Source organism: Sphingomonas sp. CCH21-G11 (assembly GCF_001555965.1).
Taxonomy (GTDB): Bacteria; Pseudomonadota; Alphaproteobacteria; order Sphingomonadales; family Sphingomonadaceae; genus Sphingomonas.
The window spans coordinates 1-46,694 of sequence record NZ_LSHX01000030.1 but is presented as its reverse complement, the minus strand read 5'-3'; the positions used below and the strand labels follow the sequence as shown (position 1 = coordinate 46,694).

Sequence of the window (46,694 nt, the reverse complement as noted above, 5' to 3'; positions counted from 1 at the left end):
GGGGTGGAGGGAGCGACGCAGCTGAGCAGAATGAACGGCGCGAGCCCTGCCACCGTCGTCGCGCGCTGGCGTTTCGTAAAGGGCTGAAACCCCGTCATTTCCCTCGCTCGCTCATTGCCAGGACCATGCCTGCTTCCGCGTGAACACCAAATGTAGGCAGACACAGCTTGCGACAGGCCGCAAGAAAGCAGCGACGAGCCGTGTTTTCGGCGAGTCGAGCCGCGGAACCTTCGGCCGTTCAGGGGAGGAGGACGGTATCGACGGCGGTTTCAAGCCGATCGGGGTAGTCGAGCGTGTAGTGGAGGCCCCGGCTTTCGCGCCGCTGGAGCGCGCAGCGGACGATCAGTTCGGCCGATTGCAGCAGGTTGCGCAGCTCGATCAGGTCGGGCGTGACGCGGAAATGGCCGTAATAGTCGTTCACTTCCTCGGTCAGCAGGCGGATGCGGTGCGCCGCGCGCTCCAGTCGCTTGGTGGTGCGCACGATGCCGACATAATTCCACATGAAGCGGCGGATTTCGGTCCAGTTCTGCTTGATGACGACTTCCTCGTCCGAATCGGTCACGCGGCTCTCGTCCCAGGGGCGAATGGCGGGCGGCGGCGGCAGGGCGTCCCAGTTGGCCGCGATGTGCGCGGCGGCGGCTTCCCCGAACACGAAGCATTCGAGCAGGCTGTTCGACGCCAGGCGATTGGCGCCGTGCAGGCCGGACTGCGTGACTTCGCCCGCCGCATACAGCCCGGGCAGGTCGGTGCGCCCGTCGCGGTCGACGACGACGCCGCCACAGGTATAATGCTGGGCCGGCACCACCGGGATCGGCTCGTGCGTCATGTCGATGCCAAGTCCGGTCAGCTTGGCATGGATGGTCGGGAAATGCGCGGCGACGAAGTCCGCCCCGCGATGGCTGATGTCGAGATGGACGTAATCGAGCCCGAACCGCTTGATCTCCGCGTCGATCGCGCGCGCCACCACATCGCGGGGTGCCAGTTCCAGCCGCTCGGGATCGTAATAGGCCATGAAGCGCTTATGCGTGACCGGGTTGATCAAATGCCCGCCCTCACCCCGCACCGCTTCGGTGATCAGGAAATTCTTGACCTCGAGGTGGAACAGGCAGGTCGGGTGGAACTGCATGAACTCCATGTTGGAAACGCGCGCCCCCGCCCGCCACGCCATGGCGATGCCGTCACCGGTCGCGCCGCGGGGCGCGGTGGAGAACTGATAAGTGCGCCCCGCCCCGCCGGTCGCCAGCACCGTCGCGCGCGCGGTGAACAGCTCGACCCGCCCGGTTGCGCGGTTGACCGCATAGACGCCATGGACATGCCCCGCGCCCGAATAGCGCAGCTCGTGCCGGCTGGTCGCCAGGTCGATGCAGATCATGTCGGGGACAAGCGTGATGTTGGGATTGGCATGCGCGGCCTTCAGCAACGCTTCCTGCACCGCCCAGCCCGTCGCGTCGTCGACATGAACGATGCGGCGGTGGCTGTGCCCGCCCTCGCGCGTCAGGTGCAGCGTGTTGCCGTCCATGTTGAACGGCACGCCCAGCTCGACGAGCCGCGCGATGGCGGCGGGCGCGCCCTCGACCACGAACTCGACGGTGGCGCGATCGTTTAGGCCCGCGCCGGCGATCATCGTGTCCTCGACATGATTGTCGAACGTGTCGCCGGGTTCGAGCACCGCGGCGATCCCGCCCTGTGCCCAGGCAGTCGACCCTTCGTTCATCGCCCCCTTCGCCAGCACGGTGACGCGGAACCGGCCGGCCAGGTTGAGCGCCGCGGTAAGCCCGGCCGCGCCCGAGCCGATGACCAGGATGTCGGTAGAATGCGGGTCGTGGGTCAAGGTGGAGCCGTCTCTTCGGATGAACCCTCTCCCGCACGCGGGAGAGGGTTGGGTGAGGGCTTGTCGCGCACCGCGCAGAGGATCACAAGCTGATCGAGGATCGACTGCAGCACGCCCTGCTCGTTTTCCATCACCTCGTGATTCCAGAAGCGAAGGACGTGATAGCCCGCGTCGTTCAAGTCGGCCGTGCGCCGCCGATCGGCTTCGGTCCCATGCTGGCCGCCATCGAGTTCGACAATGAGACGCGCCTCGACGCACAGGAAATCGGCGATGTAGCGGCCGACCGTCGCCTGTCGCCGGAACTTGTACCCGCCGAGCTGACGATTGCGCAGGGATTGCCAGAGACGCTTCTCAACTTCGGTCGCGTTGTGGCGCAGTGACCGTGCATACGGGTTGGTGCGGCCAATCGCGGGCATTTGGGCTGCGTAGCGTAACGAAGGCTCGCACCCAACCCTCAAGAAGGCCCCTCACCCAACCCTCTCCCGCTTGCGGGAGAGGGCTTTCAGGTGTCTGCAGAGCCAAGTCACGAATAGTCGCAACTGAACAGCGCACCGCCCTGTTGATCGGGATCGGGCCGGACCTCGAGCGTGTATTCGTAGCCATCCGGCGGCCCCAATTGCACTGCCTCCCCTACTTTCGCGGGAAATCCACGTGCGCGTAGTGCGCCCGCGAGTTCCTCCGCCGGAACATTGAAATGGTACGCCACTCCTCCAGGATCTCCGCCTTCAGGCGACCACTGAACGATACGACGCAGCGGCAGGCCGAACATGGTGCCCGAGACGGGCAGACCAATGGTCCAATAGCCATCGTGCTGTTCTACTCGGATCGATCCGAACGCACTTCGGAGTCGATCAGGCACAACGAGTCGACCCGGGCGAAAACCGGCATTGGCATCGCCGCCGACCATTGCTCGAATGAAGCGATCATGTGCGGGTGCGGCCTCGCAGATCGTCGGGTTTGTAAAGGACAGGAAAGCGTCGAGATCGGTCGGCGGACCCAAAGTCGATTGCACGCATCCAGCGAGCGCCACCGCGCACAGGCATGGCACCGCCGCTCTCAAGACGTCGTCGCCCGCGTCAGATTAAGGAACACGTCCTCCAGGTCCGGATCGCGGGTCACCACGTCGACGATGCCGTAGCCGCTGGCCTGGACGGCGGCGAGGACGTCGCCGGCGTTCACTTCGTCCTTTGAATAAGTGATCGCCAGCACCCGGTCGCCCTTCAGCGTGATCTTCTGGAAGCATGCGGCCTCGGGCGGCGCAGCGACGTCGCGGTCGACGGTCACCTCGACCTGCTTTTCGCGCGCCATGCCGACCAGCGCGCGGGTCGGTTCATTGGCGATCAGCCGGCCATGGTTGATGATGGCGATGCGGTCGCACAGCTCCTCGGCCTCCTCGAGGTAATGCGTGGTCAGCACCACCGTCACCCCGCCCTGGTTCAACTCGCGCACGAATGCCCAGAGCTGCTGGCGAAGCTCGATATCGACGCCCGCGGTCGGCTCGTCGAGCACCAGCACGGGCGGCGAATGCACCATTGCCTTGGCCACCATCAGCCGCCGCTTCATCCCGCCCGACAGCGTGCGCGAATAGGCGTTGGCCTTGTCCTCCAGCCGCATCGCGCGCAGCAGCTCCATCGTGCGGCGCCTGCCCTTGGGCACGCCATAGAGGCCGGCCTGGTTCTCCAGCGTTTCGGCCGGGGTGAAGAAGGGGTCGAAGGTGATTTCCTGATTGACGATGCCGATCGACGCCTTGGCATTGCGGGGGTGCTGGTCGATGTCGAAGCCCCAGATCGAGGCGCGCCCGGCGGTCTTGTTGACCAGCCCCGCCAGCACATTGATCAACGTCGACTTGCCCGCGCCATTTGGGCCGAGCAGGCCGAAGATCGACCCGCGCCGGACGCTGAAGCTGACATCGCTCAGCGCCTGCTTGCCGCCCTTGTAGGTCTTGGACAGACCGTCGATTTCGATTGCCGCGTCCTGCATGCTCCGCGACCTAAGCCGCCGTCCCGCCCGAGCCAAGCGGAATCGATTCGGCAATTGTCGCGCGGCTTTTGGCTTGCTAACGCCGCGAGCCATGATCCCGCCGCCCGAAGTGATCCGCGTCACCACCCCCCGCGTCAGCTGTGACGGCGCTGGCGACATCGCGCCCGCGCTCGGCCATCCCCGCGTGTTCCTGCAGATCGACGAGCATGGCTATGTCGATTGCGGCTATTGCGACCGGCGCTTCGTGCTGATCGGCGGCCCCGCCGACGGCGCGGACCAGGGCAAGCTGCCCGATATCTCATCGGGTGCAAGCCTCTAGCCGCTGCTGCGGATGACAGCCCGGATGACAGGGCGCGATTGCTGCCTATATTCGGGCGATGATCCACGCCCCCGACCCCCGTGCCTTCCTGTACCGCGACGGCCTTGACCCCGACACCGCGCAGAAACTGACCGCCCAGTTGCTGGCGCGCGCCGATGATGGCGAGCTGTACCTGCAATATCGCAAGTCCGAAGCATTCGGGTTCGACGATGGGCGGCTGAAGACCGCGTCTTACAATACCGATGCCGGGTTCGGGCTGCGCGCGGTGTCGGGCGAAACCACCGCATTTGCCCATGCCAACGAGCTGTCGGCCGCCGCGATCGCGCGCGCGGGCGAGACCATGGCGCTGATCGATCCCGCGAGCGGCCCGCGCGCCGCGCCGCCGCCGCGCACCAACCGGCACCTCTATACCGATGCCGATCCGATCGACCTGATCCCGTTTGCCGACAAGGTCGCGATCTGCCAGACGATCGACGCGGCGGCCCGCGCCCGCGACCCGCGCGTCGTCCAGGTCTCGGTCAGCCTGCTCGGCAGCTGGAGCGTGGTCGAGATCGTCCGCCCCGACGGCTTCACCGCCACCGACATCCGCCCGCTCACCCGCCTCAACGTCTCGATCGTCGTCGAGCAGAATGGCCGGCGCGAAACCGGCAGCTTCGGCACCGGCGGCCGCGCGCTGTATGACCGGCTGCTGACGCCGGAGACCTGGAACCGCGCGATCGACGAGGCGCTGGCCCAGGCGCTGGTCAACCTGGAAGCGGTCGATGCGCCGGCGGGCGACATGCCGGTGCTGCTCGGCCCCGGCTGGTGCGGCGTGCTGCTCCACGAAGCGGTCGGCCACGGGCTGGAGGGCGATTTCAATCGCAAGGGGACGAGCGCCTTTTCCGGCCGTATCGGCCAGCGCGTCGCCGCGCCGGGCGTGACCGTGGTCGATGACGGATCGATCCTCGACCGGCGCGGGTCACTGACCATCGACGATGAAGGCACGCCGACGCGCGAGAACATCCTGATCGAGGACGGCATCCTAAAGGGCTATATCCACGACCGGCTCAACGCGCGGTTGATGGGGGTCGAGCCGACCGGCAACGGCCGGCGCGAAAGCTTTGCCCATGCGCCGATGCCGCGCATGACCAACACCTTCATGCGCGCCGGGCGCGACGACCCGGCCGAGCTGATGACGCGGGTGAAGAAGGGCATCTATGCCAAGTCGTTCGGCGGCGGCCAGGTCGACATCGTGTCGGGCAAGTTCGTGTTCTCCTGCACCGAAGCCTATAAAATCGAGGACGGCCGGCTGGGCGCGCCGATCAAGGGCGCGACGCTGATCGGCGACGGTCCGACCGTGCTGACCAAGGTGTCGGGCATCGGCCACGATTTCGCGCTCGACGAAGGCATCGGCATGTGCGGCAAGGGCGGGCAGAGCGTACCGGCGGGCGTGGGCCAGCCGACCTTGCTGGTCGATGGGCTGACGGTCGGCGGGACGGCGGTGTGAGCGACTACACGCCCGTCAGCATCATGTCGTATGCAGAGATGATCTGATACCGGTGCCGAGCAAGCGATGCGACATGGGCTTGAAGCTCAGTCCGACTAACCGCCGCAGCAAACTGGGTGATCAGCGCGTAGTTGCGACCATCCAGGTCGAAAACCGGGTTCAGGCGCGGTCGTAACGCCGGAGGGTCCTCGACCGGCACCAGCGGCGCGACGAGTCTGGTGGAGAGGTTGGCGAGCGCGTCGGCCTGGCAATCAAGCAGGAGCTGCCCGTCGCGATTTGCGTAGACGTCGAATTGCGCCATCAAAAGAGGCGATAGCGCTCAAGCGGCAGGCCGTTCTGTTCGACCCACGTATTGACACTTTCCGCCCATTCCCGGTTGTCATCGCGCCAGCGCTTCTGACGTTCCTCGTGGCTTGCAACGCGAAGCGCAGCCTCGCAAACCTGTGACAGATTTAGCCCAACCTCGCGCGCGGCGGCCACGACTCCGGTATCAAGCGACAGGTTGACGGGTTTGCGCTTGCCTGAAGAGACTGGATCAGGCTTCATGCGCAAAGAATATGCGCACGAGATGATAGCGTCAACATGATCGCTGCCGGACGGCGGGAGAAAAAGCGAATGGCCGAGTTCTTCGACAGCGTGAACGACGATCACCGGGCCTTCATCGCGCGGCAGCCGGTGTTCTTCGTCGCGACCGCGGCAGAGGGCGCGCGGATCAATTTGAGTCCCAAGGGCATGGACAGTTTCCGGGTGCTCGACGACCGCCGCGTCGCCTATCTCGACCTGGGCGGATCGGGCAACGAGACGCAGGCGCATCTGAACGCCGACGGGCGCATCACCATCATGTTCTGCGCGTTCGACAATCCCGCGCTGATCCTGCGCATCTATGGCCGAGGCAGCTGCACCGTGGCGGGCGACCCCGGCTATGACGCGCTGGCGGCGCATTTCTCGCGCCTGCCCGGCGCGCGGCAGATTTTCGAGATTGCGGTCGACAGCATACAGACGAGCTGCGGCTGGGGCGTGCCGCATATGGCGTTGGAACGCGAGCGCAAGACGCTGGTCAAATACCACGCGACCCAGGATGCCGGGGTAAGGCTGGCCCGGATTGCCGACCGCACGCACAGCATCGATGGCCTGCCGGTGCGGGTGCAGACGGTCATGCCCGCCGCCGACCCCATCGCGTGAACGTGCCCGCAACCCCCCGCCCCGGTGCGTTGACCGGGCTGATCCCCCGCATCATTCGCTGGATCGAGACGCTGGGCCGCCGCGCCGCACCACCCCCCGGCGACGAGCCGCCCCGCCTGGCCGAACTGGGGCGGTATGACCGCATGGAGGCGCATATCATCATCGGCCGGCTGGAGGCGGAAGGCATTCCGGCGGTGACGTTCGACGGCGAAATGAGCCTGGGCGATGGCAGCGCGCTGCTGATCCCGGCGCGCGTGATGATCGATGCCGATGACATGATGGCCGCGCGCCGCATCGTCGCGGCACGCTGAAGCCACGCGGCACTGCCTTGTTTTTGAGCACGCTTTAGCAGCTGCACAATTTTAACACATTTGTAACGTGTCGATCGCCCCGGCTAGCGCGGAACCGCGGGCGTACGAGCCTTGGCATGTCTTTTGCACTGCAGCACGACGGGAGCACGATAAGGGGGTCGAATGAAACTCGTCATCGCCATCATCAAGCCGTTCAAGCTCGATGACGTCCGCGAAGCCCTGATGGCGATCGGCGTCGCGGGCATGACCGTCACCGAGGTCAAGGGGTTCGGCCGCCAGAAGGGCCAGACCGAAATCTATCGCGGCGCCGAGTACAGCACCAACATGGTGCCCAAGATCAAGATCGAGCTGGTCTGTGCCGACGATCTCGCCAGCCGTGCGGTGGAGGCGATCCAGGCCGCTGCCAACACCGGCGCGATCGGTGACGGCAAGATCTTCGTCCTCGACGTCGGCCAGGCGGTGCGCATCCGCACCGGCGAAACCAACGAGACCGCGCTGTGAGCCAGGGGGGTTCCATGAAGCAATTGACGAAATATGCCGGCGCGGCCGGCCTGACGCTGTTCGCCGCCCTGCCCGCCTGGGCGCAGGAAGCGGCTGCGGCCGCACCGGCGACGCCATTCACGCCGACCGCCGAAATGGTCAACAAGGGCGATGTCGCCTGGATGCTGGTCGCCTCCGCACTGGTGCTGATGATGTCGGTGCCGGCGCTGGCGCTGTTCTATGGCGGCCTGGTGCGCACCAAGAACATGCTGAGCGTGCTGATGCAGGTGCTGACGATCGTCTGCGTGGCCGCGATGGTGTGGTTCAGCTGGGGCTATTCGATGGCCTTCACCAATGGCGGCGACCTGAACAAATATGTCGGCGGCTTCTCCAAGGTTTTCCTGGCCGGCGTTGATCCGACCACGCTGGCGGCGACCTTCTCCAACAGCGTCTACCTGCCCGAATATGTCTTCGTCATCTTTCAGATGACCTTTGCCTGCATCACGCCCGCGCTGATCGTCGGCGCGTTCGCCGAGCGGGTGAAGTTCACGCCGCTGATCCTGTTCACGGTCGCATGGCTGACGCTCGCCTATTTCCCGATCGCGCACATGGTTTGGTACTGGGCGGGCCCGGATTTCCTGCACGCCGCCCCCGATGACAGCGGTCTGCTGTGGGGCTGGGGCGCGCTCGATTTCGCAGGGGGCACCGTGGTGCACATCAATGCGGGCGTCGCCGGGCTGATCGGCTGCATCATCATCGGCCCGCGCGTTGGCTACAAGAGCGAGCCGATGCCCCCGCACAGCCTGGTGATGACGATGATCGGCGCGTCGCTGCTGTGGATCGGCTGGTTCGGCTTCAACGCCGGGTCGGGCCTGGAAGCAAATGCGTTCGGCGCGCTGGCCTTCATCAACACCTTCACCGCCACGGCGGCAGCGGGCGCGACCTGGGCGATCATCGAACAGATCGTCCACAAGAAGCCGTCGCTGCTGGGTGCGGCCTCGGGCGTCGTCGCCGGTCTGGTCGCGATCACCCCGGCGGCGGGCTTTGCCCATCCCGGCACCGCGATCCTGCTCGGCGCGGTCGCCTCGGTCGTCTGCTTCTTCTTCGTCACCACGGTGAAGAACAAGCTGAACTATGACGACACGCTGGATGTATTCGGCATCCACGCGGTGGGCGGCATCGTCGGCGCGGTCGGGACCGGCATCGTCGCCAACCCCGACTTCGGCGGACAGGGCTGGATCGACTACACCGCGCCGGTCGCCAAGGCGGGCGTCTATGACATGGGCGCGCAGATCATGACGCAGATCTGGGCGGTCGGCACGACGATCGTGTGGACCGGCGTGGTCAGCGCCGCGCTGTTCCTCGCGCTCAAATATACGATCGGCCTGCGCCCGACCAAGGACGTCGAAGTCGAGGGTCTCGACATCAACGAACATGGCGAGCGCGCCTACAACTACTGAGTTTGCCGGGGCGGGCGGTGTCCGCCGCCCGCCCCGGTCCCGAGTTCCTCCTGCGGACCCCTGGCCCGGTGTGAAAGCACCGGGCCATTTTTTATCATCGGCCCGTCAGCCCCGGGATCGCGACCACCCTATCACGCGGCCAGATGCGCGCGAACAAAATCGGCGCAGCGTTCGCCGATCATGATCGAGGGCGCGTTGGTGTTGCCGCTGACCAGCTTGGGCATGATCGACGCATCCGCCACCCACAGCCCGTCCACCCCACGCACGCGCAGTTGCGGATCGCAAACCGCATCCGCATCCGCGCCCATCCGCGCGGTGCCGACCGGGTGATAGATGGTGTCCGAACGCGCCCGGATCGCGGCTTCGAGCGCGGCATCGTCGTCGGGATCGACCGGATAGCGTTCGCGCCCGCCCCACGCCGTCATCGCCGGCACCGCCATGATGCGGTACATCAACCGCACGCCGCGCTTCAGCAGGTCGAGGTCGCGCGGGTCGGATAGGAAGGCCGGGTCGATCACCGGCATGTCGGTGACATCGCCCGAGGCGAGGCGCACCGTGCCCGTGCTTTCGGGCCGCAACACGCAGGCATGACAGGAATAGCCATGGCCGCGCCGGGTCGATCGGCCGTGATCGTCGACCGGCGCGATGACGAAATGATATTGGATGTCGGGGGCGGGTGCGGCCGGATCGACCGTAACGAACGCACCGCTTTCGGCGAGGGGCGTCGTCATCGCGCCGGTGCGCCGCCGGTGCCATTCGATCACCGCGCCCAGCGCGCGCAGATTGCCGAGCAGCGACTGACCCAGAAACCCCGGCGCCGCGCTTTCGTAGATCGCGGTGTAATCGAGATGGTCCTGCAGGTTGGTGCCGACCACCGGCCGGTCGACGCGGACCTCCACGCCCTTGTCGCGAAGATGCGCGCCCTCACCGATGCCCGACAGCATGAGCAGCTGCGGAGTCGCGAACACCCCGCCCGCGAGCACCACGCCCGCGCGTGCCCGGATCACCCGGCGCTGACCGCCGCGCCGATAGGCGACGCCGCACGCGCGCCCGTCCTCGAACAGCACCCGCTCGACCACGCACCCGGTCAGCACGTTGAGATTGGCGCGCGAGGTGTCGAGATAGGCGCGCGCCGACGACCAGCGCTCGCCGCCACGCTGCGTCACCTGATACATTCCCGCGCCGTCCTGGCGCGCGCCGTTGAAATCGGGATTGGCGGGAATCTGAAGCTGGGCGGCGGCCTCGACGAAATCACGGCTGGCGGGGTGGGGTGCAACCTGTTCGCTGACCCAGAGCGGGCCGTCGTCGCCATGCCAGGTGTCCGCGCCACGCACGTTGCGCTCGGCGCGTTTGAAATAGGGGAGCACGTCGGCGTGAGACCAGCCGGTGCAGCCCATCGCCGCCCAATTGTCATAGTCCCAGGCATTGCCGCGCACATAGAGCATCGCGTTGATCGCGCTCGATCCGCCAAGCCCCCGCCCGCGCGGCTGATAGCCCCGCCGCCCGCCAAGCCCCGGCTGCGGCACGGTTTCGTATTTCCAGTTGGTCTTGTCGGTCTGCTTGGCCAGCATCGCCGGCATCAGGGTCAGCGCCTTGTCATTGCGCCCGCCGGCTTCGAGCACCGCGACCTTGAGGCGTGAATCCTCGCTCAGCCGGCCGGCGACGGCGCTCCCGCCCGATCCGGCGCCGATGACGACGATGTCGGCTTCCTCCACGCTTCGCTCTCCTCGTTTTTTTGTTCGGTGTCGGCTTTGCCGACGTCGCGGTGTCGGCCCTCTCCCCCACCCGGCCACCCGTCAGGATACGCTCGTGGGTGGCCGGGTGGGGGAGAGGGCCGACACCGCTCTATGTCAAGCCAACGCGCGCGGATGCTGTCGGATGTCGCGCGGCTGGCGTCATGGCTCCATCCCGGCGGGCCGAAGGCATAGCCCAGCCGCGCACGCCAGCCCGGCGCGTGCCAAAGGTCGCGCGCGATGCCGACCCATTCGTGAAACGCCGCCCAGATCAGGTTGAAGCTGCCGAGATCGCGGATCAGGCCATAGCGCGGGCGATCGTCGTCGCGCTCGCGCTCGAACGTGCCGAACATCTTGTCCCAGATAATGAAGACCCCGGCATAGTTGCGGTCGAGATAGCGCGGATTGGTCGCGTGATGGACGCGATGATGCGACGGCGTGTTCATCACCGCTTCGAACCAGCGCGGCATGCGCCCGATCACTTCGGTGTGGATCCAGAACTGATAGACCAGGTTGAGCCCCGCGACGAACAGCACCATCGCTGGCGGAAAGCCGATCAGGAACAGCGGCAGCCGGAAGATGAAACCGGCGGAGATGAACCCGGTCCAGGTCTGGCGAAGCGCGGTCGACAGGTTGTAGTGCTGCGAGCTGTGGTGGATGACGTGGCTGGCCCAGAACCAGCGGACGCGGTGGGCGCTGCGGTGGAACACGTAATAGGCCAGGTCGTCGAGCACGAAGGCGACGACGAACCAATACCATTGCCAGCCAATGTCGAACCAGCGGAACTGATACACCCACAGGGCGATCGCGACGACCAGCCCGCCGGTCAGCAGCCCCGCGACGGTACTGCCCAAGCCAAGCGCGAGCGAAGTCAGCGTGTCGCGCGGGCAATAGCGGCTGCGGTCGCGCAACCGCGCCACGAACATTTCCGCCAGCACCAGCAGGACGAAGGCCGGAATCGCCAGGTCGACGGGGTTGGGCAGGCTGGGCATCGGCCGAGCTTACATTCGTGTCAGCAATCGCGCCAGCGGATCGGTGGGTGCCCTCCCGAAACGTAAGATCGTCACCCCGGGCTTGACCCGGGGTCCCGCTTGATCGCGCGGAGCACAGGCAGCGGGGCTCCGGGTCAAGCCCGGGGCGACGGGGAGACGGGGCTTTCGGTTGCCTATCCCTGCGCGGCCCAATGGCCGAGCAGCGTGTGGGCAATCGCATAGCGCGGGGGCGCGATGAACGGCGCGGCGGGGTCGCCGGCCAGCGCAGCCTGCACGTCGGCGCGGGAGAACCATTGCGCGTCCTCCAGCTCGTGCGGGTCGATCGCGATGTCATCCGACTGCGCGGTGCCGATCGCGGCGATCATCAGCGACGATGCAAAAGGCCAGGGCTGGCTGGCGACGTAGCGGATATCGGTGACCGCGATGCCGACTTCCTCCAGCGTCTCGCGCGCCACTGCTTCCTCGATCGATTCGCCGACCTCGACGAACCCGGCCAGGGCCGAATAGCGCCCGGCGGGCCAAACGGGCTGGCGGCCCAGCACGACGCGGTCGCCGCGTTCGGCCAGCATGATGACGACCGGGTCGGTGCGCGGGAAATGCTCCGCGCCACAATGGCCGCACCGCCGTGCCCATCCGGCGCGGAAGATCGTCGTGGCATGGCCGCAATTGGCGCAGAAACCGTGGCGCAAATGCCAGTCGACCAGGCTGCGCGCGCAGGCATAGGTCGCGGCCTCGGCATCGGGCATCAACCCCAGCATCTGGAACAGGGCGGGCGACCGGCCGGCCGGCGGACTCGTGCCGGTAATCAGCGCGGCAAAATGCGGCACCTGCCCACGAAAACCGAGGAACAGGAAATCGGCGTCGTCGGGCGCATCGGTCAGCGCCCCCCACACCAGCCGCCCGTCCGCATCCAGCTGGGGATCGAGCGCGTCGAGCCGCAGCAGCCGCGCGCGCGGGTCGCTGAACGCCGCGGTCAGGGCGGCCTGGTCGTGACGGATGCGGTCCGCCCGGTCGAGCCAGCCGCCAGTGAAGCCGGTCACAGGTTACTTCGCCGGCGCGAGGTCGCGATACACCGCGCGGGTCACATCCGTGCGCAGCGGCCATTTGTCGTCGGGAAAATAATTAACCATCGCGGTGCCGCGCACCCGATTCTTCGGGTCGACCCAGGCGATGGTGCCGGCCGCCCCGCCCCAGCCATAGGTGCCCGCCGCACCGCCGCCGGGCAGGTCGTCGAGATAGACCGACCCCCCGGCCCCAAAGCCGAGCTTGCGGCCCGCACCCCCGGTCGACGCATCGACGTTCAGGAAGAACACGCCGTCGGGCAGCAGGTTGGACATGGCGAGGCGCACCGTCTGCGCCTTCATCACCCGCTTGCCGTCGAGCTCGCCGCCATTTTGCAGCATGTGGAGGAAACGGTCGTAATCGCGCGCCGAGGTGACGAGCCCCGCCCCGCCATAGGGAAAGCTGGGCGGCTGGAGGTAGACCGAGGTCGCGGCCGGGTCGACCGGCACGCGATTGTCGCCGACAAAGATGTAATTGTTCGCGAGCCGCGCCGCTTCCGATCCCGGCACGGTGAAGTAGGTCGAGGTCATGCCGAGCGGTTCGAACATCCGCGTGCGCAGGAACTGTTCATAGGGCATGCCCGATGCCTTCTCGATCACCGCGGCGAGGACATCTAGGCTGATCGAATAGCTCCATTTCGTGCCCGGATCGGCGATCAGCGGCAGCGTGGCGACGCGGTCGGCGAATTCGGCGAGCGATTTCGGCCGCACCGCCGCCATCTGCGCCTCCATCTGGACGTTGACTGCGGCGGGCAGGATGCCGAGCCGCTCATATTCCTTGAGCAGCGGGCCCTTTGTCACGATCGAATAGCCGAATCCGGCGGTGTGGGTCAGCAGATGGCGGATCGTGATCGGCCGCGCCGCCGGGCGCGACGCCAGGCTGGCGTCGGGGTCGGTCAGCACCTTCATCTCGCGAAAGGCGGGGATGATCTCATGGATCGGCTGGTCAAGGCTCAGCTTGCCGTCCTCGATCAGCATCATCGCCGCCATGCCGGTCACCGGCTTGGTCATCGAATAGACGCGCCACAGGCTGTCGGGCGAAGCCGCGCCCGCCCCCGGTTCCTGGCCCAGCCGCCCCTCCGCGATGAAGCGGGTCGGCTGGTCGCCCTGCCCGATCGCGACGACGATGCCCGGCGTGCGGTTCTGTTCGACATAGGACGCCGCGACCTGTGCGACCGCGGGCAGCGCCGGAGCGACTGGCGTCGAAGCCGCGCGGCGTTCGGCCTGGGGCATGGCGAGCGCGATGCCGCCGATCCCGATCAGCGCGGCGCCGATCCCGGCGGCCAGACCCAGAGTTTTCATCGCGCATCCTCCATTATCGCCGCCGCCTTCGCGAACAGGCTGGGCAGGCCGGCATCGGCCAGCCGGTCGACCGGCCACCATTCGCCTTCGACCGCGATGTGCCCCGCCAGCCGCGCGCTCGCAAGGCCGCATCGCAATTCGAAATGGGTGAAGACGTGGCGCAGCTCGGCATTGTGCCGCCGCCACTCGGCTGCGACGGGCGCATCGGTCAGTCCCGGCGGCGCATCCGCCCATGGCCCGGTCGGCAGCGCGCGCATGCCGCCGAGCAATCCGCGCGGCGGGCGCCGGACCAGCAGCACCGCATCTTCGCGGGTAAGCCAGAAGATCGTGCCATGGCGCACCGGTCTGGCCGCCTTGGCCAGCTTGCGCGGATAGGTGGCGACTGCCCCCTGCGCGTAAGCGCGACAATGGACGGCAATGGGGCAGGACGCGCAATCGGCGCGGCGCGGGGTACAGATTGTTGCGCCCAGATCCATCATCGCCTGGGCGAAGTCCCCCGCGCGCGTCGCGGGCGTCATCGCGTCGGCCAGCGCGCGAAGCTCGCCCCGCGCCATGGGAAGCGGCGTTTCGACCGCGAACAGGCGGCTGACCACGCGCTCGACATTGCCGTCGACGACGACCGCGCGCCGGCCAAAGGCGATCGCCGCGACCGCCGCGGCGGTATAGGGGCCGAAGCCGGGCAACCGGCGCAACGCTGCCTCGTCCGACGGCAAGCGTCCGCCATGATCGCGCACCACCGCGCGCGCACAGGCGATCAGGTTGCGTGCCCGCGCATAATAGCCGAGCCCGGCCCATGCCGCCATCAGCTCACCCTCATCCGCCGCCGCCAGGCTGGCGAAATCGGGCCAGCGGGTGGTGAAATGTTCGAAATAGGGAATGACCGTCACGACCTGAGTCTGCTGAAGCATGACCTCCGACAGCCAGACGCGATAGGGGTCGGGCGGCGGCGCGCCCGGCGGCGCGCGCCACGGCAGGACGCGCGCGTGGGCCTCGTACCAGGCGAGCAGCGCGGGCGCGATGTCAGATGGGACGTTGGCAGACACGGGGCGGCTATGGCATGGGAGACGCGATGACGAAATCCACGCGTACGCCCCAGGCCGTCGATAGCGATCGGCCGCGCGGCGGCAGGGCCCGGCCCGTCGCCGACCTGCTGCCCGATATCGGCCGCGCCGCGTTCCGCAAATTCGGCTTCGTGCAAAGCTCGATCGTCAGTCGCTGGCCCGAAATCGTCGGCGAACGTTACGCGCGTGTCTCCGCGCCCGAATCGATCCGCTTTCCCCAGGGTGCGCGCAGCGGCGGGCTGTTGACGCTGGCGGTCGCTCCCGCCCATGCGACGATGATGCAGCATATCGGGCCCGAGATCATGGAGCGGGTGAACCGCTTCTTCGGCTATGCCGCGGTCGCGCGGATCGCGTTCAGGCCCGGCCAGTTCGCCGCGCGCGCAGCCGCTGCCGCACCGGTGCGGCCTGCAGCGGCAACGATCGACCTGGGCGACAGCGTCCGCGCGATCGCCGATCCCGAACTGCGTGAGGTGCTGGCGGCGCTGGCGGCGGGCATCGTCGAACAACCCCCGGTCATCGTGCCGGTGATGGGCAAGGTGCGTTGATGCGGTGGCGACATGTTGGGCTGATCGCATGGGTTGCCATCGCGGCGACCCCGCCCGGTGCTGCCCAGGAGGCATCGGCACCGCGCAGTGCGGCGCAGCGCGACTGGCGCGCGACCGCGACGCTGTCGCCCGACGGCGCGGTGCGGATCGGCAGCCCGCAGGCGAAGGTCAAGCTGGCCGAATATCTGAGCTACACCTGCCCGCATTGCGCCGATTTCGTCACGCAGTCCGAACCCGTGCTGAAGGATCAGATGGTCCGGACGGGCCGCGTCCAGGTGGAATATCGCCATTTCGTGCGCGACCGGCTCGACCTCGCCTCCGCGCTGCTCGCGCGGTGCCAGGGCCCGGTCGGCTTTGCGGCGGCGAACAAGGCGATCTTTGCCGCGCAGCCCGCGACCTTCGCCAGAACCCAGGCGTTCCAGGCGAGGCCGGACGCGTACAAGGGCGCGGCGACGCTGGGCGATCAGCTCATCCGGCTGGGCGAGGGATCGGGGCTGATCGCGCTGCTTCGCCCGCTCGGGCTGAGCGGTGCCAAGGCGCGCGCGTGCCTCAACAACCAGGCCGAGACCGAACGGCTCATCAAGATGACCGAGGCCGTCGCCGCGCAGCTCGAAGGCACGCCCAGCTTTGCGATCAACGGCAATTTCGTCGGGTCGGGCAGCTGGTCCTCGCTCGAACCGCAGTTGCGCGCCGCCGGCGCCTGATCCCGCCCAATCCCGATCTTGCGATGGAGTGAACCCGAACCATGCGTGCAGCCCTTTTCCTGCTTCCCCTCGCCCTCGCCGCCTGTGGCGCCGACGGGACGGGCAATGACAGCGGCCCCGCCGCCGCACCGGTCGCCGCCGCCGCGCCGCCGGCGGGCACCACCTGGACCGAAACGGTCAGCGAAACCGCCGAGGGCGGATTCCGCATGGGCAATCCCAACGCGCCGATCAAGCTGGTCGAATATGGCTCGCGCACCTGCCCGGCGTGCGGTGCGTTCGCGCGCGACGGCTTCGAGCCGCTGACCAAGCTGGTCGAGACGGGCAAGGTGAGCTTCGAATTCCGCGATTATGTGCTGCACGGCCCGCCGGACATCGCCGCCGCCGTCGTCGGCAGCTGCGCCGGGCCGGGCCCGTTCTTCCCGATCCTGGAACAGATGTACGCCAATCAGCCGGCGACGCTCGATCGCATCCAGCAGGTCGCGCCCGCCGTCCAGCAACAGGCGCAGGGCGCGAGCCCGGCCGCTCAGGTCACGCTATGGGCTGAACAGGCCGGCTATATCGACTTCGTCAAGCAGCGCGGCATTTCGGAGGGGCAGGCCAAGGCATGCCTCGCCGACATGGCGCGGATCGACAAGGTCGCCAAGATCCTGGAAAACGCCACCGTCGTCCAGGGCACGCCGACCTTCCTGCTCAACGGCAACAAGCTGGAAAACGCTATCAGCTGGAAGGATGTCGAGGCCGCACTCCGCCGCGCCGGGGCCTGAGCCGGGGCGGACGGACGACAACCGCGCCTGACCCCGATGCCCGGCGCGCTGGTCGCGTCAGGCGTCGGGGCCCTCATAGGCCTGGACGATGCGCCCGACGATCGGGTGGCGCACCACGTCGCCCGCGCCGAAGCGGACGACCGACATCCCCTCGATCCCCTCCAGCCGCGCGACCGCGTCGTTCAGGCCCGATGCGTTGACCCCGCCGGGCAGGTCGGTCTGGTTGGGGTCGCCGCACACCACCATGCGGCTGTTCTGGCCGAAACGGGTGAGGAACATCTTCATCTGCCCAGGCGTCGTGTTCTGCGCCTCGTCGAGGATGACGAAGGCATCGGCAAGGGTGCGGCCACGCATGAAGGCAATGGGCGCGATCTCGATCTCGCCCGAACTGATCCGCCGTTCGACCTGTTCGGCGGGCAGGCAGTCATAGAGCGCGTCATAGATCGGGCGCAGATAGGGATCGACCTTTTCCTTCATGTCGCCGGGCAGGAAGCCGAGCCGCTCGCCCGCCTCCACCGCCGGGCGCGACAGGATGAGGCGCTGGACGCTGCCGGTGATCAGCTGCGCGACGGCCTGGGCTACCGCCAGATAGGTCTTGCCGGTGCCTGCCGGGCCGAGCGCGAAGATGATGTCGTTCGACACCAGCTGGCGCATGTAATGCGTCTGCGCCACCGATCGCGGCACGATCGTCTTGCGGCGGGTTCGGATCATGATCGACGGCGGCGGCGCGCCATTGCCCGGTTCGGTGCGGATGATGCCGGCAAAGGTCGGCTCGGCCGACATCGCGATCACCGCATCGATCAGGCCGGTGTCGATCTCCTCGCCCCGGATGACCCGCGTGTGCAGCTCCTGCAGCACTTCGCGCGCATGCGCGACTGCCTCCGCCGTGCCCTCGATCTGCACCCGCTGGCCGCGCGCGTGGATATAGACGCCCAGCCGCTCCTCGAGCGCGAGGATGTTGCTGTCGAACTCACCGAATAGCTGGGGCAGCAGTTGCGGCTTGTCGAAATTGACCTCGACGCGCGAACGGTCGCCGGGCTGGGCGGGAACAGGCTTGCGGCTCATCGGGCTCCCGGAGTCAGGATCATGCAAGGCAAGCGTGGCAGAGGCGATGGGTTCCCGCCAGCCCTAAAACGCGACGCGCCCGACGCCGCGCTCACCCCGCCTGATTCAGCGACGCCATATCGATGACGAAGCGATATTTGACGTCGCTTTTCACCATCCGGTCATAGGCGGCGTCGATGTCCTGGATGTCGATCATCTCGACGTCGGAGACGAGGCCATGGTCGCGGCAGAAATCGAGCATCTCCTGCGTCTCGCGGATGCCGCCGATCAGCGAGCCGGCGATCGTGCGGCGGCGGAACACCAGATTGGCGATGCTGGGGCTGGGGTGGGGATGCTCGGGCACGCCGACCAGCGTCATCGTGCCGTCGCGCTTCAGCAACGCGGTGAACTGGTCGAGGTCGTGGCTGGCCGCGACGGTGTTCAGGATGAAGTCGAAGCTGTTGGCGTGCGCCGCCATCGCGTCCGCGTCGCGCGAGACGATCAGGTCGGTCGCGCCCAGCTGTTTCGCGTCGTCGCGCTTGCCGGGCGAGGTGGAGAAGACATAGACGTCGGCACCCATCGCGGCAGCGATCTTGACCCCCATATGGCCCAGCCCGCCCAGGCCGACGATGCCGACCTTCTGACCCGGGCCGACGCCCCAATGCTTGAGCGGCGAATAGGTGGTGATGCCCGCGCAGAGCAGCGGGGCGACCGCCGCCAGCTGGTCCTCGCCATGGCCGATGCGCAGCACGAAATCGCGATCGACGACGATATGGTCGGAATAGCCGCCGAAGGTATGGCCACCCATCTGCGGATCAGGGCCGTTATAGGTGCCGACGAAACCCGTGCCTTCGCAATATTGCTCCTCGCCCGCCTGGCAGCTGGCGCAGGTTCGGCAGCTGTCGACCATGCAGCCGACGCCTGCGAGGTCGCCGACCGCGAAATCGTCGACGTCCGATCCCACCGCCGTCACGCGCCCGACAATCTCGTGCCCGGGCACGCACGGATAGAGCGTGCCGCCCCATTCGCCGCGCGCAGTGTGCAGGTCGGAATGGCACACGCCGCAATAGAGGATGTCGATCGCGACATCGCGCGGGCCGGGGTCGCGACGCTGGAAATCGAAGGGGGCAAACGGCGCGTCGGCGGCTTGCGCGGCATAGGCTTTCGCTGGGCTGGGCATGGCGATCCTGTCGGTTGGGCGGTGGGACTGCGACGTCGGCGGATACCGGTCATGCGCAACATAGCGCGGATCGCTTGGGTTACATCCCCGCCACGCGGAAAAATCAGGCCGCCGCCCGCGCGACCGCTTCGCCAGCCAGTGAATTGGGGCCGGCATGGACCAGGTCGACCGTCACCAGGTCGCCGATGCTCGCGTCGGCGATGACGTGGACGGATTGCAGCCAGGGCGATTTGCCGATCAGCTGGCAGGCGCGCTTGCCCGGGCGTTCGAGCAGCACGTCGCAACGTCGCCCGACGCTGGCGGCGTTGAACGCGGCCTGATCGCGGTTGAGCGCGGCCTGCAATTGCTGGAGCCGGTCGTCGATCACGTCGGCGGGGATCGCGCCCGCCATGTCGGCCGCCGGCGTGCCGGGGCGCGCCGAATATTTGAAGCTGAACGCCTGGGCATAGCCGACCGCGTCGATCAGGCTGAGCGTGTCGGCGAACTCGGCATCGGTTTCGCCGGGAAAGCCGACGATGAAATCGCCCGACAGCGCAATGTCGGGCCGCGCCGCGCGCACCCGGTCGAGCAGGCGCAGATAGCCGTCGCGGCTATGCGCGCGGTTCATCGCCCTGAGCACCCGGTCATTGCCCGACTGCACCGGCAGATGCAGGAAGGGCATCAGCTTTTCGACCTCCGCGTGCGCGTCGATCAGCCCCTGGGCCATGTCGTTGGGATGGCTGGTGGTGTAGCGGATGCGCGCCAGTCCCGCGATCCGGTCGAGCGCGCGGATCAGGTCGTGGAGCCCGCGCCCGTCGCCGTCGGTCCAGGCGTTGACGTTCTGGCCCAGCAGCGTGATCTCGCGCGCGCCGGCATCGACCAGTGCGTTGGCCTCGTCGACGATCGCCGCGAACGGCCGGCTGACTTCGGCCCCGCGGGTATAGGGCACGACGCAATAGGTGCAGAATTTGTCGCAACCCTCCTGTACGGTCAGGAAGGCGCTGGGCCCGACGCGGCGGCGGGCGGGCAGCCGGCCGAACTTCGATTCGACGGGCATGTCGGTATCGACCGCGAGGCCGCCCCGTGCTGCATCGGCGACCAGTTCGGGCAGGCGGTGATAGGCCTGCGGGCCGACGACGACGTCCACCTTGGTCCGCCGCGCGATCTCTGCGCCCTCGGCCTGGGCGACGCAGCCCGCGACTGCAATCATGGGCCGCGTGCCGTCGTCGCGCCTCAGCCGGCCGATGTCCGAATAGACCTTTTCGGTCGCGCGCTCACGGATGTGGCAGGTGTTGAGGATGACGAGGTCCGCCGACGCGGCATCGGGGGCGACCGCGAGGCCCTGCGCGGTCATCAGCTCGCCCATGCGCTCGCCGTCATAGACGTTCATCTGGCAACCGAACGATTTGACGTGAAAGGTTTTGGGGGGCGCGTTCATCGGCGGGCGCATAGCCGAACGGGGCGGATTGGACAATTGCGCGGCGTGGGGGTGGACAGGCCTCACCCCGACCCCTCCCCCTGAAGGGGAGGGGCTTTATCGGCGTCCATCGCAGGTCAATGCCAGGTAAAGGGGCGCAGCGGCTCGCCCAATGCACGGACCAGCGCCGCCTCGATCCGGCGGCGGCTTTCGGCGGCGATCGCCTTGCGTCCCGGAAAATCGCGCGGGTTGAAGGGTTCGAGGAAGTGGCAACGCAGGCGAAAGCTGCCCGGGCGCGACAGGACGCGGATGCCATTGTCCTTGCCCGACTCCACGCCGACCCACGCGATGTCCTCGCCATGAGGGCGGTCATATTCGAGCAGCACCGGCTGGACGAGGACGCCCGGCGGCGGGGGCTCGAGCACGCGCAGCATCGGCGTCTTGAACGGCAGCAGCGAGCGGCCGTCGGTCGTCGTCCCCTCGGGGAAGACCGTGATCGCCCAGTTGTCGGCGAGCGCGTCGCGCAGCTGGTTGATCTGTTCGGCGACGCCCATCCGGTCCTCGCGCTTGACGAAGACGGTCCGGTTCATCCGCGACAGCCAGCCGACGATCGGCGCGGTACCGATCTCGGCCTTGGCGACGAAGGCGGTGCCGCTGGCCCCTCCGAGTGCGAGGATGTCGATCCAGCTCAAATGGTTGGAGACGTAGAAGACATCGCGCTTCAGCGGCACGCCGACCACCTCGACCCGCGCGCCGGCAATGCGCGCCGCGGTGCCCAGGAACAGTCGCGGCCAGGGCGACGGGGCGCGGACCAGGCGGAACAGATAATGGAGCGGCACGAACAGGAAGAGCGCGAGGACCAGCAGCAGCGCGCGTGCGCCCAGCCGCAGCCAGCCCGCCGCTCCGGGACGTGGCGGCTCGCCCATCGCGGCGCGCACGCGCGGATCGGTCGACAGGACGGGCAGCGGAAAGGCAGGCGGCGGGGTGCCGTCCGTACCGGGATCGGCGGGAACCGGCGGATCAGCCCTTTCGGTCGAGGGCAACGCCATAAAGCTCCATGCGATGGTCGACCAGGCGAAAGCCGAGCCGTTCGGCGATCTGCTTCTGCAGCAGTTCGAGCTCGGGATCGACGAACTCGATCACCCGTCCGGATTCGACGTCGATCAGGTGATCGTGATGCGCTTCGGGCGCGGGCTCATAGCGCGCACGTCCGTCGCCGAAATCGTGGCGGTCGAGGATGCCCGCTTCCTCGAACAGCCGCACCGTCCGATAGACGGTCGCAATCGAGATGCCCGGGTCGATGGCGGAGGCACGCGCATAGACCTTTTCGACGTCGGGGTGATCGTCCGCCTCCGACAGCACGCGCGCGATGATGCGGCGCTGGTCGGTGATGCGCAGGCCCTTTTCCTGACAAAGGGCTTCGAGATCGATCTTGCGCGCCATCGCCGCTCACTCCCTTGCTTCGACCGGTCCGGTCTATCGCCAAGCCGGCCGCGGGGGAAGGGCGCAGCGCGCGATCGCGCCGGTCAGCGGCGACGGCGCTTGGTGCCCAGCCCGATCTTCTTGGCGAGCGAGCGACGCTGCTCGGCATAATTGGGCGCGACCATCGGATAGTCGGCGGGCAGGTTCCACTTGGCGCGGTACTGTTCGGGCGTCATCTGGTAATGCGTCATCAGGTGCCGCTTCAGCATCTTGAGCTTCTTGCCGTCCTCCAGACAAACCAGATAGTCGGGCCGGATCGACGCGCGCACCGAAACCGCCGGCTCCTGCTTGACCTCGGGCTCCGGCACCGGCGTGCCAAGATTGGCGAGCGCGCCGTGCACATTCTGAATGAGAATGGGTAAATCAGACACCGCCACACTATTGTTGCTGACATGCGCGGCGACGATATCGGCAGTCAGCGTGATCAGGGTTTCCTGAATATCGGTCGAGTTGTCCATTTCGATCCTTTCCGAAACATGTCCGGCCTATTCGGCCGTGATTTTCGATGTCCCTATCGAACGATGATCGGTGCGGATCAAGATCGAAAAATCGAGTAACCGTTCTATTCCTGCTCAATCGTGCGAGTATAGGTGTGGGCGTCGAACATCTGGCGGTTATTGCCGCTGTAATAATCGCGACGCTCGCCGATCTTGACGAAGCCATGGCGCTCATAGAGCCGGACCGCATCGTTGCCGGCGCGGACTTCGAGATGCAGTCGGGTCACGCCGCGCGCGCGCGCGTCCGCGATCACCGAACGCAGCAACGCGCCGCCGACGCCGCAACCCTGCCAGGCGGGGCGTGTCGCGATCAGCAGCAGCTCGCAATCGTCGATCACCGCGCGCGCCAGCGCGAACCCCGCATCCTCGCCATCGACCGCCGCGATCGTCAGCCAGATGCCCGGCAGGATCAGCATTCCCCCCGCCTGAGCAAGCGACCATGCCTCGCCGTAGCGCGGGTCGAAGGCGTCGTGCATGATCCGGTCGATCACGTTCAGGTCGCGCGCGGTGCCGGCGCGCAGGTCGATGCGGTGGAGCGTCGTGCTCATGTCGCCGCGGGCTTTGCGTCGGGCGCGCGGCCATAGACCGGCTTGGCGGGGCGCTGGCGAAACTCTTCGGGCATGCGCATCGCCTCACGCGCGTCGGGCAGCAGCTCGGTCGCGCGGACCCGATCGTCGAGCGCGACCAGATAGCGCACGCCCGAACCATAGGCCGGCTTGCCATTGAGCATCGCGAACGCCTCCGCCGGCTTGACCGACATGGGTTGCGAGATCGCGGTCAGCGGCGCGGGGCCAAAGCTTTGCGCAAACACCTCGCCATGCCCGCCCTCCAGCACGACGACCAGCCCGTCGCGCGTGCCACGGCCGCGCTGCGCCATCGCGGCGACGAGCGCGAGCGAGGAGAAGCCGGCGACATCCGCGCCCCAGCCGATCGCCAGGCCGAGCGCGGCGGCAAGCCCGACCCGCACCCCGGTGAAGCTGCCCGGCCCGCAATCGACCAGGATATGCGGCGCGCGCCCCTGTCCCGGTAGCTCGGCGATCATCGGCAGCAGCCGTTCGGCATGGCCACGCCCGACCACCTCGTGCCGGGCATCGACACAGGTCAGGCCATCGAACAACGCGACCGAACAGGCGGCGGTGGCGGTATCGATGACCAGGGTGCGCAACGCCGGGCGCTCAGTCGATCCGGTTGAACCGTTCGAACGCCGGGCGCGGACTGCGGTCGAAGATGGTGGCGGGATCGCCCTTGCCGAAAGTTGACACGAAGTTGACACGCACCTGCGGCTGGCCGGCGAAGAAGGCGGCGTTGACCTTGTCCGCGTCGAAACCCGACATCGGCCCGGTGTCGAAGCCCAGCGCGCGCGCCGCCATGATGAACCACCCGCCCTGCAGCGTCGAGTTGCGGAACGCGCTTTCGCGGCGCAGTTCGGCCTTGTCGTCGCCCGTGAACCAGCTGCGCGCGTCGGTGTGCGGGAACAGCCAGGGAAGCTGTTCATGGAAATCGAGGTCCATGCCGATCACGACCGCGGCGGGCGCCTTGCGTACCTTGTCCGCATTGCCGGCCGAGACGCACGAGGCGAGCAGCTCGCGCGATTCGGGGCTGAGGCACCAGACGAAACGGGCGGGCTGCTGGTTGGCCGAGGTCGGCCCCATCTTGATCAGGTCGTAGATCGCGCGGACATCGTCCGCGCCGACCGGCGTGTCGTGATACCCGTTATAGGTCCGCGCCTCGCGGAACAGCGTGTCGAGCGCGTCGGCGCCCAGCGGATCGGCCATGCTTTTCCTCTTTTGTCAGCAATGTGGAACAACGGTGCGCCGGCCGGTCAGACCGCGCGAACCTCGGTCACTTCGGGCACATAATAGCGCAGCAGCTGTTCGATCCCGTTCTTGAGCGTCGCGCTCGACGACGGGCACCCCGAACACGCCCCCTGCATCTGGAGATAGACCTTGCCCTGGTCGAACCCGCGATAGACGATGTCGCCGCCGTCATTGGCGACCGCGGGGCGCACGCGCGTGTCGATCAGTTCCTTGATCTGCGCGACGATCTCCGCATCCTCGGGATTCTCGGCAAAGGCGGTGTCGGCTGCGGGCACTTGGATCCCGGCGGCGCTGGCGGGGGCGAACAGCGGCATGTCGGCGCTGAAATGATCGAGCAGCACCGCAAGCACGTCGGGCTTGAGCGCGGCCCAGTCGACGCCGGGCGCGGCGGACACCGACACGAAGTTATAGCCGAAGAAAACGCCGGTTACATCGCCCAGCGCGAACAGCGCGGCGGCGAGCGGCGAGGCCTCCGCCTCCTCGGGCGACGCGAAGTCGCGCGTGCCGCTGGGCATGACGGTGCGGCCCGGCAGGAATTTGAGCGTGGCGGGATTCGGTGTCGCTTCGGTTTCGATCAGCATGGCCGACATGTGGCGCGCGCACGCACCGGGATCAAGGGCCGCGCACCGGCGCGATCAGCGCCGGTCCAGCGCACCCAGCGCGGCATTCCACCGCGCCAGGTTGCTGCGCGCTTCCTGGACGAAGGCCGAACGGCGCACAATGCCCAGGAACAGGTCGGCGAACATCCGCCCCGGCTGGCGCAGCGGGCGCGCGAACTGGATGAGCAGGACAACGCGGGTCCGCGCGCTGTCATTCCACACTTCATGGTCATAGCTGTCGTCGAAAACCAACGTCTCGCCCTCGCTCCAGCGCACGATCCGGTCGCCGACGCGCATCCGGACATCGCCGTCATCGGGCACGACGAGGCCCAGATGACAGGTGATCAGCCCCTTGCTGACGCCACGATGCGGCGGAATGCGGGTGCCGGGCGCCAGGATCGAGAAGAAGGCGGTGTTGAGCCCGGGAATGGATTCGACCAGCGCGGTGGTGCGTGGGCACAGATTCGCATTGTCGTCGATCCGGTAGCCATAGCCCCACAGGAAGAAGGACCGCCACTTGCCCGGCTCCGCAATCGCACGATGGTCGGGCGAGATGGTGGCGAGCGGCGGCGCGGCATCGCCGTTCAGCGCGACCGCGACCGCTTCGTCACGGACCGACCGCCATTCGTCGCGCAATCGCCGGGTCCAGTCGAACAGGTCGGCGGGCAGCACCGGACCGTTCGGCACGCGCGACGAGCGCGCGATCACCCAGTCGAAAGCCCCGCGCAGATGCTTGCCGTATCGCACCAGCCACGGACGATGCGGGTCGGCGCGCAGCGCCGGTGCGGGAGATGGCAGACCGGACACCCGTCCCAGATCGGGCAGCGGGCCCGCGCGATTGGCGGGGCGACCGGCGGGGAGCGGGGTGACCCGCGAATCGGATCGGCTGTGCATCACGCAATCACTCAGCTGACATGCCGCGCCGCCCTTCGGACGCGACGATGACAGGCCGGTGACGCCCTTTGTCAAAAATCGCCGGAAATGCGCAGGGCTTGCGGCTAGCCGCTGCGCGCGATTGCGGTTACGCTGAGACCTTATGTCCAGTTTCCCCCGCGCTGCCGCCCTTGCCGGCGCCCTCATCGCCCTCCTCCCCATCATGCCCGCGCTCAGCCGCCCGCAGGCGACCCCCGCGCCTGCGCCATCGACGCAGAGCGCACCGACCGCGCTGGTCCCCGTCCCGCAGACCGCGGATACGCCGTGGCTGTTCAAGGGCAGCGACATCCCGCCCGACCGGGCATGGACCTTCGGCGTGCTGCCCAACGGCGTGCGCTATGCGGTGCGGGCCAACGGCGTACCGCCCGGGCAGGTCGCGATCCGCGTCGCGATCGACGCCGGGTCGCTGATGGAACGCGAAAACGAGCGCGGCTTCGCGCACCTGATCGAGCATCTGGCGTTTCGCGGATCGGTGCATGTGCCCGACGGCGAATCGAAGCGGGTGTGGCAGCGCCTGGGCGTCACCTTCGGGTCGGACACCAACGCATCGACCAGCTTCACCCAGACGAGCTACAAGCTCGACCTGCCGTCGGCGACCGCGGAGGGGCTGGACACCAGCCTGAAGATCCTGGCCGGCATGATGGCGCAGCCGACGATCGACGCGACCGCGCTCAACGCCGAGCGGCCCGTCGTGCTGGCCGAGCAGCGCGAGCAGCCGGGCCCGCAGGTGCGGCTGGGCGATGCCAGCCGCGCGCTGTTCTTTCGCGGCCAGCTGATCGCCGACCGGTCGCCGATCGGCAATGTCGCGACGCTGGAGGCCGCGACCCCCGAAAGCGTGCGGGAATTCCATCGCCGCTGGTACCGGCCGGAGCGTGCGGTCGTCGTCGTGGTCGGCGACGCCGATCCCAAGCTGCTCGAAGCCGCGGTGATCAAGCATTTCTCGGATTGGCGGGGCGAGGGCGCGGCGGTGCCGCAGCCCGATTTCGGCACGCCGACCCCCGACGGGCCGGCGACCGCCGCGATCGTCGAGCCGGCGCTGCCGACCCTGGTGTCCGCCGCGATCGTGCGGCCATGGACGGTCGGCGACGACACCATCCTGTTCAACCAGGAGCGCATGGTCGAGCTGGTCGCGGTGCAGGTGGTCAACCGGCGGCTGGAAAGCCGCGCGCGCGGCGGCGCCAGTTACATCAGCGCGGGGGCGGAGCTGGACGACATCTCGCGCTCCGCCAATGTCACCTCGCTGTCGATCCTGCCGCTCGGCAACGATTGGGAGGCGGCGTTGCGCGACGTGCGCGCGACGATCGACGAGGCGGTGCGCACTCCGATCGCCCCGAGCGAGATCGCGCGCGAGCTGGCGGTGATCGAATCGGCGATGAAGAACGCGGTCGCCACCGCGCCGGTCGAGGCGGGCGCGCGGATCGCGGACAATCTGGTCAGCGCGGTCGACATCCGCGAAACCGTGGCGGGGCCGCAGACGTCGCTGCAGATCTTCGAGGGCGCGGTCGCCCAGAACTTCTTCACCCCGGCGCGCGTGCAGGCCGCCGCGAAAAAGGCGTTTACCGGCGTCGCGACGCGCGCGATCGTCAGCACGCCCGCGCCGGACGCCACCGCCGCCACCCGGCTTGCCGCCGCGCTCGACGCCGATGTGTCCGCCGTGGCGGCGACACGGGGCAAGGTGCGCGACGTGTCGATCGACGACCTGCCCCGGCTGGGCCGGCCCGGCAAGGTGGTCGCGCGCACCACCGCGCTCACCAGCCCGGCAATCGAGCAGATCGATTTCGCCAATGGCGCCAAGCTGTTGCTGTTCCCCAATGCGGGGGAAACGGGCAAGGTCTATGTCCGCGTACGTTTTGGCAACGGGCTCAACGCGCTGCCCGCCGACCGCGCGGTGCCCGCCTATGCCGCCGACCTCGCGCTGATCGCGGGCGGCATCGGCAAGCTGGGTCAGGAGGAGCTCGACCGCATCACCGCGGGGCGGCGGCTGGGCCTCGACTTCGCGATCGACGACGATGCGTTCGTGCTGGGCGGGCTGACGACCGCGGATGACCTGAAGGATCAGCTGCGGCTGATCGCGACCAAGCTCGACTATCCCGCCTGGGATCCGAAGCCGGTCGCGCGGGTGAAGGCGGTGCTCTTGGCCAGCTATGACAGCCTGTCGGCGTCGCCCGACGCGGTGCTGAGCCGCGACCTGGAGCGCCTGCTCCATGACGGCGACCCGCGCTGGGGCGCGCCGACCCGCGCGCAGATCGAGGCGCTCGACGCGAAGACCTTTCGCGACCTGTGGGCGCCGTTGCTGGCGAGCGGGCCGATCGAGGTCCAGGTGTTCGGCGACGTCGCGCCCGACGCAGCGGTGCAGGCGGTGGCGGCGACGATCGGCGCGATGAAGCCCCGCGCGCCCGTGGCACTGGCGCCGCCGCCGGTCCGCTTTCCCGATCATGTCGCCGAGCCCGTCGTGCGCCGCCACACCGGCCAGCCCAACCAGGCCGCCGCGGTCATTGCGTGGCCGACCGGGGGCGGCAGCGACGCGCTGGGCGAGAGCCGCAGGCTCGAGATCCTGGCTGCGATCTTCCGCGACCGGCTGCTCGACCGGCTGCGGTCGCAGGCGGGCTTGTCCTACACCCCCAACGTGGTCAACCAATGGCCGGTCGGCATGTCGGCGGGCGGCACGATGCTGGCGATCGGCATGATCCCCCCCGACCGCACCCGCGACTTCTTCACGCTGGCGCGCGAGATCGCGGCCGACCTGGTCGCGCGGCCGGTCGAGATGGACGAATTGCGCCGCGCCCAGGCCCCGGTGCTGCAATTCTATCAGCGCAGCGCGACCGGCAACCAGTTCTGGATGCAGCAGACCGCGGGCGGAACGGGCGATCCGAAGCGGCTGGCGGCGATCGGCACGCTCGGCACCGACCTGCGCGACGTGACGCCCGAGGCGCTGCAGGCGCTGGCGGCGCGCTACCTGCGCCCCGAACGCGACTGGAGCCTGGTGGTGCTGCCCGACGAAGCGGTGCTGGCGGCGGCAGCGCAAGCGGCACCCGCGCGCTGAGCCGTCCGCCGGTTGCGGCCCGCTTGCGCGGGCGCGGAGCCGCGTCTAGGCGGCGGGGATGACCGACCTCACCTCCGCGCAGGCGCGCCTCCACCGTCGCATGGCGCGCGGCACCGAATTTCTGGGCAGCGACGTCGCGATCCTGTGCGGCGCGATGTCGTGGGTCAGCGAACGCAACCTGGTCGCAGCGATGTCCAATGCCGGCGGCTTCGGCGTCATCGCTTGCGGTGCGATGTCGCCCGACTTGCTCGACGCCGAGATCGCGGCGACGCGCGCGCTGACCGACCGGCCGTTCGGCGTCAACCTGATCACCATGCATCCGCAGCTGCAGGACCTGATCGCGGTGTGCGGCCGGCACGGTGTCGGCCATATCGTGCTGGCGGGCGGACTGCCGCCGGCGGGGTCGCTCGACGCGATCAAGGCGACGGGGGCCAAGGTGATCTGCTTCGCCCCCGCCGTGAGCCTCGCCAAGAAGCTGATGCGGTCGGGGGTCGACGCGCTGGTGATCGAGGGGATGGAGGCCGGTGGTCACATCGGCCCGGTTTCGACCAGCGTGCTGGCGCAGGAAATTCTGCCGGTGGTCGCGGGCGAGCTGCCCGTGTTCGTCGCCGGCGGGATCGGCCGGGGCGAGGCGATCGCGAGCTATCTCGACATGGGGGCCGCGGGGGTCCAGCTCGGCACGCGCTTTGCCTGCGCGACCGAGTCCATCGCGCACCCCAATTTCAAGAAGGCGTTCTTTCGTGCCTCCGCCCGCGACGCGATCGCCAGCGTCCAGGTCGATCCCCGCCTGCCGGTCATTCCGGTGCGCGCGCTCAAGAACGCGGGGACCGAGCTGTTCACCGCCAAGCAGCGCGAGGTCGCCGCCCTGCTGGACGAGGGCCAGGTGGCGATGGCGGAGGCGCAGCTGCAGATCGAGCATTACTGGGCGGGCGCGCTGCGCCGCGCGGTGATCGACGGCGACATCGAACATGGCAGCCTGATGGCCGGCCAGTCGGTCGGCATGGTGACGCGCGAGGAACCCGTCGCGGATATCATCGCGACGCTGATGACCGAAGCGGCGGAGGCGATCGACAAGCGGGCGTGAGCGGGGCTTCGACGGCGCATCAACCCGTTCGTGTCGAGCCCTTCGACTGCCTGCCAAGGCAGGCGCTCAGGATAAACTTTGACTTGAAAGTCAAAGTCGAGACACGCTTTTCGACTTCGCTCGAAGCAAACGGGACAGGGGACGCAAATCGGCTAGTTTCCCCTGATCCCCCGGCACAAGGCCGGGATGACGATGAGGGGATGAGCGTGCCCGTGTAACCGCCGGTTACAGGGGTTCCGGGCCGTGCGCTGTCAGCTGGTGGGTGCAGAGTTGTGCCGCGGGCGTGTCGTCAGGGGTAAGTGCGGCGACCGTTACCCAGCCCTGCGCGCGCAGATCACGGGCGGCTGCTGGATCGCTTCCCACCGGGAGGAACAGCCGCCGCCGCTCGACAGGGCCGAGGCCGGCATCGAGCACCGGATCGGCATAGAGCGAAAAGCCGATCGCGGGTTCCTCGACGCCCGAGGGGTGAACGATCATATAGGTGCCGCCACGCCCGATCTCGCCGCGCACGCCGCCGGCGAACAGCGAGAAACCCAGCCAGCTCTGATATTCGAAGCCGTGGCGCTCGGTCGGATCGAGCGTCAGCGCGACGCCGCCGTTCAGTTCGGCGGCGATCTCCGCCAGCCCGTCGAGCCGGGTGGCAAGGATCGCGCCGTGCGGCGAAGCGCGCAACCGCGCGATCGCCGCGTCAAACGGCCCGGCGGCCTCGATGAGCGGGAGGAAACCGGCATCGATCTGTGCCACCCCGGCCGCATCCTTGGCATCCAGCCGCTCGCGCAGCTTTGCCAGCGCCGCCGGGCTCAGTCGGTCGCCGGCGATCGTGTCGATCAGGTCGGGAAGGGTGAAATCGATCAAGACGCCGGTGACGCCGGCGGCTGCCAGCGCCTCGACCGCGAGGCCCACGACCTCGCGCGCGGCGGCGACGCTGTCGAGGCCGATCAGCTCGGCACCGATCTGCATCCGCTCGCGCGCCGGGTCGAGCTCGCCCGCGCGCAGCTTGATGACCGGGCCGGCATAGGAGAGCCGCACAGGGCGCGGATGATGCGCCATGCGCGTCGCCGCGATCCGCCCCACTTGCGCGGTCAGGTCGGGGCGGATCGCCAGCGTGCGCTGCGACACCGGATCGACGAAGCGCACCGCGTCCTTGGCCGACGCGGCCTTCAATCGTCCGGCCAGCGCGTCCTCGAACTCGACAAGCGGTGCGTCGACCTGTTCATAGCCATGGCCATGCGCGGTATCGAGGATGCGCCGCGCCAGCCGCGCCGCCGCGTCGGCGACGGGGGGCAGGCGATCGTGAAATCCCTCGGGCAGCAGACCGGTCATCGGCTCAAGCCCTCTCCCCCTTGGGGAGAGGGTTGGGAGAGGGGCCGTGCCGCCCGCGCAAGCTCGATCGCGGTCAGCACGCCCTCCAAATTCCCTGCCACATCCCGGTTGGTAAGACGTATCACCTGATATCCCTGTTCGTTCAGCCATGCCGTCCGGCGTTCGCCCCGGGCGTTGTCGCTATCGTGCGTGTCGCCATCAACCTCAATAACCAGTTTGCGCGAGCGGGGGACGAAATCGACGATATAGGGCCCGATAACGACCTGCCGACCGAACTTCACGCCGTTGAAGCGTTTGGCGCGGAGGGCGAACCATAGCTTCTGCTCGAACGGCGTTGGTGCGCTTCGCATCGCGCGGGCGTGGGCCAGCATGGCTTCGTTGGTTTTTTGCCGCACGGCCCCTCTCCCAACCCTCTCCCCAATGGGGAGAGGGCTTTTGGGTATTGATCAGAACTTCAGCGCCATGACCGTCTTCACGCCGGGCAGCGCGCGGACGCGGGTGATGAGGTCGGGGGTGACGGGATCGTCGACCGAGAGCAGCAGCACCGCTTCGCCACCGGTATCGCGGCGGCCGAGGTGGAAAGTGCCGATGTTGACGCCCGATTCGCCGAGCAGCGTGCCGATGCGGCCGATGAAACCGGGCGCGTCCTCATTGACGACATAGAGCATGTGGCCCGCCAGGTCGGCTTCGACCTTGATCCCGAACAGCTCGACCAGCCGGGGCGCTTCGTTGCCGAACAGCGTGCCGGCGACCGATCGTTCGCCCGCTTCGGTCTTGACCGACACGCGGATCAGCGTGTGGTAATCGCCCTCGCGCTCGGTGCGCACCTCGCGCACTTCCATGCCGCGTTCCTTGGCCAGGAAGGGCGCGTTGACCATGTTCACCGTGTCCGAATGAACGCGCAGATAGCCGGCGAGCACCGCGCTGACGATCGGCTTCTGGTTCAATTCGGCGGCCGCGCCCTCGCTGTGGATCGAGATGCGCGGGATCGAGCCGTGCGACAATTGCCCGACCAGGCTGCCGAGCTTTTCGGCGAGCGCCATATAGGGTTTCAGCCGCGGCGCTTCCTCCGCCGACAGGCTGGGCATGTTGAGCGCATTGGTGACGCCGCCCGAGACCAGGAAATCGGCCATCTGCTCGGCGACCTGAATCGCGACATTGACCTGCGCCTCGCTGGTCGATGCGCCGAGATGCGGGGTCGAGATGAAGTTGGGCGTGCCGAACAGCGGATGTTCGTGCGCGGGTTCGGTCGCGAACACGTCGAGCGCGGCACCCGCGATATGCCCCGAATCGAGCCCCGCCTTGAGCGCGACCTCGTCGATCAGGCCGCCGCGCGCGCAATTGATGATGCGCACGCCCTTCTTGGTCTTGGCGAGATTTTCCGCCGACAGGATGTTGCGCGTCTGGTCTGTGAGCGGCGTGTGCAGCGTGATGAAGTCGGCGCGGGCGAGCAGCTGGTCGAGCTCGACCTTTTCGACCCCGATCTCGACCGCACGTTCGGGGCTGAGGAACGGGTCAAAGGCGATGACCTTCATCTTGAGCCCCTGGGCGCGATCGGCGACGATCGAGCCGATATTGCCCGCGCCGATCAGCCCCAGCGTCTTGGCGGTCAGCTCGACCCCCATGAAGCGGTTCTTCTCCCACTTGCCCGCCTGCGTCGAGGCGTCCGCCTCCGGCAATTGCCGCGCGAGCGCGAACATGAGCGCAATGGCGTGTTCGGCGGTGGTGATCGAATTGCCGAACGGCGTGTTCATCACCACCACGCCCTGGGCAGACGCCGCGGGGATATCGACATTGTCGACGCCGATGCCCGCGCGGCCGATGACCTTGAGGTTCGGCGCGTGCGCCAGAATGTCCTTTGTCACCTTGGTCGAGCTGCGGATGGCAAGCCCGTCATAATCGCCGATGATCGCCTTCAGCTCATCGGGGGTCTTGCCGGTGATCTCGTCCACCTCGACCCCGCGTTCGCGGAAGATCTGGGCGGCGAGCGGGGACATTTTGTCGGAAATCAGGACTTTGGGCATGGTTTGCTTCCTTCATCTCCCTCTCCCCCATTGGGGAGAGGGCCGGGGAGAGGGGATGTTGGGGAAAGGCGAGGGAGCGTCAGGGCGCGCGGCCCCTCTCCCAACCCTCTCCCTAATGGGGAGAGGGCTTAAGAAGCCTTCGCTGCTTCGTAGGCCCAGTCGAGCCAAGGGCCGAGCGCTTCGATATCGGCGGTGTCGACGGTCGCGCCGCACCAGATGCGCAGGCCCGGAGGGGCATCGCGATAGCCGGCGATGTCGAACGCCGCGCCTTCGGCCTCGAGCAGACCGGCCATCTTCTTGATGAACGCTTCGTCGGCCCCCGCAACGGTCAGGCAGACGCTGGTCTTCGACCGGGTCGCCGGATCGGCGGCGAGATGGCCGAGCCAGTCGCGTGCCGCGACGATCCGGTCGAGTGCTGCGGCATTGGCATCCGACCGCGCGATCAGTCCGTCGGCGCCGCCGACCGACTTTGCCCATTCGAGCGCGAAGATCGCATCCTCGACCGCCAGCATCGAGGGGGTGTTGATCGTCTCGCCCTTGAACACGCCTTCGGCCAACTTGCCCTTGGAAACCAGGCGGAACACCTTGGGCAGCGGCCAGGCGGGGGTATAGCTTTCCAGCCGTTCGACCGCGCGGGGGCCGAGAATCAGGACGCCGTGCGCGCCCTCGCCGCCCAGCACCTTCTGCCAGCTGAAGGTCGCGACATCGATCCGCTCCCAAGGCAGGTCATAGGCGAACACCGCGCTGGTCGCATCGGCGAACGACAGCCCCTCGCGGTCGGCGGCGATCCAGTCGCCATTGGGCACCCGCACGCCGCTGGTCGTGCCGTTCCAGGTGAACAGGACGTCGTGGGTCCAGTCGACCGCGCCCAGATCGGGCAGTTGGCCGTAATCGGCGCGGGTGACGGTGGGGTCGATCTTCAGCTGCTTGACCGCGTCGGTCACCCAGCCCTCGCCGAAGCTTTCCCAGGCGAGCGCGGTGACGGGCCGCGCGCCGAGCATCGTCCACATCGCCATTTCATAGGCGCCGGTATCGGAGCCGGGAACGATGCCGATGCGGTGGGTGTCGGGCAGCTTGAGCAGCTCGCGCATCAGGTCGATGGCATATTGCAGGCGCTGCTTGCCGATTTTCGAGCGGTGCGAACGGCCGAGCGAGGCGCCGGCGAGCTTGGCGGCATCCCAGCCGGGGGGCTTGGCGCAGGGGCCGGAGGAGAAATAGGGGCGCGCCGGACGGGTGGCGGGCTTGGCAGGCGCAAGGGTGGCGCCGGCGGTGGCGAGGTCAGTCATGTCAGTCTCTCCTTGCAGAGAGCACGCGCGGCGTTGGGACCGCGTGGCCCGCCGACGGCCCTAGAGCCGCGCGCGGCGAAGTCAATCGCTCGTTTCGGGTAATTTTCTGTCGTGGTGCGGGCGCGGGCGAGCGGCCGGGGTGACAGGGAGGTCGGCTCGGGTGGCGGATAGCGTGGAGCTGGGTTCAACCCGTCAACATCGTTTGGTTCGCGCGAAGTCGAGAAACGTGCCCGATGCACCATGCGTCTCGACTTCGCTCGACACGAACGGGTCTCATGGCGTTTAAGTGCGGTTGGTGTTGAGTTGTGGTTCCGGGGCGGCATGATCGATTCAAGAACGCGTTGGCAACGACGGGCCCTCGTCGCCGTCACGCTCGCCATCCTCCTCGCCAGTTGCGCCGGCGAACGCTCGCCCGAGCCGCCGCCGCGCCCCGCGATCCGCCCGCGCGCCAGCGGGCCGGTTCCCGCGATCGACCCAGATCCGGCGGCGACGCGGGCGTGCATGGCCGATCTGACCGCGCTGGGCGTCCGCTATTCGCCCTTGCCCGACCGCGATTATGGCAGCGGCTGCATCGTCACCGGCGCGATCCAGCTGCTCGATTACGGCACGCCGACGGTCGGGCTCAAATCGATGCGCTGCCCGCTCGCCCGGCATTTCGTCGCCTGGGTGTTCAACGGCGTCCGCCCGGCGGCGCGCCAGATCCTGGGCAGCGACGTGGTGCGCGTCGAGACGTTCGGCACCTATTCCTGCCGCGGCATCAATGGCGGCGGCCCGGCGACGGCGGGCAAGATTTCGCAGCACGGCCTGGCCAACGCGGTCGATGTCGCCGCCTTCGTGCTGGCCGATGGCCGCCGCGTCTCGGTCGAACAGGGCTGGCGCGCCGACGACCCTCAAGAACAGGAGTTTCTGCGCATCGTCCACCGCTCGGCGTGCCGGCGCTTCACCACCGTGCTCGGCCCCGAATATAACTCTGCGCATTACAACCACTTTCATTTCGACCTGGGCGGCAAGCCGTTTTGCCGCTGAAACCATTTTCGCTTTGCCAGAACAGGCGATAAAGCCGCGCGCATGACCGAGACCCGAGTTCCCAGCCGCGTGTTCCGCCGCGCCGAAGAAGAAGCCGAAGCCGCGCGCGCCGCCCCGCACGACACGCCCCAGACCGCGCACCCCGCCTATCGGCTGGCGTTCCAGGACATGGAGTTCCTGTTGCGCGAGGATTTGCGCCCGGTGCGGTTTCAGCTCGAGCTGCTCAAGCCCGCGCTGCTGCTCGACGAGGCGAAGATCGCATCGACTTTCGTCTTCTATGGCTCCGCCCGCATCCCCGAGCCGGCCAAGGCGGAGGCGCTGCGCGACATCGCCAGCGATGACAACGCGCGCCGGATCGCCGAGCGATTGATCGCCAAGTCGCATTATTACGAGGTCGCGCGCGAGCTTGCCCGTATCAGCAGCCAGTGCGCCTGCGACGAAGCCGGCCAGCGCCATTTCGTCGTCTGTTCGGGCGGCGGGCCTTCGATCATGGAAGCCGCCAATCGCGGCGCGCAGGATGTCGGGGCCGAATCGATCGGGCTCAACATCGTCCTGCCGCATGAACAGGCACCCAACCCCTATGTCACGCCGGGCCTGTCATTCCAGTTCCACTATTTCGCGCTTCGCAAGATGCACTTCCTGCTGCGCGCGCGCGCGGTCGCGGTGTTCCCCGGCGGCTTCGGCACGTTCGACGAATCGTTCGAGCTGCTGACGCTCATTCAGACCGGCAAGGTCGATCGCATCCCCATCCTGTTCTACGGCCGCGAATTCTGGGAGCGCGTCGTCAATTTCGAGGCGCTGTGCGAGGAGGGCGTGATCAGCCCGCGCGACCTCGACCTCATCACCTTTGTCGAAACCGCCGAGGAAGGCTGGGCGATCGTCCAGAAATTCTGGGAACAGAAGACTGCGAACGGCGACGCGCGCTGAGCCTTGGGCCATTGGCGGGCGTGCAATTCCCGGTCGGTCGATTTCGGAGCCTGCGATGATGATCCCCGTGCTGATCGTCCGCGACGTGCCGGAGGCGATCGCCTTCTTCACGCACCTGCTCGACTTCGCGCTGGTCGTGGCCACACCGGATGACGCGCCATTCCATGCGGTGCTGCGCAGGGGTTCCGACGAGGTGCAGCTGAACCTGGCGCATGGCGACCGCGCGGCGGGCGGCGCGTCGTTCATCGTCATCTGCGACGATATCGACGCGCGGTTCGCCGCGTTCGTCGATCGCGGGCTGGCGGTGCCGACGCGCGCGGATTCGCCGGTCCATGCAGGTCCGCTGGACCAGAGCTGGGGCACGCGCGAGGTCTATATCGACGACCCGAGCGGCAATACGATCATCTATCAGCAACGCTGAGCCTGGATCGCGCGGCCGGCCCGCGCGGAAGGCTCAGATGCCCGGCGTGCCCTGTTCGGCCAGCCGCGCCTGGGCGGCCCGGTATTTGACGGGTTCGGCGATGTCGAGACGTCGGCGCGCGGCGGCAAGGGGTTCGGCGAGCAGTGCCTCGTAATCCTGGGCATGGAGCCAGGCGGCGCGCCTGCCATGGCGATAGCCTTCCCACACCGCGGCGGCGAAATGGCGTTCGCCGGTGACGCGCAGGCTCTTGAGCGCCGCGCCCGCGCCGATGAACGCCCAGCCGAGACCGCCGGTCTGCGCATAGCTGAACGCGACCAGGCAGGCTTCGCCCAGATGCTCCTCGGCGGTATAGCCGGTCAGCACGTGCCAGATGTCGTGGATGTCGCGCTCGCGCCGTCCGAACCACGCATAGGGATGCGGCGCGTCGCGCCAGCCTTCATTGTCGGCATTGGCGATATCGGCGAGGCCATCCGGGGAAAAGCCGGTGCGGTCGAGAAAGGCGAGATAGGCCGCGCCGACGCTGTCCGCAGGCAGCGACGCGAGCCATTCGCGGTCGGCGAAGCGCCGGGCGAGTTCGACCCGGGCATAGGCGATCCGCCCGCCCTGCGGCGTCGACAGCAGCCGGCGATAATTGCGGTGCGAGGTGTCGCCGTTGAGCGCGCGCATGATGCGGAACACCTGAACCGTGTCGTTGCCGTCGGCGAGCAGCCGGCGCAGCGCGCGCCACGCCGCCCCCCAGTCGCGCCGCGTCGGAATGCCGGGATTCACGTTCGTATCGAAGGTCGTTGCCATGTCGTCCCCGTTACTGACATAACTGTTAATAGATCATGGCGACCGACACAAGTCGAAAGGGTGACAAGAGCTCTGGACATTTCATGCGAATCATGTAAAGAACTCTTGTCAGAAGGTCGGCAATGGTTGTCACCTTCGGCGCGGATCGATGCGGTGAGGGACGGGTGAAGAACCGGTTGCGGGTGTTGCGGGCGGAGATGGCGATCAGTCAGGGCGATCTTGCCCAGCGGCTGGGCGTGTCGCGTCAGACGATCAACGCCGTCGAGACCGACAAATACGACCCGAGCCTGCCGCTCGCGCTGCGCATGGCCAAGATTTTCGGAGTGCCTGTCGATGCGATCTTCCTTGACGAATGGGAACCTGTCGGGGCTCCCGATGCGTGAATTGAGCCTGCGCGCGAAGCTGCTGCGCATCGCCCTGCTCGCCGCGCTGGGCGGTGCCGCCGGCTATGCGGTCGGTCGACTGATCGCGCAGAACGGCCTGTTCGACGGGGTCGAGCCGATACCGCCGGCGGACGTGATGGCGCTGGCGCTGGCGTTCCTGCTGGTCCTGATGGGCGTCTGGGTCGCGATCGTCTCGACGCGCAGCGCCTGGTTCGCGCGCGCGGTCGAACAGCGCGAACCCGGCGATACCGATCCGGTCGATCCGGCCGCGATCCGGTCTGCACGCATCCAGGCGGTGGTGTGCGTCATCGCCGGCGCAGTCCTCGCGGTGCCTCCGCTGGCGGTGGCGGCCGAACTGACCGACACCGCGCGCAGCCTGACCGCGATCGCGCTGCTCGCCCTGATCGTCGCACAGACCTGGCTGAACGGGCGGCTGTGGCGGATGAGCGATGAACTGACCCGGACCATGATCGTCCAGACGGGGGCCGCGTGCTTCTGGGGCCTGCAGCTCGCCCTGTTCACCTGGGCAGCGCTGGCGCGGATCGGCCTGCTGCCCGATTTCGGCACCTGGATCGCCGCGATCGTGACCATGGCGGTCTATCTGGTCGCGTCGATGGTCGTCGGCGTGCGGCTCGGCCTGGCGCGGGTCTGACCCGATATGCATATCGGTCGAGGCGATACGCGGATTTGCGCGTCGCCCCGGCATTGCGCCGGGAGCCGCTATCTTCTGCGCTGGATCAGGCAGCGGGACCGCGGCGCAAGGCCGGGGTGACGCGAAAAAAACAGACTCCGTTTCGAGACGATCTGCATTCGGTCAGCCGCTCAGAAAGAGCGGGTCAATCATAGGTCATCACGCCCCGAATCGGCGTCGTCACACCCGCATGGGCATGAGCACATAGAGCGCGGCGGACTTGTCATTCTCGCGGATCAGCGTCGGCGATCCCGCATCGGCCAGGTGCACCTCGACCGTGTCACCTTCGATCTGGCCGAGAATGTCCATCAGATATTTGCTGTTGAAGCCGATCTCGAACGATTCCGACGCATAGTCGCCGGGGACTTCCTCCGCCGCGGCGCCATGTTCGGGGCTGGTCACCGACAGCGTCACCTTGTCGCGGTCGAGCGCCATCTTGACCGCGCGCGCCTTTTCGGTGGCGATCGTCGACACGCGGTCGACCCCGGCCATGAAGCTCTTGGGATCGAGCTTGAGCAGCTTGTCGTTGCCGGTCGGGATGACGCGGTTATAGTCCGGAAAGGTGCCGTCGATCAGCTTCGAGGTCAGGATCGCCTGGCCGAGATCGAAGCGGATCTTCGATCCCGACAGCGACACGCCGACCGAGCCGTCGACCTCGTCGAGCAGCTTCCTGAGTTCGTTCACGCATTTGCGCGGCACGATGACGTCGGGCATCGCATCCGCGCCGTCCGGACGCGGCACGGTGACGCGGGCAAGCCGGTGGCCGTCGGTCGCCGCCGCCTTCAGCACCGGCTGGCCGGCCGCGCCGCCATCCTCGCTGACGTGCAGGAAGATACCGTTCAGATAATAGCGCGTCTCCTCGGTCGAGATCGCGAAGCGCGTCTTGTCGATGATCTGCTTGAGCAGTTCCGCCGACAGCTCGAAGCTGGTCGGCAGCTCACCCTCGGCGATCACCGGGAAATCGTCGCGCGGCAGCGTCGAGAGGTTGAAGCGCGCGCGCCCGGCAACGACGGTCAGCCGGCCCTCCGCGGCGGACAGCTGAACCTGTGCGCCCTCGGGCAGCTTGCGCGCAATGTCGAACAACATGTGCGCGGGCACGGTGATCGCGCCGGCCTGGTCGATCGCGGCGGGCAGCGTCTCGTCGATCTGGAGATCGAGGTCGGTCGCCATCAGGCGGATCACGCCCTGGCCGGTCGCATCGATCAGCACGTTGGACAGGATCGGGATGGTGTTGCGCCGCTCGACCACCGAATGCACGTGGCTCAGCCCCTTGAGCAAGGTTGCGCGTTCGATCGTCGCCTTCATTGTCCCAAAACCCCCGGTGCGCGCCCTATTCTTCCTGTCCCAGCGGGCGTGGGCCCGCGGGCGTGGCGCTTCGCCACCCGTTCATCTCTAACGTGAAAAAGGGCCGGAGCAAGCGGCCCCGGCCCTTCCCGACGATTTTGTGACGCCGCCCCGGGGCATGGTTCCCCGGGGCGGTGCATCGGTCCTCAGAACCGCCAGCCGAGCCCGGCGACGACCTGGTGCCGGTCGGTATCGATGTCGAAGTCGCCGCTGACCGCGCCGTCGGCAAATTCGAAATTCGCGTTCGAGTAGTTCGAATAGCGGTATTCGACCTTTGCAAACGCGTTGGGGCCCAGCGCCTGCTCCAGCCCCGCACCCAGACGCCAGCCGTCCACCTCGAAATTCTCGCGGAATTCGGTGGTGCCGTCATTGGCGCGCACGTTCAGGCGGGCATTGGTGTAGCCGCCCTTGGCATAGACCAGCGTGTTGGGCGCCGCGCGCAGGCCGGCGCGCAGGCCGACATAGAGGTCGCGGCCGGTGCTGACCCGGCCGAAGCCGAAAAATTCGGGATCGGCGGTGTCGGTTTCGACCTTGCCGGTCGAATCCGAATATTCCAGGTCGGCGCCGATCACGGCACGCGAGCCGATCGCGATGTCGTAGCCGGCCTCGACCCCATAGAGGAAGCCGTCGACCGTCTGGTCGTCGCCTTCGAGATCGCTGTCCTCGCTACTGCCGGGACGGATGCCGTCATAGCCGCCGAGCACCGCGATCCGCGGCCCCGTGAAGGTCGGGTCAGCGTCCTGGGCAAAAGCGGGCGTGGCCAAGGCCGACGTGGCGGCGAGGGCGACGAGAAATACGTAACGCATAGATACTCCTGAACTTCCACACCCCGATCGCGGGGTGGGAGGCGCTAACTAGGGAGCGCGCGAAGGCGTTGCATGAACCCCAGATAAACAAGGATTTCCGTTGCTTTTGCGCCACAGGGGGTTGAAATGGCGGCGATGGCAGATCACGCGACGGCGACCCGGAACCGGCCGGGCCGCGACTTCATCGCCCGGCATGGCGAAACCGTGTTCAACGCGACGCGCCGGTTGCAGGGCGAGCAGCTCCACACCCCGCTGACCCGCGCCGGCTTTGCCCAGGCCGACGCGATGGGCGCACGGCTGCGCGCGCTGCTGGGGCCGAGGCCTGCATTGACGCTGTGGTCGTCGCCGACCGGGCGCGCGCTGCAGACGCTGGCGGTGATCGCCGAGCACCTCGAGCTCGACTGGCACGCCGCGCAGGTCGATGCGCGGCTGGTCGAGATCGGCATGGGCAGCTGGGGCGGGCGCAGCTATGACGCGGTGATCGCCGAGGCGGGATCGGTGATCGACCCGGAGGTGCGGTCGCTGCGCCCCGCGCCAGATGGCGAGACCTATCCCGAGATCGCGGCCCGCGTGACGTCGTGGCTCGAGGCGACCGACGCCGACCCCGGCGACCGGCTGGTCATCATGCACGGCGTGTCCAGCCGCGTGCTGCGCGGCGTGATGACGGGACTGGCCCCGGCGACCACGCTGGGCGCGCCCGTCGCCCCCGGATTGCCGCAGGGATCGATCGTGCGGATCGCGCGCGGCGTCGAGCATGTCATCCATCGCGGCGATGGCGGCGGGCACGCATGAGGGGTCGCGCGCTGATGATCGCCCCCGCGTTGCTGATCGCTCCCGCGTTGCTGACCGCAATGCCGGCGCAGGCGGCGCGCGAGACGATCGGCGTGCACGGCCGCTGGGGCGCGTTTCGCGACGACGCGCCGCGCCGATGCTTTGCGATCAGCCGGCCGGTGCGATCGCCGCGCAGCCGTGCATGGCGCCCGTTCCTGAGCATCGCGCGCTGGCCCGGCACCGGCGCGCGCGGCCAGCTGCATGTCCGGCTGAGCCGTGCGGTCGACCGCCGCGCGCGCGTCACACTGGCGGTCGGCGAGCGCCGCTTTGCCCTGCTTGCGGGACCGACCGACGCCTGGGCACCCGATGCCGCGACCGACCGCGCGATCATCGCCGCGATGCGCACCGCGCGCAGCCTGAGCATCGAGAGCGTGACCGCGACCGGTGTGCCCTTTGCCGATGTCTATGCGCTCGACGGCGCGGCGACGGCGATCGATGCGGCGGTGCTGGCCTGTTCGGGAAGCGTCGCGCGCCGCTGACCCGGCGGGCTGGCGGCGATGCTGGCGCCCATGCTGGCGAAAGTCGTGCGAGACGACTATATGGCCGCGATGCTTTCCCCATCGACCGTGCCCATGCCCGCCCCCGGGCGTATCGACCCCGTGCCCGTGCCGCGTGGCCCGGCGGTGCGCGCCGATGGTCGCGTCGACCTGATCGGGCTGCCGCGCGAGGGCGTGCGCGAGGCGCTGATCGCCGCGGGGATGGAGGCGAAGCAGGCCAAGCTGCGTGCCAAGCAATTGTGGCACTGGATCTATAATCGCGGCGCGACCGATTTCGCGGTGATGACCGATATCGCCAAGGCCCAGCATCCCTGGCTCGCCGAACGGTTCGTGATCGGCCGCCCCGAGGTGGTCGAGGCGCAGGTATCGAGCGACGGCACGCGCAAATGGCTGTTGCGGGCGGATGCCGGCGACGGCCAGGGCGCGCAGGATTTCGAGATGGTGTTCATCCCCGATGCCGATCGGGGCACCTTGTGCGTATCGAGCCAGGTCGGCTGCACGCTCAATTGCAGCTTCTGTCACACCGGCACGATGCGGCTGGTCCGCAACCTGACGCCGGGCGAGATCGTCGGCCAGGTGATGCTGGCGCGCGATGCGCTGGGCGAATGGCCGTCCAGCCCCGACGGGCGGATGCTGACCAACATCGTGATGATGGGAATGGGCGAGCCGCTCTATAATTTCGACGCGGTGCGCGACGCGCTCCGGCTGGTGATGGACGGCGACGGGCTGGCGCTGAGCAAGCGGCGGATCACGCTGTCGACCAGCGGCGTCGTGCCGATGATGGCACGCGCGGGCGAGGAGATCGGCGTCAACCTGGCGGTGTCGCTCCACGCAGTGACCAAGGACGTGCGCGACGAGCTCGTGCCGCTCAATCGCAAATACGGGATCGAGGCGCTGCTGCAGGCGTGCGCCGACTATCCCGGTGCCAACAATGCCCGGCGGATCACGTTCGAATATGTGATGATCCGCGACAAGAACGACAGCGACGCCGACGCGCACGAGCTGGTCCGCCTGCTGCGCCGCTATCGCCTGCCCGCCAAGGTCAACCTGATCCCGTTCAACCCGTGGCCGGGCACCGATTACGAATGCTCGACGCCCGAGCGGATCAAGTCCTTCTCCAACATCGTGTTCGAAGCCGGCATCTCCGCCCCCGTCCGCACGCCGCGCGGCCGCGACATCGATGCCGCGTGCGGCCAGCTGAAGACCGCGGCGACGAAAAAGAGCCGGGCCGAGCGCGATCGCGAGGCGGTGGTCAGGGCTTGAACGTCCAGTCGATCGGAAAGCCAACCCAAACATTGTTGACGGCCTTGCCGTCCCTGATTTCCGGGTAGACGCGGAAATTGCGTGACGCGGCGAGCGATGCCGAACCGAATCCCATATCCGACGGCTGCTCCGACAATATCCTGCAGTTGTGCAAGCGCCGCGACTTCATCACCTGGCACGCAAGATAGACCGTCCCCGATGCCCGCGCGCGCCGGGCGGCCGCTGGCACAAACGGTGCCAGGTCCCGTTCGGTCGGGATGAACACCCATCGCGGCGGCACGATCGTCGGCGCGGCGCCATCGCCGTCGCCGGCCCCCCGGCCGCGCCCGCTTCCAGTGCCACCAAGGCCCTGGTTTCCAGACCCGAGCGAACCGGCACCGTCGGCAGTGCCGCGGCCAGCCCGCGCGGTCCCGTCGTCGATCGATGGCAGCGGCAAGGGGAGCGGCGGCACCAGCGGCACCTCGGTCAGCTTCAGTGGCGGGTCGGTCGTCGGATCGGGCGGCGCACCTCTTGCATTGGCCGGATGCCGGACAGCGTCCGGCGGACCCGCCGGCCTCGGGCTGCCGCCGCTTACGGTCCGGCGCGGAACGTCGGTCTCGGCCTGGGCCCGACGCTCGGGGGCCGGCATGCGGGGCAGCACAACAAACTCGGTCAACAACGGTGCCTCCACCGCCGGGGCGATGACGGGCGGGACACCGAGCGTGAACAGCAACAGCCCGAGCAGAAAAAGGATTGCAGCGGACAGCGAGGCGGAAATGGCCCGCTCGCGCCAGGTGCGCGCCGTCGGCTGGGCAAAGGCATATCTGGCGTAGCCCGACTGCATCCGCGAAAAATGACGTAATGCCGGTCGACCGGCAAGAAAATTGGCGGAAAGCCGCTTCGTGGCGACAAGTCCGCGCAAAAGACCGGCCCTGCGGCCGCGCGCGTCAGATCAACGCCAGTCCCGCCAGCTTGCCGACGAGATCGGCAGGAATCTTGATCGCTCCCGCCGTGCCCGAGCCGAGATCGGGGGGCGCATCCTTCGCCTCCAGATAGCGCCAGCCCTGATGCGCGCGCTTCGGGCGGGCCTGGACGAGCACGAGGCGCGGGTCGATATGGATCGCCACCCGGCCGCCCTCCGCGTCGCCAAAGCCGAGGATGGCGGAGCGAGCGACGAGCTGGTGCTTCAGGATCCAGTAGAGCGAGCCGCCGACGATCTCCGCATGCCGCTTGGGGAGATAGCGGGTGGTCAGCGACGCGCCGCCCGCCGCTTCGCGGCCCGCGAACCAGGATTGGAGCGTGTCGAGCGAGTCGGCGCCATAGGCGACTTTGGTCAGGTGAAGCGGCACCGGACTGATCTGGGCGGCACGGCGGCAGCGATCAAGACGGTATTTCGGCGGCGCTATCCGACCAGGCCGCTGACGGTCGCGAGGCCCAGGAACACCAGAAACCCCATCGAGTCGGTCACCATCGTCACGAAGATCGACGACGAGATCGCGGGGTCGGCGCGGAAGCGTTCGAGCGTCAGCGGCACGACCACGCCGGCCAGCCCCGCGATGACGATATTGGCGAGCATCGCGGTGCCGATGACCAGACCGAGCAGCGGATTGGCGAAGAACAGCCCGACCCCCACCCCGATCACCAGTGCCACCGTCGCGCCGTTGAGCACCGCGATCGCAACCTCGCGCCGCACCGCCCACAAGGTGTTGGCCGGGGTCAGCTGATTGGTCGCCAGTGCGCGCACCGTCACCGCCAGCGTCTGCGTGCCGGCATTGCCGCCGACACCCGCGACGATCGGCATCAGCGCGGCGAGCGCGACCATCGCCGCGATCGTATCCTCGAACTGGGTGATGATCGTGGCGGCGACCAATGCGGTGAACAGGTTGGCGATCAGCCAGCGCACGCGCGCGCGATAGGTGTCGCGCACGGGTTCGTTGATGTCGCCGTCGCCCGCGCCCGACAGCAGCAGCGCGTCCTCGCCCGCTTCGGCCTGGATAATGTGGACGATGTCGTCGACGGTGATCATGCCGACCAGCCGGCCATTGGCATCGACCACCGCCGCGGAAATGAGCGCGTATTTCTGAAAGCGCAGCGCCACTTCCTCCTGGTCCATATCGACCGGAATCAGCGTCTGCTCGCGCTTCATCACGTCGCTGATCGCGACGACGCGCGGGGTGCGAAGGATCCAGGACAGGTTGCAGGTGCCGACCGGATGATGCGCCGGATCGACCACGAACACTTCCCAGAAATCGGTGGTGAGCTGGTCGTCGGCGCGCAGATAGTCGAGCACGTCGCCGACCGACCAATGTTCGGGCACCGCGATGAGCTCGCGCTGCATCAGGCGGCCGGCCGATTCCTCGGGATAGCTCAGCGCCTCCTCGATCGCGGCGCGATCGTCGGGGTCGAGCGCGCGCAGCACCGCGCGCTGATCCTCCTCGCCCAGATCCTCGATGATCGCGACCGCGTCGTCGGTGTCGAGCTCCGACGCCATGTCGGCGAGCTGGCGCGGCTCGAGCGCGTCGATCAGCACATCGCGCACCCAGTCGTTCATTTCCGCGAGCACGTCGCCGTCGATCAGCGGGGCGATCGCCGCGACCAGCGCGGGGCGATCGTCATTGGGGGTCAGTTCGACGAGGTCGGCGATATCGGCGGGGTGGAGGGGCGCGACGCGGTCGCGCGCGCCCTCCTCATCCCCCGCGGCGACGAGGTCGAGCACCGAGCGCACGAATTCGGGTTTCAGGCGATCGTCGGCGTCCAGCCCGCTTTCGGTCGCGATCGCACCGGGGGCGTATTCCCGTTCGCTCATCCCCCGCCC

51 protein-coding genes are annotated in these 46,694 nt (G+C 68.0%); 19 read left to right on the top strand and 32 right to left on the bottom strand.

Annotated features, from left to right (window positions below; genetic code table 11):
- Positions 1-238: 238 nt before the first annotated feature.
- From nadB to AX676_RS07690, 4 genes are all read right to left on the bottom strand, one after another.
- Positions 239-1,831: an L-aspartate oxidase gene (gene nadB, locus AX676_RS07700; RefSeq protein WP_066483401.1), complete on the bottom strand. Its 1,593-nt coding sequence runs from the start codon at positions 1,829-1,831 to the stop codon at positions 239-241.
- Complete coding sequence (locus AX676_RS07695) at positions 1,828-2,247, bottom strand: endonuclease domain-containing protein (protein ID WP_066483399.1); 420 nt, start codon at positions 2,245-2,247, stop codon at positions 1,828-1,830. Before AX676_RS07695 ends, nadB begins: the two co-directional genes overlap by 4 nt.
- Before the next feature lie 107 nt (positions 2,248-2,354).
- Positions 2,355-2,861: a hypothetical protein gene (locus AX676_RS17755; RefSeq protein WP_156437859.1), complete on the bottom strand. Its 507-nt coding sequence runs from the start codon at positions 2,859-2,861 to the stop codon at positions 2,355-2,357.
- Positions 2,862-2,887: 26 nt separating this feature from the next.
- Entirely contained in the window at positions 2,888-3,811 is a 924-nt protein-coding gene (locus AX676_RS07690; RefSeq protein ID WP_066483397.1) for an ABC transporter ATP-binding protein, read from the bottom strand.
- A gap of 91 nt (positions 3,812-3,902) precedes the next feature.
- Between AX676_RS07690 and AX676_RS07685 the strand changes: the two genes are divergently transcribed.
- Entirely contained in the window at positions 3,903-4,130 is a 228-nt protein-coding gene (locus tag AX676_RS07685) for a zinc-finger domain-containing protein (protein ID WP_066483395.1), read from the top strand.
- Between the two features lie 58 nt (positions 4,131-4,188).
- Positions 4,189-5,616: a metalloprotease TldD gene (tldD, locus tag AX676_RS07680; RefSeq protein ID WP_066483393.1), complete on the top strand. Its 1,428-nt coding sequence runs from the start codon at positions 4,189-4,191 to the stop codon at positions 5,614-5,616.
- A 4-nt stretch (positions 5,617-5,620) separates the two neighbouring features.
- On the opposite strand, the gene AX676_RS07675 is transcribed toward tldD, so the two are convergent.
- Both AX676_RS07675 and AX676_RS07670 read right to left on the bottom strand, forming a co-directional pair.
- Entirely contained in the window at positions 5,621-5,917 is a 297-nt protein-coding gene (locus AX676_RS07675) for a CcdB family protein (RefSeq protein ID WP_066483390.1), read from the bottom strand.
- Complete coding sequence (locus tag AX676_RS07670) at positions 5,917-6,267, bottom strand: type II toxin-antitoxin system CcdA family antitoxin (protein WP_231725991.1); 351 nt, start codon at positions 6,265-6,267, stop codon at positions 5,917-5,919. The genes AX676_RS07675 and AX676_RS07670 overlap by 1 nt, the downstream gene beginning before the upstream one ends.
- On the opposite strand from AX676_RS07670, the gene AX676_RS07665 reads away from it, so the two are divergent.
- The 4 genes from AX676_RS07665 to AX676_RS07650 all read left to right on the top strand — a co-directional run bounded on the left by AX676_RS07665 (position 6,232) and on the right by AX676_RS07650 (position 9,049).
- Positions 6,232-6,798, top strand: a complete 567-nt coding sequence (locus AX676_RS07665) for a pyridoxamine 5'-phosphate oxidase family protein (RefSeq protein WP_066483386.1) — start codon at positions 6,232-6,234, stop codon at positions 6,796-6,798. The two genes, AX676_RS07670 and AX676_RS07665, sit on opposite strands and share 36 nt — an antisense overlap.
- A gap of 2 nt (positions 6,799-6,800) precedes the next feature.
- The gene (locus AX676_RS18500) at positions 6,801-7,109 is read left to right on the top strand and encodes a putative signal transducing protein (protein ID WP_331709227.1); all 309 of its coding nucleotides are present in this window, start codon (positions 6,801-6,803) and stop codon (positions 7,107-7,109) included.
- 162 nt (positions 7,110-7,271) lie between these two features.
- Entirely contained in the window at positions 7,272-7,610 is a 339-nt protein-coding gene (locus AX676_RS07655; RefSeq protein ID WP_066483382.1) for a P-II family nitrogen regulator, read from the top strand.
- A gap of 14 nt (positions 7,611-7,624) precedes the next feature.
- The gene (locus AX676_RS07650; RefSeq protein WP_066483380.1) at positions 7,625-9,049 is read left to right on the top strand and encodes an ammonium transporter; all 1,425 of its coding nucleotides are present in this window, start codon (positions 7,625-7,627) and stop codon (positions 9,047-9,049) included.
- Between the two features lie 131 nt (positions 9,050-9,180).
- Here AX676_RS07650 and AX676_RS07645 read toward each other — a convergent pair whose 3' ends face one another.
- The 5 genes from AX676_RS07645 to mutY all read right to left on the bottom strand — a co-directional run bounded on the left by AX676_RS07645 (position 9,181) and on the right by mutY (position 15,180).
- Entirely contained in the window at positions 9,181-10,764 is a 1,584-nt protein-coding gene (locus AX676_RS07645; protein ID WP_066483378.1) for a GMC family oxidoreductase, read from the bottom strand.
- The gene (locus AX676_RS07640; protein WP_082730987.1) at positions 10,698-11,774 is read right to left on the bottom strand and encodes a sterol desaturase family protein; all 1,077 of its coding nucleotides are present in this window, start codon (positions 11,772-11,774) and stop codon (positions 10,698-10,700) included. The genes AX676_RS07645 and AX676_RS07640 overlap by 67 nt, the downstream gene beginning before the upstream one ends.
- 173 nt (positions 11,775-11,947) lie before the next feature.
- Positions 11,948-12,814 (bottom strand): NAD(+) diphosphatase, encoded by an 867-nt coding sequence (nudC, locus tag AX676_RS07635; RefSeq protein WP_066483376.1) that lies wholly within the window; start codon positions 12,812-12,814, stop codon positions 11,948-11,950.
- 3 nt (positions 12,815-12,817) lie between these two features.
- Positions 12,818-14,137 (bottom strand): serine hydrolase domain-containing protein, encoded by a 1,320-nt coding sequence (locus AX676_RS07630; RefSeq protein WP_066483374.1) that lies wholly within the window; start codon positions 14,135-14,137, stop codon positions 12,818-12,820.
- Positions 14,134-15,180, bottom strand: a complete 1,047-nt coding sequence (mutY, locus tag AX676_RS07625; RefSeq protein ID WP_156437858.1) for an A/G-specific adenine glycosylase — start codon at positions 15,178-15,180, stop codon at positions 14,134-14,136. The genes AX676_RS07630 and mutY overlap by 4 nt, the downstream gene beginning before the upstream one ends.
- Before the next feature lie 26 nt (positions 15,181-15,206).
- Here mutY and AX676_RS07620 point away from each other — a divergent pair, with 26 nt between their 5' ends.
- Genes AX676_RS07620 through AX676_RS07610 form a run of 3 tightly spaced genes read left to right on the top strand, consistent with a single transcriptional unit; the run spans position 15,207 to position 17,211 of the window.
- Positions 15,207-15,743 (top strand): DUF721 domain-containing protein, encoded by a 537-nt coding sequence (locus AX676_RS07620; protein WP_240885416.1) that lies wholly within the window; start codon positions 15,207-15,209, stop codon positions 15,741-15,743.
- Positions 15,743-16,447 (top strand): DsbA family protein, encoded by a 705-nt coding sequence (locus tag AX676_RS07615; protein WP_066483366.1) that lies wholly within the window; start codon positions 15,743-15,745, stop codon positions 16,445-16,447. Before AX676_RS07620 ends, AX676_RS07615 begins: the two co-directional genes overlap by 1 nt.
- A 41-nt stretch (positions 16,448-16,488) precedes the next feature.
- Complete coding sequence (locus AX676_RS07610; RefSeq protein WP_066483358.1) at positions 16,489-17,211, top strand: DsbA family protein; 723 nt, start codon at positions 16,489-16,491, stop codon at positions 17,209-17,211.
- A 57-nt stretch (positions 17,212-17,268) separates the two neighbouring features.
- Here AX676_RS07610 and AX676_RS07605 read toward each other — a convergent pair whose 3' ends face one another.
- The 11 genes from AX676_RS07605 to AX676_RS07555 all read right to left on the bottom strand — a co-directional run bounded on the left by AX676_RS07605 (position 17,269) and on the right by AX676_RS07555 (position 26,120).
- Positions 17,269-18,276, bottom strand: coding sequence for a PhoH family protein (locus AX676_RS07605; protein WP_066483355.1), 1,008 nt, complete (start codon positions 18,274-18,276; stop codon positions 17,269-17,271).
- Between the two features lie 91 nt (positions 18,277-18,367).
- The gene (locus AX676_RS07600; RefSeq protein WP_066483352.1) at positions 18,368-19,435 is read right to left on the bottom strand and encodes an NAD(P)-dependent alcohol dehydrogenase; all 1,068 of its coding nucleotides are present in this window, start codon (positions 19,433-19,435) and stop codon (positions 18,368-18,370) included.
- Between the two features lie 103 nt (positions 19,436-19,538).
- On the bottom strand, positions 19,539-20,852 hold the full coding sequence (gene miaB / locus AX676_RS07595; RefSeq protein ID WP_082731177.1) for a tRNA (N6-isopentenyl adenosine(37)-C2)-methylthiotransferase MiaB: 1,314 nt from the start codon (positions 20,850-20,852) through the stop codon (positions 19,539-19,541).
- A 116-nt stretch (positions 20,853-20,968) separates the two neighbouring features.
- Positions 20,969-21,757: a lysophospholipid acyltransferase family protein gene (locus tag AX676_RS07590; RefSeq protein WP_066483698.1), complete on the bottom strand. Its 789-nt coding sequence runs from the start codon at positions 21,755-21,757 to the stop codon at positions 20,969-20,971.
- A 94-nt stretch (positions 21,758-21,851) separates the two neighbouring features.
- Positions 21,852-22,274 carry a Fur family transcriptional regulator gene (locus AX676_RS07585; protein WP_066483351.1) on the bottom strand — a complete coding sequence of 141 codons (423 nt, stop codon included), beginning with the start codon at positions 22,272-22,274 and terminating at the stop codon, positions 21,852-21,854.
- An 83-nt stretch (positions 22,275-22,357) separates the two neighbouring features.
- Positions 22,358-22,771, bottom strand: a complete 414-nt coding sequence (locus AX676_RS07580) for a MucR family transcriptional regulator (protein ID WP_066483349.1) — start codon at positions 22,769-22,771, stop codon at positions 22,358-22,360.
- 104 nt (positions 22,772-22,875) lie between these two features.
- The gene (locus AX676_RS07575) at positions 22,876-23,358 is read right to left on the bottom strand and encodes a GNAT family N-acetyltransferase (RefSeq protein WP_066483347.1); all 483 of its coding nucleotides are present in this window, start codon (positions 23,356-23,358) and stop codon (positions 22,876-22,878) included.
- A complete protein-coding gene (gene tsaB / locus AX676_RS07570) occupies positions 23,355-23,975 on the bottom strand; it encodes a tRNA (adenosine(37)-N6)-threonylcarbamoyltransferase complex dimerization subunit type 1 TsaB (protein ID WP_066483337.1) in 621 nt (206 codons plus the stop codon). The genes AX676_RS07575 and tsaB overlap by 4 nt, the downstream gene beginning before the upstream one ends.
- 10 nt (positions 23,976-23,985) lie before the next feature.
- Positions 23,986-24,585: a malonic semialdehyde reductase gene (locus AX676_RS07565; RefSeq protein WP_066483334.1), complete on the bottom strand. Its 600-nt coding sequence runs from the start codon at positions 24,583-24,585 to the stop codon at positions 23,986-23,988.
- 47 nt (positions 24,586-24,632) lie between these two features.
- Positions 24,633-25,208, bottom strand: coding sequence for a NifU family protein (locus AX676_RS07560; RefSeq protein WP_066483696.1), 576 nt, complete (start codon positions 25,206-25,208; stop codon positions 24,633-24,635).
- 54 nt (positions 25,209-25,262) lie between these two features.
- A complete protein-coding gene (locus AX676_RS07555; protein WP_156437857.1) occupies positions 25,263-26,120 on the bottom strand; it encodes an aspartyl/asparaginyl beta-hydroxylase domain-containing protein in 858 nt (285 codons plus the stop codon).
- Positions 26,121-26,262: 142 nt separating this feature from the next.
- On the opposite strand from AX676_RS07555, the gene AX676_RS07550 reads away from it, so the two are divergent.
- Both AX676_RS07550 and AX676_RS07545 read left to right on the top strand, forming a co-directional pair.
- A complete protein-coding gene (locus AX676_RS07550; protein WP_082731176.1) occupies positions 26,263-29,202 on the top strand; it encodes a M16 family metallopeptidase in 2,940 nt (979 codons plus the stop codon).
- Positions 29,203-29,260: 58 nt separating this feature from the next.
- Positions 29,261-30,286, top strand: a complete 1,026-nt coding sequence (locus tag AX676_RS07545; RefSeq protein ID WP_066483333.1) for an NAD(P)H-dependent flavin oxidoreductase — start codon at positions 29,261-29,263, stop codon at positions 30,284-30,286.
- A gap of 225 nt (positions 30,287-30,511) precedes the next feature.
- Here AX676_RS07545 and AX676_RS07540 read toward each other — a convergent pair whose 3' ends face one another.
- From AX676_RS07540 to AX676_RS07525, 4 genes are all read right to left on the bottom strand, one after another.
- Positions 30,512-31,609, bottom strand: coding sequence for an ATP phosphoribosyltransferase regulatory subunit (locus tag AX676_RS07540; protein ID WP_066483330.1), 1,098 nt, complete (start codon positions 31,607-31,609; stop codon positions 30,512-30,514).
- Positions 31,606-32,004: an endonuclease domain-containing protein gene (locus AX676_RS07535; RefSeq protein ID WP_331709245.1), complete on the bottom strand. Its 399-nt coding sequence runs from the start codon at positions 32,002-32,004 to the stop codon at positions 31,606-31,608. Before AX676_RS07535 ends, AX676_RS07540 begins: the two co-directional genes overlap by 4 nt.
- A gap of 51 nt (positions 32,005-32,055) precedes the next feature.
- Positions 32,056-33,633 (bottom strand): phosphoglycerate dehydrogenase, encoded by a 1,578-nt coding sequence (serA, locus tag AX676_RS07530; RefSeq protein WP_066483328.1) that lies wholly within the window; start codon positions 33,631-33,633, stop codon positions 32,056-32,058.
- Between the two features lie 128 nt (positions 33,634-33,761).
- Positions 33,762-34,919 (bottom strand): phosphoserine transaminase, encoded by a 1,158-nt coding sequence (locus tag AX676_RS07525; protein ID WP_066483326.1) that lies wholly within the window; start codon positions 34,917-34,919, stop codon positions 33,762-33,764.
- 321 nt (positions 34,920-35,240) lie between these two features.
- Here AX676_RS07525 and AX676_RS07520 point away from each other — a divergent pair, with 321 nt between their 5' ends.
- Genes AX676_RS07520 through AX676_RS07510 form a run of 3 tightly spaced genes read left to right on the top strand, consistent with a single transcriptional unit; the run spans position 35,241 to position 37,293 of the window.
- Positions 35,241-35,945: an extensin family protein gene (locus AX676_RS07520; protein WP_066483691.1), complete on the top strand. Its 705-nt coding sequence runs from the start codon at positions 35,241-35,243 to the stop codon at positions 35,943-35,945.
- Between the two features lie 42 nt (positions 35,946-35,987).
- The gene (locus AX676_RS07515) at positions 35,988-36,872 is read left to right on the top strand and encodes an LOG family protein (protein WP_066483323.1); all 885 of its coding nucleotides are present in this window, start codon (positions 35,988-35,990) and stop codon (positions 36,870-36,872) included.
- 55 nt (positions 36,873-36,927) lie between these two features.
- Complete coding sequence (locus AX676_RS07510; RefSeq protein WP_066483320.1) at positions 36,928-37,293, top strand: VOC family protein; 366 nt, start codon at positions 36,928-36,930, stop codon at positions 37,291-37,293.
- Positions 37,294-37,326: 33 nt separating this feature from the next.
- Here the strand turns inward: AX676_RS07510 and AX676_RS07505 are convergent, their stop codons facing one another.
- The gene (locus tag AX676_RS07505; protein WP_066483318.1) at positions 37,327-38,085 is read right to left on the bottom strand and encodes a Coq4 family protein; all 759 of its coding nucleotides are present in this window, start codon (positions 38,083-38,085) and stop codon (positions 37,327-37,329) included.
- A 164-nt stretch (positions 38,086-38,249) separates the two neighbouring features.
- Between AX676_RS07505 and AX676_RS07500 the strand changes: the two genes are divergently transcribed.
- Positions 38,250-38,468: a helix-turn-helix transcriptional regulator gene (locus tag AX676_RS07500; RefSeq protein ID WP_066483317.1), complete on the top strand. Its 219-nt coding sequence runs from the start codon at positions 38,250-38,252 to the stop codon at positions 38,466-38,468.
- Positions 38,461-39,120, top strand: coding sequence for a hypothetical protein (locus tag AX676_RS07495; RefSeq protein ID WP_066483315.1), 660 nt, complete (start codon positions 38,461-38,463; stop codon positions 39,118-39,120). Before AX676_RS07500 ends, AX676_RS07495 begins: the two co-directional genes overlap by 8 nt.
- A gap of 219 nt (positions 39,121-39,339) precedes the next feature.
- On the opposite strand, the gene dnaN is transcribed toward AX676_RS07495, so the two are convergent.
- Together dnaN and AX676_RS07485 are read right to left on the bottom strand one after the other, a co-directional pair.
- Positions 39,340-40,464 carry a DNA polymerase III subunit beta gene (gene dnaN, locus AX676_RS07490; protein ID WP_066483312.1) on the bottom strand — a complete coding sequence of 375 codons (1,125 nt, stop codon included), beginning with the start codon at positions 40,462-40,464 and terminating at the stop codon, positions 39,340-39,342.
- Between the two features lie 185 nt (positions 40,465-40,649).
- A complete protein-coding gene (locus AX676_RS07485) occupies positions 40,650-41,309 on the bottom strand; it encodes an outer membrane protein (protein ID WP_066483309.1) in 660 nt (219 codons plus the stop codon).
- Positions 41,310-41,444: 135 nt separating this feature from the next.
- Between AX676_RS07485 and AX676_RS07480 the strand changes: the two genes are divergently transcribed.
- The 3 genes from AX676_RS07480 to rlmN all read left to right on the top strand — a co-directional run bounded on the left by AX676_RS07480 (position 41,445) and on the right by rlmN (position 43,900).
- A complete protein-coding gene (locus tag AX676_RS07480; RefSeq protein WP_082731179.1) occupies positions 41,445-42,101 on the top strand; it encodes a histidine phosphatase family protein in 657 nt (218 codons plus the stop codon).
- Positions 42,098-42,619, top strand: coding sequence for a hypothetical protein (locus tag AX676_RS07475; RefSeq protein ID WP_231725979.1), 522 nt, complete (start codon positions 42,098-42,100; stop codon positions 42,617-42,619). Before AX676_RS07480 ends, AX676_RS07475 begins: the two co-directional genes overlap by 4 nt.
- A gap of 93 nt (positions 42,620-42,712) precedes the next feature.
- Positions 42,713-43,900 (top strand): 23S rRNA (adenine(2503)-C(2))-methyltransferase RlmN, encoded by a 1,188-nt coding sequence (rlmN, locus tag AX676_RS07470; RefSeq protein ID WP_156437866.1) that lies wholly within the window; start codon positions 42,713-42,715, stop codon positions 43,898-43,900.
- On the opposite strand, the gene AX676_RS07465 is transcribed toward rlmN, so the two are convergent.
- The 3 genes from AX676_RS07465 to mgtE form a co-directional block, all read right to left on the bottom strand.
- Positions 43,890-44,723, bottom strand: a complete 834-nt coding sequence (locus AX676_RS07465; RefSeq protein ID WP_066483305.1) for a TonB family protein — start codon at positions 44,721-44,723, stop codon at positions 43,890-43,892. The genes rlmN and AX676_RS07465 overlap by 11 nt on opposite strands.
- Positions 44,724-44,826: 103 nt before the next feature.
- A complete protein-coding gene (locus AX676_RS07460; RefSeq protein ID WP_066544209.1) occupies positions 44,827-45,228 on the bottom strand; it encodes a DUF1489 family protein in 402 nt (133 codons plus the stop codon).
- 53 nt (positions 45,229-45,281) lie between these two features.
- Positions 45,282-46,685, bottom strand: coding sequence for a magnesium transporter (gene mgtE / locus AX676_RS07455; protein WP_066483299.1), 1,404 nt, complete (start codon positions 46,683-46,685; stop codon positions 45,282-45,284).
- Between the last annotated feature and the right edge of the window lie 9 nt (positions 46,686-46,694).

Coding starts and splice junctions, on each gene's coding strand:
- AX676_RS07695 (WP_066483399.1), bottom strand. CDS start 2,247: ATGCCCGCGATTGGCCGCACCAACCCGTATGCACGGTCACTGCGCCAC.
- AX676_RS07690 (WP_066483397.1), bottom strand. CDS start 3,811: ATGCAGGACGCGGCAATCGAAATCGACGGTCTGTCCAAGACCTACAAG.
- AX676_RS07685 (WP_066483395.1), top strand. CDS start 3,903: ATGATCCCGCCGCCCGAAGTGATCCGCGTCACCACCCCCCGCGTCAGC.
- tldD (WP_066483393.1), top strand. CDS start 4,189: ATGATCCACGCCCCCGACCCCCGTGCCTTCCTGTACCGCGACGGCCTT.
- AX676_RS07675 (WP_066483390.1), bottom strand. CDS start 5,917: ATGGCGCAATTCGACGTCTACGCAAATCGCGACGGGCAGCTCCTGCTT.
- AX676_RS07665 (WP_066483386.1), top strand. CDS start 6,232: ATGGCCGAGTTCTTCGACAGCGTGAACGACGATCACCGGGCCTTCATC.
- AX676_RS07655 (WP_066483382.1), top strand. CDS start 7,272: ATGAAACTCGTCATCGCCATCATCAAGCCGTTCAAGCTCGATGACGTC.
- AX676_RS07650 (WP_066483380.1), top strand. CDS start 7,625: ATGAAGCAATTGACGAAATATGCCGGCGCGGCCGGCCTGACGCTGTTC.
- AX676_RS07640 (WP_082730987.1), bottom strand. CDS start 11,774: ATGCCCAGCCTGCCCAACCCCGTCGACCTGGCGATTCCGGCCTTCGTC.
- AX676_RS07630 (WP_066483374.1), bottom strand. CDS start 14,137: ATGAAAACTCTGGGTCTGGCCGCCGGGATCGGCGCCGCGCTGATCGGG.
- AX676_RS07620 (WP_240885416.1), top strand. CDS start 15,207: ATGACGAAATCCACGCGTACGCCCCAGGCCGTCGATAGCGATCGGCCG.
- AX676_RS07615 (WP_066483366.1), top strand. CDS start 15,743: ATGCGGTGGCGACATGTTGGGCTGATCGCATGGGTTGCCATCGCGGCG.
- AX676_RS07610 (WP_066483358.1), top strand. CDS start 16,489: ATGCGTGCAGCCCTTTTCCTGCTTCCCCTCGCCCTCGCCGCCTGTGGC.
- AX676_RS07605 (WP_066483355.1), bottom strand. CDS start 18,276: ATGAGCCGCAAGCCTGTTCCCGCCCAGCCCGGCGACCGTTCGCGCGTC.
- AX676_RS07600 (WP_066483352.1), bottom strand. CDS start 19,435: ATGCCCAGCCCAGCGAAAGCCTATGCCGCGCAAGCCGCCGACGCGCCG.
- miaB (WP_082731177.1), bottom strand. CDS start 20,852: ATGAACGCGCCCCCCAAAACCTTTCACGTCAAATCGTTCGGTTGCCAG.
- AX676_RS07590 (WP_066483698.1), bottom strand. CDS start 21,757: ATGGGCGAGCCGCCACGTCCCGGAGCGGCGGGCTGGCTGCGGCTGGGC.
- AX676_RS07585 (WP_066483351.1), bottom strand. CDS start 22,274: ATGGCGCGCAAGATCGATCTCGAAGCCCTTTGTCAGGAAAAGGGCCTG.
- AX676_RS07580 (WP_066483349.1), bottom strand. CDS start 22,771: ATGGACAACTCGACCGATATTCAGGAAACCCTGATCACGCTGACTGCC.
- AX676_RS07575 (WP_066483347.1), bottom strand. CDS start 23,358: ATGAGCACGACGCTCCACCGCATCGACCTGCGCGCCGGCACCGCGCGC.
- AX676_RS07565 (WP_066483334.1), bottom strand. CDS start 24,585: ATGGCCGATCCGCTGGGCGCCGACGCGCTCGACACGCTGTTCCGCGAG.
- AX676_RS07560 (WP_066483696.1), bottom strand. CDS start 25,208: ATGCTGATCGAAACCGAAGCGACACCGAATCCCGCCACGCTCAAATTC.
- AX676_RS07555 (WP_156437857.1), bottom strand. CDS start 26,120: ATGCACAGCCGATCCGATTCGCGGGTCACCCCGCTCCCCGCCGGTCGC.
- AX676_RS07550 (WP_082731176.1), top strand. CDS start 26,263: ATGTCCAGTTTCCCCCGCGCTGCCGCCCTTGCCGGCGCCCTCATCGCC.
- AX676_RS07545 (WP_066483333.1), top strand. CDS start 29,261: ATGACCGACCTCACCTCCGCGCAGGCGCGCCTCCACCGTCGCATGGCG.
- AX676_RS07540 (WP_066483330.1), bottom strand. CDS start 31,609: ATGACCGGTCTGCTGCCCGAGGGATTTCACGATCGCCTGCCCCCCGTC.
- serA (WP_066483328.1), bottom strand. CDS start 33,633: ATGCCCAAAGTCCTGATTTCCGACAAAATGTCCCCGCTCGCCGCCCAG.
- AX676_RS07525 (WP_066483326.1), bottom strand. CDS start 34,919: ATGACTGACCTCGCCACCGCCGGCGCCACCCTTGCGCCTGCCAAGCCC.
- AX676_RS07520 (WP_066483691.1), top strand. CDS start 35,241: ATGATCGATTCAAGAACGCGTTGGCAACGACGGGCCCTCGTCGCCGTC.
- AX676_RS07515 (WP_066483323.1), top strand. CDS start 35,988: ATGACCGAGACCCGAGTTCCCAGCCGCGTGTTCCGCCGCGCCGAAGAA.
- AX676_RS07510 (WP_066483320.1), top strand. CDS start 36,928: ATGATGATCCCCGTGCTGATCGTCCGCGACGTGCCGGAGGCGATCGCC.
- AX676_RS07505 (WP_066483318.1), bottom strand. CDS start 38,085: ATGGCAACGACCTTCGATACGAACGTGAATCCCGGCATTCCGACGCGG.
- AX676_RS07495 (WP_066483315.1), top strand. CDS start 38,461: ATGCGTGAATTGAGCCTGCGCGCGAAGCTGCTGCGCATCGCCCTGCTC.
- dnaN (WP_066483312.1), bottom strand. CDS start 40,464: ATGAAGGCGACGATCGAACGCGCAACCTTGCTCAAGGGGCTGAGCCAC.
- AX676_RS07485 (WP_066483309.1), bottom strand. CDS start 41,309: ATGCGTTACGTATTTCTCGTCGCCCTCGCCGCCACGTCGGCCTTGGCC.
- AX676_RS07480 (WP_082731179.1), top strand. CDS start 41,445: ATGGCAGATCACGCGACGGCGACCCGGAACCGGCCGGGCCGCGACTTC.
- AX676_RS07475 (WP_231725979.1), top strand. CDS start 42,098: ATGAGGGGTCGCGCGCTGATGATCGCCCCCGCGTTGCTGATCGCTCCC.
- rlmN (WP_156437866.1), top strand. CDS start 42,713: ATGCCCGCCCCCGGGCGTATCGACCCCGTGCCCGTGCCGCGTGGCCCG.
- AX676_RS07465 (WP_066483305.1), bottom strand. CDS start 44,723: ATGCAGTCGGGCTACGCCAGATATGCCTTTGCCCAGCCGACGGCGCGC.
- mgtE (WP_066483299.1), bottom strand. CDS start 46,685: ATGAGCGAACGGGAATACGCCCCCGGTGCGATCGCGACCGAAAGCGGG.